Source organism: Rickettsia endosymbiont of Ceutorhynchus obstrictus, from assembly GCF_964026565.1.
In the GTDB taxonomy this organism is placed as follows: Bacteria; Pseudomonadota; Alphaproteobacteria; order Rickettsiales; family Rickettsiaceae; genus Rickettsia.
Window position 1 is genome coordinate 800,024 of record NZ_OZ032162.1, and the last position, 57,671, is coordinate 857,694.

A 57,671-nucleotide genomic window follows, 5' to 3' on the forward strand; every position below is an offset into this window, starting at 1 on the left:
TGTGCATATATAAAAAATAGTATTTTCTTATTCAATCAAAATAAAAAAGAATTATTTATCTTTGCGGTATTACTTGTTGTTGCATCGTTTTCGGTAGTTAAAAATACCTTAAGAATAAAACAATTATCGCCGGCACAAAAAGTTTTTAATGAGCAAAGTAGTATGGTTAAAGAATTATTAGAGCAGGGCGTAGAAGTGAATTTTGATTTTGGTAATAAACAGGATGGTTTGCAGTGTTATATATTAAATTATTCCTTAGCTCCTTATTTGAATAATAAATACTTAAAAGAATGTATGCAAGCCCCTAAAAATTCCGTAATTAATAAAGATTTGTCAGAAGAAAATAAAATTATCTATAGACCTTTTGTAAATGAGTTTGATATAAAAAAATGAAATGTTAAGAATTATCCATAGTTCGCGTTATTTAATCAATTATTGAATAATAAGCATGTTTATCATTTATTGTTGATCTATAATAACGATAAATTCTTTTTAATTTAGTAATGTAAGTATCTTCGGGAAGATAATCAGTCGGTCCGACATAAGATGAAGGTAATACTAATATAGGACCATATAAGAACATTTTTTTACTAATTATGTCTATTAAATTCCACCTCATAGGGGTATTTTTTTTATAAAACTCATCTAATGCTTGTGATAAAATAGGGCTATTTGCTACTGATCCTATAAGCCTATTTGAGGCTAAAATTTGTAAATTTTGATGATTAACCGGTTGTATTCCGGTATATAGCTTTAATTTATTGCCTAATTCAAATATAGGAACTATCGGTTTTGCTTTGAAATCTACGTAATGTCCCCCTTCTTTATTAATTATCTCTAAACCTGCTAAAAAACGTATATCTTCATTATTATAGTTAGTATTGTCAAAATAGGCTGCTAAATATGGGAAAGATTTTAAAATTTTATCTTTTGTCCGGATATCAATCTCAAATGTACGGTTTAACATAACCCATTCGGATATATTAAGGTCAAGCTCTTTTTTTTCTTCTTCATTAAATACGATAAATATTATTTTTTGAGGAATTTCTCCTATATTTTTAAATTCCATATTTTTAGGATGAAATTTTTCATAATTTTCTCGCATCATGTTTAATCGATGTTGCTCAATCAAAGGTAATTTTTGAAAAGCTTTTTCTCGCTCCGGGTCATACATATCCATACTATCATTAAAAGGTAAATATCCTATTTCATCTTTAGTAGTATAATTATGAAATACCAAAGATTCTTTTTGTACTTTAGGAAAAGCAAGTTTATGCGGTGGCATTTTTCCGGCAAATACTTTCCAAAAATTAGAATATTTATTCGGAGTAGGAGGGAATAATTCCCAAGATATTAAATCACCTTTAACAGTACTAAAGAAATAAGTAGTAGGAAGTGCAATAACCTTATCACTATAGCTTGCTGTTTTTTTAAAAGCTTCTGTTAAAGGAATCATTGAAGTTTTGACTATAAAATTATGAAATATCGGGAAGTATATCTCACCATTATCATATTTTTTGAATTCTGTTGGAAGATTTTTATGAATTTGTTCTAACGTTTCTTTCAATATTGGGTGATTAGGGGCTGCACCGATAAATCCATTATTAAGTACCCCTCTAAACTCTAATGCTGCATAAAAATCATATTTATGGTTCATTTCATCAAGAGAGCGATAACATTTAACGTCCATATCTCGATAGACCCCACCATATTGTAATAATATTTCATATCTTAATATATCGGTTTTTTGTACAAGGCTTCGTGAAATATCATATAGATTTTGGTATTTTGTCTTCAACTTAAGTGTATCTTCGTCTTTCCAAATTTTAAATTCCCAAGTAGGATGTAAAAGGCGACATTCTTCTAAATAATTTTTATATAGAGGAGGGATGTTTTTCGAGCCGATCCATATTTGATGTATAACTTTAGGAATTAAAGGAGTTTTATTATACGGCATTTTTGAAGGAGATTTTAGAGAATAATGTTTAGCCATTATTTTTAAAGTTTCAGAATTATAGAGAGCGTCATTTCTGTTAATAGTATTTTCTGCTAATAGTTCTGAACCACCGGACATAGATTCCATAAAGTCCACATCAGCTTTATCTTTTGCAAATCCAACATTACTTGAAAATAATAATATTATTAATATAAAAAAATGCATATTAAAGCCGATATAGATTTATTATTGTAAGATTCTCTTCAATAAACCTAATAAATGTAACTTTTTAAGTATGTATTTTACGCCTAATAAAGTTTTTTTGATTATAGGATTGTGAATTACTATACAAAGAGCAGGATTATAAGAAGGTATATCTATTAACATTTCATTATCTCTTGTTGCTAGACGACAAGCTGTTAAAGAATCAAGAGCTATATTTTTATAATCTTCCGTAGTGTAATTAATATTTTTATAAAGTAATTTGTTAATGGTTAATTGATCGTTACTTAATACCATATTAATAATAGTTTCCCATTGAGAGATTACTTTATCATTATCGAATCTTTTAGCTAATTCGATTGCTTTTTTGCTTATTTTTAGTCTTAACTCACTATCTTGCAGTAAAAGAATAGTTTTTTCAGCCATCCCTTTTATATCGTCTTGTTCTACTATAAAGCCGTTTTGACCTTCGAGAATAACATCTTCAAGCCCGTTTATTTTATTTGCGACTACAGGTAAGCCGTATGCTCCTGATTCTAAAAGTACCATAGGCATACCTTCTAATGTTGAAGTCATAATATATACGGCTGATTTTTTGTAATAAGAAGATACGTTATAAATCACTCCTGTAAAAATAATATCTTTTCCTATTTCTAAATTATTTTTTTCAATTAACTCTTCTAATGTTTCTGTTTCGTTATTTATTTTTAATGTTAAATTATATAAACCGATTACATACAGTACCGCATCATTATGTTTACGCTTTACTTCTATAAAAACTTTTAATACTCTATCTAAGCGTTTATTTCTTCCCATATCTCGTGTAAAATCACCGATACATAGTAAATTTTTATTATTAGGGAATTGAGGTTCTATATCATAAGTATTAAAAGTATTAAGATTCGGTATTATAGTTATATTATTTAAGCCGGCTAACCTACAACTTTTATATGTATAAGTGTTTAAAACCGTAGTTATATTAGCTTTTGCAATAATATTTAAAAGTTTATCAACAAATGGAGCAAAATAAAATAATGTACTATGAACCGTGAAAATATATTTAATATCAGGGTAATGCTTATAGATAAGATTTATATGCCTGTCCATATATAAAAAACTTATAACAAGCTCAATTTTTGTATTATCAATAAGCTCTAATAAATGGTCTTTTTCATTCTGTATACTTGATTTAGTGACTTTAACATTTTCGTTCAATTCATACTGATATGTTTCGGTCTCGCTATAAAAAGTGATTAGATTTATGTTATATCGGGGGTTAGAAGATAAGCTATTCATTATATTAGATGCTACTCTTTCCGCCCCACCTTTTTGTAGGCAATCTAATAAAAACAAAATGTTAATTGTCATAAAGCATTAATAAATTCAACTATTTTTATCGTCCTTTATTAAATAAGGATAATTCGCTTGATAATATCTTTAAGCAATAGGTCTGTCAATTAATTTTAGTTTATTATTATCAACTATGGATAAGTTTTAGCTTAAAAACTTATCCATAGTTGGGGTTATTAATAAATTCTCTAGATATATAATATTTTATATAAACCGCCTAATATTACTAGATTCAAGAAATAAATATGATTATAGTATGTAACATTATAAAAACTTAAATCAAATTTATAAATGAATATTTTAATTACCGGTGGAGCAGGTTTTATAGGCTCTCATCTTGCCGATTATCTTTTAAAAGCCGGGCATAATATTACAATATTTGATGACTTATCTTCAGGAAAAATAGAAAATATTTCAAAAGAATGTAAGTTAATAGTCGGGGATATTAATGATGCTAATATACTTGAAAAAACATTTGATAAAATAGATTTTTGTTATCATTTAGCAGCCATACCGTCCGTGCAAAAATCAATCGATAATTGGCTTGCCTGCCACAAAGTTAATCTAACCGGTACTATTAATGTTTTTTTAGAAGCCGCTAAGAGAAAAATACCGGTTATATACGCGTCTTCGGCGGCGGTGTACGGAAATTCAACGCAGATGCCTTTATCGGAAGAGAATATAGGAAAATTTATTTCGCCTTACGGGGTTGATAAATATACTTCTGAATTGCAAGCTAGTGTTTTTGCCCATTGCTACGGTTTAAAATCTATAGGATTTAGGTTTTTTAATGTTTACGGTCAAAGACAAGACCCAAATTCTCCTTATTCGGGAGTTATTTCGATTTTTATTAATAAGTTGCAAAATAATAAACCTCTAAATATTTACGGCGACGGAACTCAAGAAAGAGATTTTATATTTATCGATGATGTTGTTAAATGCTTAGCTTTGGCTAAAGATTATATTTCAGTTGAACCGCAAATATATAATTTAGGTATCGGCTACGGTACACCCCTTAACTATTTAATAAAAACTTTATTTCAAGCAGTCGGTCATGAAGTAAAGCTAAATTATTTAAGCGCGCGCGAGGGAGACATTTATAAATCTATTAGCAATCCCGAAAAGGTTGAAAAAAACCTTGGATTTAAGGCATCTATAAAATTGTCGGAAGGTATAGCTTCGCTTATTAAACCATTAATTAAAAACTCATGATCGATATAAAACATAATCTAGCTGCCGCCTATCGAATAATGGCATATTTAGCTATGGATGACCATACTTATACTCACTTATCCGCAAGACCCTTAAATGCTGATTTTTATTATATTTATCCTTTTGGTCTAAGATTTGAGGAAGTAACCCAAGATAATCTACTTAAAGTTAGCTTAGAAGGGGAAGTTTTAGAGGGAAGTGAATATCAATATAATAAAACCGGCTATTTTATTCACGGTAATATATATAAAGTGCGATCCGATATTTCTTCTATATTTCATTTTCACACGCCGGCAAGTGTTGCGGTTTCATCGATGCAATGCGGGTTATTACCGATTAGCCAGTGGGCATTACATTTTTATGAAAGAGTTTCGTATCATAATTACGGTTCTTTAGTGCTTGATAACAATCAAAGTGCAGCACTGGTTAATGACCTTGGGCAAAATTATGTAATGTTTTTACGTAATCACGGAGTAATTACCTGCGGGAAAACAATTCATGAAACGATGTTTTATAGCTATCATTTAGAACTAGCTTGCAAAACGCAATGCTTAGCTTATAGGGGAGGGCAAGAGTTAATTACTCCTTCTAAAGAAGTATGTCGGCAAACGTTACAAGATATATTATCATTTGAAAAAGATTTAGGCAAGCGTGACTGGGAAGCTTGGCTTAGATGTATAGACTCTATTGTAAAGACAGATTACGGTACATAATTAAAACAAATACCGTCATTGCGAGGAGGCATTTATGCCGACGCGGCAATCCAGTCCTTGTCATGCTGAAACAAGTTCAGCATGACTATAATTTTTCTGGATTCCCGCCTTTAGCCATAACTGTCCGAAGTTGAAAAAAGGCTGTGTCATGCCGTGACTTGATCACGGCATCCAGGAAAATAAAGCCATATTAGACTTATTTTAGAATCTTTTTATGATATTATAAGCTGGATTCCGTGGTCGTAGCCACGGAATGACAGAATTTTTACCTCTTTATTTAAACGTTCGTACACTAGAGCCTTTAGCTAGAATGACATCGCAAATTCGAGCCATGCAACAACGCCTCCAGTCGCTCGCAATGACCTAAATTCGTGTGCTTATTTCTAAGGAGTTAAAGCTAAATTGTGTTTTAAGTTGACTAGCTTAATGTGACAGTTAACGCTACATTTGCTACTAGCTAAGGTAGTTGAGGTTCGTTTTTTAGGTGTGCGTTTTACAATAAAATTTTCTTGAGGCTTTAATTTTATATTTTTCAAAAATTTATCTGTTTCATGAGCTAAATATTCTACCTTAACTTTTGCTATTCCTTGCTTTTTAAATTTTAAAATTTCAGCGGCTTTTTCCGAAACATCTACAATGCGATTCTTTTTAAAAGGACCTCGGTCATTGACCATAAGTATCACGGATTTATTATTAGCTTGATTAGTTACTTTAATAAGGCAAGGCAAGGGCAGGGTTTTGTGGGCTGCCGTTAATAGGTTTTTGTTATATTTATCTCCATTGGCAGTTTTTTTACCGTGAAATCCACCTTTAGTGCCGTACCAGGAAGCTATGCCTAGCTGGGTATATGATTTATTAGGGCTTTGAGGTTTATAAGTCTTACCCTTTATTTTATAGCTTTTTCCGACTTTATAGTGTCCTTGATAACTTAAATTGTGAGGATCATCTTTTGAGAGGTTTTTATATAGATGTTGTTTTGAAGTATTACAGCTTACAAGTCCAAAACATAGGATCAAAAAAATTAATAATTTTAATTTATTATAAGTTACTATCATCTATATCATTATTTTCGTTAGTATCGGAAAAATTATTCATTATTTTAACATAACAGACTACTTTCTCAACGCCTTTTATTTTTGATGAAATAGCAGATATTTTTGCTAATTCTTCTTCTGACCTAGCAATACCGAATAAATATACAATATTATTTACGGTAAGAACTGTATAATTTGCAAATTTTATATCTTTTCTAACTAAAGTTTTCGTTTTAATCTGCGTGGTTATAAGGCTGTCTCTGGTATATTGCACTAAATCAAAGTGATTGCTTTTTTTATTAACTTTAAGCTCATTAATAACTTCTTTAACTCCTTTTTGATTCCAAGCAATTTCTATTGCTTTCAAAGCATCTTCTTCTTTTTCTATATTTCCGGTAAATAATACTCGTGCTTGTGACACTTCTACCTTAATTTTTGCGCCTAACTCCTTAAAGTTATTTTTAATGAGTGCTGTTTTAATTGCCGCCGAGATTTTGGAGTCATTGATTGTTTCCGACATTGGCTGATCTTTTGAAGCGGCAATACCGGTAGTAGTTGCAGCGGTAAAGATTGCCGGTAAACAACCGCTTAGCGTAAGAGATAAAAACATGATTATTAAAATTTTTTGCATAATTATAATTTTTTATCAGGTAATTTGTTTCTTAACAAGTAAGGTATTTGTAATAAAATAACTATAAGAGTAATCGGGATTACCCCAAATACTTTGAATTTTACCCATGTTACTTCCGTAAAGTTACGCCAAACTATTTCATTAATTACGGCCATGACAAAGAAAAATCCGGCGGCTCTGTAGCTTAAAGTAATCCAGCTTTCTTCTTTAAGCTGAATTATACTTTCTAAAGCATATTTAATAAAGGGATTTTTTCTTATACCGCTCATAAGAAAAATAATACCGAAAATAATATATAAGATAGTCGGTTTTATTTTTATATACATCGAATTGCCGCTAATTAACGTGATACTACCGGAAACAAGTAAAACACTTGCAGAAATTAGCGATAATTTAGATACTTTCCCGTCGATAAAATAACAAAGAGTGATACAAATAATAGCGGTGATAAGCATATACAAAGTAGCATTTTGTATACCGCCGCCATAAAAAAATCCGACAAAAAATGCTATTACGGGACCGATTTCTGATAATAATTTGAACATATAATATTTTTAATGTGTTTAGAATAAATTTATTCTATGTGTAATAAGTAATGAAAATAAACCTTCGTGATGTCATTCCTGCAACGGTGCGGCGTTGTTGCATGGCTCGAAAATTAATAAAAAACTTGTCATTGCGAAGCCACGAAGTGGCTGCGGCAATCCAGGCTATCCCGAATGTAATGAGGGATTTAATGAGAATGCTAAACAAGTTTAGCATATCTGGATTGCAGCAATGGCATAAATGCCTCCTCGCAATGACGATTCCGGTAGCCATGCAATAACGCTAGTATAATGCCGGAATGACCTCTTCCGGCATTATTCCTTAAACTAGCGCGAAAACTTCGTATATTTTAATTTTATTTGTATTAAAATATTAATTAAACCTATAGTGAAAAAATAAGCCACAACTTGTAAACCGTTTGGTCTTGCAATGTAACCGGTAACAATATGTAATACCTTGCCTGTTATACTCTTATCAGAGATTAACCAAGAGCTATCCCAAAGCTGATCGGATAAAAACATAATTAGACCTGAGGAGGTTAAGATACCGGCGGCACTTGCCGCAAAACCTCCGGCGATCAGCATTAATAAGATAGTAGAAACTTTAAAAATATATCTTTGATTAGCAATTTTTATTAACCCGAAATATATTATTAAACCAACTAAAAATCCGGTTGTTGTACCTATGATAACTCCTTGTAAATAAACGCTGCTAGTAAGTGTTTCAATTGAAGAGATACTATATACTAAAATAATAATTTCTGCTCCCTCGCGTAAAATAGTGCTGGCAACAAGTAAAACCAGCATTATATAACTGCCGCTCCCGTCGCTAATTTTTGCGGATAAATCATTAAGATGTAGCTTTACTTTAATACCGTAACCTTGCATCCAAATTATCGTCCAGCTAATTAAGATAGTAGTTAATATCATGATACAGGAGTCAAACAGCTCGTCACCCATCCCTCCAAAGGATAAAGATATTTTACGAGTGAAAAATGCAAAAATTGAGGCACATACTACTCCAAGCATGATGCCGGCAATAATATATAAACGTGATTTCTCTATTTGCTTTGTTACGGCAAGTATTACTCCAAGTAATAAAGATATTTCTAAACATTCACGAAATACAATTAAAGCAATTTTAAACATTTTATACCTTACATCTAATTAACAATAAGACAGCCTTGAGCAGTTTCTTGATGGAAATCACCGAAAAAATCGTATCTTCCGGAGGCTAAAGGTGCAAGTATAATATTTATAGAGGAGTTAGGCATTACTATTCTTTCTCGATGGAGATCATTACTTTCAAATTCTTCTACTATATCATCCTGGTTATGAATAACTAACAGTAATTTCGTATTTTTAGGTACTTCAATCAGATTGGGAGTAAATTTATGATTTTTTATAATAATATTTACTTCTAATATCTCTTCTTTAGTATCTTTACTAGGATGCTTATTTATAGCGATAATTATAATTATTACTAGTAAAAAACCTATTGAACTTAATAATAAAATAATATTTCTCATGTAAGTACCTATAAAAAAAATTTAGCCGGCAATTTTTATTAAGGAGACAAAATACACTAATATAACCATAATGACAAGAATAGTTAACAAAATATAATTCTTTTGTTTTTGAATATTTTTTTTAAAAGGCATATTTTTTATTATTTTATGTTCTACTTAGGTTATTACAAGTACGGTGTCATACCGTGGCTTGACCACGGTATCCAGAAAAATCTTAGTAAAAAGACTGGATACCGTGGTCAAGCCCACTACTGTACGAACGTTTAAATAAAGAGGTAAAAATTCTGTCATTCCGTGGCTACGACCACGGAATCCAGCTTTATAATATCATAAAAAGATTCTAAAATAAGTCTAATATGGCTTTATTTTCCTGGATGCCGTGATCAAGTCACGGCATGACACAGCCTTTTTTCAACGTTCGTACAGTAGTGGGTCAAGCCACGGCATGACACCGAAACACTTTGCAAAAATTCGAGCCATACAACAACGCCTTGCTTACGCGGGAATGACATCGAGGCGTATGACATTTTTTTCTTTTTTACGGTTTAAAATTATTTAACTCAAGCATTAAATATTCCTCCAAGGGTAATGAGTCATTAGAAATGACTTTATTTAAATTCGATCCCGTAGCTTTAAAAGTTTTGCCTTTAGCAATTACTGTTCTAGTTCCTACCGGCACTTTGCCGTGAAGAGCATATGAAAAAATTAAGGGATAAGTAATATCGCCTATTTTCATATCAATTTTTTTCTGCAATAGCTTTGAATCATATAATATTTTACCGTCTGATAAACGAGTGATTTTTGCATCAAAGACTATTTTTTCTCCGCATAATAAAGGCAGCCGATAAGCTATTTCATCATCAAACACTTTTACTTCATTACTTTGTATAAAGTTTTGCGGTAATATAGATTTTAATACAACATTCAGCCTATACGGACTGTTTGGGTCAATATTTTTACTTTGGTATTCTTGATTATAATAGGCATATTTTACCGGAATAATTGCCTCTCTTGCTTGACCGACCATCATGCCGACAATTACGCTATCCATCCCCGGTAATATAGCTCTTGAACCTAAAGTAAAAGTCTTGGTGTCTTCGGTAAGTAAATTATTATCAATATCGGATAATTGATAATATACCGTTACGACATGACCGCAAGAAGCAGGACCGATATTACCGTTACCGATAGTATTAATTTTAAATAACGGCGTGATTAAATCTTTATGCACTTCTATTGTATAATTCTCAGTATCAAGCGGTTTATTTAACGGCTGCAGAAGATTTTCAAAAAATACTCTTCCTTCTTCGGTTTTAAGGGCATTTATTATTACTTTTGAAATGGTTTTTTCAATTAAATTACCGGTTAACGGATTATTCGGTTCAGCATGATCTGGCGGCCGGTTTTCAGAAGTAAGGTTATTGACGGTTGTTTGTTCTTTTTGATTATTATCTAAAGAAGATGATGTTTTCATCTTTACAATGTTGTAAAGTATTAACATTACAATTATTAGAGTTAAAAATTTTTGCATAGCATTAAAGATTTAAGAATTAATGTTTTATGTATATTAACAATCAATAATCAATTGATCAACAAACAAATAAAAATTATACTTAAAATTAATTTGATTAACGTAATTAATTGATCTACTAATTAAAGTAGCGTTGTTGCATGGCTCGATAAAATAGCAGTATGTCATTTCCGCGCAGGCGGGAATCTAGAAAAATTATAGTCATGCTGAACTTGTTTCAGCATCTCTTTATAGTAGATCCTGAAATAAATTCAGGATGACGCATAGAATGGATTCCCGTTTTCACGGGAATGACATCAAAAATTCGAGCCATGCAACAACGCTAATTAAAGTTTAATCAACACAATCAAAGTGGTAAAACGTGAAAAATTTTTTATTTTGTTTACTTTGTTTTTTGGCAGTTAACATATTTGCCGCTACGCCTCAATTTTATAGTAATAACCTTAATCATTGTAAGATTACTAGAAATATATTAAATGATTATGAACCGAAAGTTTTTGAATCCACCAATAACTTACTTCGTAAAACAGGTCAATTATCTAAATATAACGGCGAAAAAATTTTAATAAAGGGTAGGGTGCTGGATCAGAATTGTGTACCGGTGTCAGATGCAAAAGTATATTTATGGCAAGCCGGGCAAGACGGAAGATATCCGTATGAGCCTTTGCGGTTGCGGGTCGATAAAAAAAGATTCTACGCTAATAGTAATTCAAGCTTTACCGGCTCCGGTACTGCTACTACTAATAACAAAGGAGAATATTATTTTATTAGTATGTTATCTCCCCGTTTTAAGAATGCAAATATTAGAGTGGAACATTCTAGCCTTAAGACTTTGCAAACACGATTAGAATTATCTGATAAAAATATTTGTGAATGTGAGTGCGGTGAAATGAATCCGGATTTATTTACTGCAGAACAAGAAATAAAAGCATATTGCTTTGATTTGGTATTGCAAGGTACTACTTTAAAGAGGTATTGATAGAGAGTACGGATAAAAGGTATTTATAAAGCCGAATCGTCATTGCTAGGAGATGCGAAGCATCGACGTGGCAATCCAGTTAAATATACTTTTATGCTAAATTTATTTAGCATTTTAATTAAATCCCGAATGTAATTCGGGATAGCCTGGATTGCCGCACTCCTTTCAGTCGTTCGCAATGACGTTTGTGTAAGCTACTCAAGATATTTCTGTTTGTTGAGGAATTTCTAGCGGTTTTTTGATACCGCAACTACTTAATATTGTCGATATTAATAATAAAAAAAGTAAAAATGTTTTCATTAAAATCTCGTAAAACTATAAAAAATACTTTTATTTATATGATTTTGAAAAATTATAGTAAATACTTTTTTGTTATTATAGCGAGCTTATTGTTAACTACAACTAGCTTTGCCTCTTCCCAGTCCGGTAAACCTACTATAAAATTTTTAAACGGCTCAAATGTTCCGGATAACGTAATATTTTTTGATGAAGAAAAAAATCAATATTCTCTTGATCAGTTTGAAGGAAAAACTATATTATTAGTATTTTGGGCAACTTGGTGTGCGGCATGTATTAAAGAAATGCCCGACCTTGATATTTTACAAAAAGATTTTAGAAAATTACCTTTTGAGGTAATACCCGTATCGGAGGATTATCAAGGGATAAAAGTTATCCAAGAACATTTTAAAAGCTATCAAATAAGATATTTACCGATTTTTCACGATTATAAAAATCAATTATTTAAAGCATTTGCAATTGTAGGAATACCGACTAGTATATTAATAACTTCGGACGGAAAAAAAATAGCTAGTTTTACCGGTAATACAAATTGGCATGACGAAAAAATTAGAGAGATTATTTTATCCAATATTCCGGGAAATTATCCTGATCCAAAAAATAGTTATAATGAAGGGTCTCTTAATCAGCCTGCTAAGCCTTTAAAATCCGTGCAAAAAGGCACGGTCAAAAAATCTATAAATCAAGATGAGTCAGAAAAATCAACTTCGGATGAAGAATTTACTTCAGAAGATAAAAAAGAGCAAAATAATGAATGAAAGAAATAAAAGCGTCGTTGCTAAAGCAGAATTTGAGCCGATAATAAGTAAACGTCAAATGAGTAAATTAGAACAATTATTTTCTTTTTTTCCGTCAATTTTTACTAATTCCAAAGATGTTATCGCTGTTCTGCGGCTTGGTGGGGTGATAGGTAAAGTCAGTACTATGCAGTCAGGGCTTACTTTAGAATCGTTAAATGAATTAATAGAAAAAACTTTTAAAATAAAAAAACTTAAAGCGGTTTGTTTAGTGATTAATTCACCCGGCGGTGCGCCGGTACAGGCAGAGCTTATTTCCAAACGTATTCGTGAGCTTGCCGAAGAAAATGAAATAAAAATTTATAGTTTTATAGAAGACGTTGCTGCCTCTGGAGGATACTGGCTGGCTTGCATCGGTGATCAAATATATGCCTCACGTAGTTCTATTATAGGCAGTATCGGGGTTATAGCAAGCGGGTTTGGTTTTCATGAAGCTATTAGTAAACTTGGAATAGAGCGGCGAATTTATACTGAAGGGACAAATAAAGCAATTTTAGACCCTTTCCAGCCGATACAAAAAGATGATCTTAAAATAATTAAAAATTTACAAAAGCAAGTTTATGAGCATTTTGTCGATTATGTGAAAAAAAGACGTAAGGGTAAATTAACCCAAGAAGATGATATTTTATTTAACGGGGAATTTTGGGCAGGACAAATTGCTGTTGATTACGGTTTAATTGACGGTATCAATGATATGTATAGCGTTATGAAAGAAAAATTCGGTGAAAATATCAAATTTCAATATGTTAGTGCTAAACAGCCGTGGCTTAAAAGAAAATTGGGTATAGTAGGTAAAAATCTTTCCGAAAATTTTGCTGATTCTTTAGTAGGGGCAATAGAAAATAAACTTATGCAAGATAAGTTTAATATTAAGTAGGATTACCCTCAAAGAACTTGATGTTATTCCGGTGTTGTTGCATGGGTGTTGACTTAAGCGATAAAGGTTCATAAAGTCCGTCATTGCGAGGAGGCGTTGTTGCGTAGATAAGTTAAAGCGTGTTCGATGTCATTCCCGCGCAGGCGGGAATCCGGGAAAAATTATAGTCATGCTGAACTTGTTTCAGCATCTCTTTATAGTAGATCCTGAAATAAATTCAGGATGACGCATAGAATGGATTCCCGCCTGCGCGGGAATGACATACGGCACTTTTTTAGAGCCATGCAACAACGCTTGCAGTGGTGAGCCATGACGTTTGGAGTATCCACGCAGGCATTGCCTACTTGCAATGATGTTTAGCTATCGACACGGAACTACCACAATTAAAATTTAGGAAAACCCGATGCTTAACTTTGCTTCTTATATAGATTTACCGCTTATTTGGGGCGGTTTAATTGCTACGGCAATTTGTCTTTATGTTTTATTAGACGGATTTGATTTAGGAATAGGTATATTATTTCCTTTTGCGCCGACCGATGAATGTCGCCATAAAATGATGAATTCTATAGCGCCTTTTTGGGACGGTAACGAAACATGGTTAATACTCGGAGGAGGAGGGTTGTTTGCAGCTTTTCCTCTTGCTTATTCAATTCTAATGCCGGCTTTATATATTCCCATTATATTAATGTTACTGGGTTTAATATTCCGCGGCGTGGCTTTTGAATTTAGATTTAAAGCTCGCGAAAATCATCGTTATATTTGGGATTATTCTTTTCATTTCGGTTCACTGCTTGCCGCTTTTTGTCAGGGGATAATGCTTGGTAATTTTGTGCAGGGAATAGAAGTTAAAGGGCGAGTATTTGCCGGTAACGCTTTTGACTGGTTAACTCCTTTTTCTATAATGACGGGATTTGCCCTTATATGCGGCTATGCTCTTCTCGGCTCTAGCTGGTTAATAATGAAAACAGCTGATAATACTCAACAATGGGCTCGTAAATCCGCTCTTTATATTTCGTGCTATGTTGCGCTGTTTATGGGACTCGTTAGTTTATGGGTACCTTTTTTAAATGAGCAAATACATGATCGTTGGTTTAGCATGCCTAATATTTTATATCTTGCAATTATTCCTATTTTAACGGCTTTAATATTCTTTAGGTTAATTAAAACTATTCGGGGAGAAAATGACGTACAGCCTTTTATATGCGTAATCCTCTTATTTTTATGTGGTTATTTGGGTCTTGGTATAAGTATATGGCCGTTTATAGTGCCTTACCGAGTAACTTTAGCACAAGCGGCAGCTGCTCCTGAATCGCAATCTCTGTTATTAATCGGTATCGGAATATTTTTACCGGTGATACTTGGTTATACAATTTATTGTTATTATATATTCCGTGGAAAATCGACTCATCACCCAATATATTAAGAAAATACACCTTAAGCTTTTAAAAGTAATGTCTTGCCTAAAAGGGTGGCAATGGTTTATTATCTTGTGGCTTGGCGGTATAACGGCAACATTGCTTTTAACTTTTACAGTTAAAGCTGTTTTTTGGTTACTTCGGTATTTGTAAGAATAGAACACTTGTCATGCCGTGGCTTGACCCACTACTGTACGAACGTTGAAAAAAGGCTGTGTCATGCCGTGACTTGATCACGGCATCCAGGAAAATAAAGCCATATTAGACTTATTTTAGAATCTTTTTATGATATTATAAGCTGGACTGAAGTGGTCGTAGCCACGGAATGACAGAATTTTTACCTCTTTATTTAAACGTTCGTACAGTAGTGGGTTAAGCCACGGTATGACAAGTTTTAAGCGATTTTAACCATCCATGCAACAACGCCTCCAGTCGCTCGCAATGACGCGTTTAACGTTCCACGCGGGCATTGCCCCGCGGGAATGACATGCAGTATACTTGACAAAACGTACTGTTTATAGTACGCTATAAATCTAATATATAATATAATTGAGGGTGTAATGGAAATATATAATACAAGTGAAGCAAGAACCAAGCTTTATAAGCTTATAGATTACGTTTCTGATGCGCATAAGCCTATCTATATTAAAGGCAAAAGAAATAAAGCTGTGATGATTTCAGAAGCAGATTATCGAAATATGGAAGAAACTTTATATCTATTATCTATTCCGGGTTTGCATAAATCCATAATTGAAGGACGAGCAGAACCAATAGACAAATGCAACGATAAATTAATTTGGTAATTGTTTTTATAGATGTATATAATTCGTTATACTAAGCATGCAGAAAAAGACGCTAAAAGAATAAAACAAGCGGGTTTAAAGAGTAACGTAGAAAGATTATTAAACATAATTAGCTCTAATCCTTGGAAAACCTACCCTCCATATGAAAAGTTAGTCGGTAACTTAAATGGCTGCTATTCAAGGAGAATTAATATTCAACATAGACTTATTTACGAGGTTTATGAACAAGAAAAAATTGTTAAAGTCCTTAGAATGTGGACACATTATGAATAGATTATCATAATAAAATCACATGACAAAAATTTCTGCTTTTATCATTACAAAAAACGAAGCTATAAGAATAGCGAGAGCTATAAATAGCGTAAAAAATATTGCCGAGGAAGTAATTGTAGTTGATAGCGAAAGTACCGACGCGACAGTAGAGATTGCTAAGAATTTAGGGGCTAAAATAGTAATTAATCCGTGGTCCGGCTATGTTGTTCAAAAAACTTTCGGAGAGAAGTTATGCTCTCACGACTGGGTGCTTAATATTGATGCCGATGAAGAATTATCTAAAGAATTACAAGATGAAATAGAGTATATTTTTGCTTCCGAAAATCAAGATCGTTATTTAGCTTATCAAATAAAGCTCTTAATAATGCATCGTAATAATTCAAAACCCGGTCGATTTGCACCATATAATAAATGCATCAGGTTATATAATAAAAAATTTGCTAGTTTCGGCAATACTCATGATAGTACTACTCATGATTCGGTAGTATTTAATGAGGGTATTGAGAATAAAATATATCTTTTAAACGGCGTAGCTTATCATCATTCCGGCACTTCAATTGAGCAGTTGGTTGCTAAAGCAAATTTTTATTCGGGAGAGCAAGCAAAAGATTTATTTAATGCCGGTAAAGTGCTGTCGCGCACTCGAATTGTTACGGAAATGCTATTATGTTTTTTTAAAGCTTTTTTTATTAGGCGATATTTTATATTCGGCTTTGACGGTTTTATTGATTCAATGATTTTTGCCTTCGCACGTTTCTTAAGACTTGCAAAACTCCGAGAAAAATTACGACAGAATAATGAACACCGTGGATAGGTCAAAACGTCATCAACTATGTATAGCATTCTAATTAAATCCTTGATTACATTCGGGATAGCTTGGATTGCCGCGTCGCCTATGGCTTCAGCATTGTTGCATGGATGGTTAAAATCGCTTAAAACTTGTCATACCGTGGCTTGACCCACTACTGTACGAACGTTTAAATAAAGAGGTAAAAATTCTGTCATTCCGTGGCTACGACCACTTCAGTCCAGCTTATAATATCATAAAAAGATTCTAAAATAAGTCTAATATGGCTTTATTTTCCTGGATGCCGTGATCAAGTCACGGCATGACACAGCCTTTTTTCAACGTTCGTACAGTAGTGGGCTTGACCACGGTATCCAGAAAAAATCTTAGTAAAAGGCTGGATGCCGTGGTCAAGCCACGGCATAACATCGCGGTACTTTTAAAGAATACCAAAAATATAGCAATTTTCGATCCATGCAACAACGCCTGCTGCAGCTAGGAATGACATCGAGAATGCCGCTTTTTAATCTTTTCTTAATTCTGCTAATTCTTTTTGTAATTTTATTACTAAAATTTGCAGCTTCTCAAATTCTTCTCTAGTGACATAATTACCTCTTAATATTTTATCTTCAATTAAGTTATGACTTTTCTCTACTATATTATTAGTAACTTTTTGTGCTATGCTGCCGGCACCTATCATTACTTTTAGAATATTATTTGTTTTCATAATGTCTCTATTGATAAAGCGTGTAAGCCGTTTGCTAGCTCATCTGCAAGAAGATTGTTAATTATACGGTGTTTTGCTATTAAACTTTTACCGACAAATAAATTTGTAGAAATTTGTACTTTAAAATGACTTTCAATGCCACCGTATTTATGACCGGCATGTTTATGGCTTTCATCTATTATTTCACAGAAATGTGGTTTTAGCGCACTTAATTTTTCTTTTATCCGATCTATTCGAGTCATATTTCTCTATTATTCATTATATAAATCTCATATTATCATATTATATTACTAAAATAAACATGATAAAATTAATGACCGAACTAGAAATTTTCCAGTCAGAAATTGATAATTTAAAAAAAGGTACATGTTTATCTTGTAAATTAGCCAATTATTATGAAATTAAAGCAATAAGAAAAGATCATTATCCGATAATTGAGGAACTTAATCAAATTATTGATCGAGTAAGCATGAAGCTTGATATAGCACTTAGCTATAAAAAAATTAAAAAAGATAAGATATTATTTATCTTAAAAACGCAAGATTCGCATTTAATTAAAAATTTTGCTAGAAAACTATATTTACTTTCTCAGCTTTATACCGATTCAGAACAGCCCGCTATTTACATGAACTGCTATATTGCAAGCGTTCAATTTCCTCAAATAAACAGTAATGCCGAGGAAATTAAAGATATTTTAAATATGCTTCTTTCCTCCCAAAACGGTTCTTCCCAAAACGGTGAATATTATTACCGTGAATATAACCTTATTGATTATGATTTAGAAGATATCAAAAAATCGAATATTCAGCTTAATTTATTACGGCAAGCCTTAGCTAAAAAAACCATGATATTTGCCTATCAGCCGATTATTGACCGGCTTACTATGAAAATTCATTATTATGAATGTTTACTCCGAATACCTAATGAAAACAATAATTATATTTCCGTCGGTCCGATAATTCCTATTGCAGAAAATAAAGGATTAATTTTTGTAATTGATCAAATTGTGCTTGAGATGACAATTCAAGAATTAGTTAAAAATCCTGAGTTAATTCTTACGGTTAATATTTCAAATATGGGTACGACAGATGAGGCTTTATGGGAGCTTGCCGAAAATTTACTACAAACTTATGATGTACATGGTCGCTTAATTATTGAAATTACCGAAACTTCTTTTAATGAAAATTATGAAAAAATAACGTTATTTATTAATAAATTACGTAAATTCGGTTGTAAATTTGCTTTAGATGATTTCGGCTCCGGTTTTACTTCTTTTAAACAACTGCAAAATTTACCGATTGATATTATAAAAATTGACGGTAAATATGTACGTAATATTATAAGTGATGTACAAAGTCAGTATTTTGTTGAAAAATTAATTAAGATTTCAGACGATTTAGGAATAAAAACAGTAGCGGAATTTGTTGAAAACGGTGAAATAGCTCAATTTTTGATTAATTTAAAAGTTGGCGGCATGCAAGGAAATTTCTTTTCGGAAGCAACATTTGATAGGGTTAAGGATATTAAGAAGTGAATCGTCATTGCGATGCGGCACTGGTGTATAGCCTCGATGTCATTCCTGCGAAAGCAGGAATCCAGAAAAAAATAACCTTAATATTGGTACAAAAATTATATATTTGATAAAATAAACATATAAAAAAACAAGTTTTTTATATGTTTTACTGGATTCCTGCTTTCGCAGGAATGACATTAACCGCTTTTTAAGAGCCATGCAACAACACAGGTACAAGCCACGGTATGACAACGCCGCTTGACATCAACCGCAAAAACCTATATGCAAAAAGACTTATTCTTAAAATTTTATATTAAATAATTAAATGCTTTTACTTGAATTAAAAAGAACTAAACAAATTCTTGAAACTATCCATTTTATAGGTATCGGCGGCGTTGGCATGAGCGGCATCGCCGAGATACTGCATAATCTCGGTTACAAGGTACAAGGCTCTGATTTATCGGAGAACTATAATACCAAAAGATTAGAGTCAAACGGCATTAAAATATTCTTAGGTCATCACGCTCAAAATATTACTAATGTTTCGTATGTAGTGATATCCTCGGCAATTAATAAAAATAATCCGGAAGTGCAAGAAGCTCTGCAAAGAAAAATTCCGATCATTAGGCGTGCCGAAATGCTTGCCGAATTAATGAGGTTAAAATGCTCGGTAGCAGTTTCCGGCTCGCACGGAAAAACGACGACTACTTCCCTTACGGCGTGTTTATTTGAAGCAGCCGGCTTATGCCCTACGGTAATTAACGGCGGTATTATTAATAATAGATCGACAAATGCCTATCTTGGTTCCGGAGATTATCTAATTGCGGAAGCCGATGAATCGGATGCTACTTTTATTAATATACCCTCAACTATTGCGGTAATAACCAATATTGATCCCGAACATTTAGATTATTATCAAGATTTTGCTACGCTAATTAATGCTTTTAGAAGTTTTATTACTAATTTACCTTTTTACGGCTTTGCCGTCGTTTGTATTGACCATAAAATAGTAAGAGAATTAATTAGTACCGTTACTGAACGTAAAGTTGTTACTTACGGTATAGATTCAGATGATGCACATATCAAGGCTTTTAATATAAGTACTGATATTGCTTCTTCTACTTTTGATATCAGAATTAAATTACCGACTGTAAGCGGCGTTACGATTATTGAGCGAATTACTATTCCAACGCCAGGAAGACATAATATTTTAAATAGTTTAGCTGCCGTTGCAGTCGGAGTAGAGCTAGATTTCGGTATCAAAGTTATCAAAAACGGTTTTAGTAATTTCAAAGGAGTAAAACGAAGATTTACGAAAGTCGCCGAATATAATAATGCTTCTATCATCGATGATTACGCTCATCATCCCGAAGAAGTTAAAGCAACGCTTGCTACTGCTAAAAATATTGCCGATAAGCAAAACGGCAAAGTGATTGCTATTTTTCAGCCGCATAGATACTCAAGAGTACAGTATTTATTTAATGACTTTATGATCTGTTTTAACGATGCCGAGATGCTTTATATTACCGATATATACGAAGCCGGCGAAGCTCCGATAGACGGCATAACCGGCAAGGATTTAGTTGAACAAATAACAAAAAATAACCATCACACTCAAGCAAGCTTTATACCTTATCCGCAAAATATAGTTCAAATTATTAAAGATCATGCACGCCCGGGCGACATGATAATAATGATGGGGGCCGGTAATATTTCGGCGTGGGCTAACGATCTAAAATTGAAAGATACGGATTGATAATATGCTTGATATTATAGATTTCATATCCGATGTCATTCCCGCGAAGCGTTGTTGCGTGGATCGAAAATTAATAAAAAACCCGTCATTGCGAGCCGCTGCAAGCGGCGTGGCAATCCAGGCTATCCTGAATATAATGAGGGATTTAATTAGAATATTAAACAAGTTTAGTATAAAAATATATTTAACTGGATTGCCACGTCGGCATAAATGCCTCCTCGCAATGACGTTTAGGGTATCCACGCAACAATGTATTCGCGGAAATGACATCTCTCGGTGCTTTTTATGAAACTACCTAAAATTCGAGGTGAGTATAGAAGAGATTATAATTTAAAACATTTGACTTGGTTTAAAGTAGGCGGCAATGCCGAGATATTTTTTAAGCCCGCCGACATTGATGATTTAATAAGTTTTTTACAGCAAAATAACCAAGAATTATCGGTAACGATTTTGGGCGCGGGTTCCAATATAATTATTAGAGACGGCGGGATAGAAGGCTACGTAATAAAGCTTGGACAAAATTTTACTAATATCGAGCTTACTAAAGATAATCACCTTGCGGTCGGTAGCGGCTGCCTTAACTATAATCTTGCTAAATTTTGTCAGGCTAATTTAATTAGCGGTTTTGAGTTTTTAGTAGGTATCCCCGGTACTATCGGCGGCGGCGTAGCGATGAATGCCGGCTCTTATAACACCGAATTTAAAGATATCATAATAGAAATAGAGGCAGTTGATTTTTTCGGAAAATCTTTAACTTTTTCTAATGAGGAAATAGGTTTTAAATATCGTGGTAACAATTTACCGAAAGATATAGTTATAACTAAAGCTATTTTTAAAACTAAAGCAGGTAGCGAAGAAGATATAACAAAGCGAATGAATGAAATAAATAACGCAAGATCACAAACTCAGCCGATAAAAGAACGCACCGGTGGGAGTAGTTTTGCTAATCCTACGAGCAAACAAATTAATAATGTCACCCCGTGGCTTGCTAACTGGGTCCGGAAAAAAGAAGACCGGATACCGGGGTCAAGCCCCGGTATGACAACTCAACATTTTATGAAAGCTTGGCAACTTATTGACAAGTCAGGTCTTAGGGGGTATAGAATAGGCGATGCTTCTATTTCAGAACTTCATTGTAATTTTATGATAAATCACGGTAACGCAACTGCTAAGGAACTCGAAGATTTAGGGAATTTGGTACAACAAAAAGTATTTGAAGATAGCGGCGTAAAATTAGAGTGGGAAATTAAACGGATAGGGAAATATGCTTAGGTAATTATGATCTTGCTGGTATGGTTTGAGAAAAGTCTTCAGCGTCATACCGTGGCTTGTCCCACTACTGTACGAACGTTTAAATAAAGAGGTAAAAATTCTGTCATTCCGTGGCTACGACCACGGAATCCAGCTTATAATGCCATAAAAAGATTCTAAAATAAGTCTAATATGGCTTTATTTTCCTGGATGCCGTGATCAAGTCACGGCATGACACAGCCTTTTTTCAACGTTCGTACAGTAGTGGGCTTGTCCACGGTATCCAGAAAATTTAATAATATAATGAAACAGTATTATTTATATATATTAGCTAGTAAACGTAATGGTACATTATATATTGGAGTTACTTCAAATATTATAAAACGTATTTATGAACATAAGCATAAAGTAATTAAGGGTTTTTCTTCTAAGTATAACATAAATAAATTAGTTTATTTTGAGCAATATGACGATATTATAGCTGCAATTAATCGTGAAAAATTATTAAAAGAATATAAAAGACAGTGGAAACTAAATTTAATTGAATCTAAAAATCCAGAGTGGCATGATTTATATGAAGAAATTGTTTTATAATTTTTCTGAATCCCGTGGACAAGCTGGCTTTGTTGCTAGGCTTTGATATTTCTTCTGTCATTCCGTGATTTATTCACGGAATCCAGAAGATCTTAATAATAAAAGACTGGACTTAGTTAGCAAGCCACGGGGTGACATCGAACGCTTTACAAAAATTCGATCCATGCCGTCGGAGACAAGCCACGGTATGACATCGGAGTAGCTCTTAAGTAAAAAATAAGAAAATAATCATGCATAAATATCAAACATGTTGGGTAGAGAATTCTAAAATTGAAATATTAAGCAGTAGCGGTAAAAAACATATTGCTATAGTTGCCGGCGGTATGTCTGCCGAAAGAGAGGTATCGCTGGTGTCGGCAGAGGGTGTTAGCAAAGCACTTTTAGAAGCCGGTTATAAAGTTACTTTTATAGATATGGGGGCAGATGTTGCCGTAAAGCTTTTAGAGATAAAGCCCGATATCGTTTTTAACTGCTTACACGGCACATACGGCGAAGACGGTTGTTTGCCCGGATTACTTAATATTATGCGGATTCCATATACGCATAGCGGCATGCTTACCTCTGCTTTAGCATTTAATAAAATACATTCACGTGCTTGGTTTACGGCAAATAATATTGCTATGGCGGAGAGCATTATCGTAAATAAAGCCGATAATATTAAGACTGATCCAGTAGAGCGACCGTATGTAATCAAACCCCTTACACAAGGCTCAAGTATTGGCGTTGAAGTAATATTTGAGGATGATGATTTTGACTTTGCCGATTATGATTTTCCTTACGGTGATGAGATAATGATAGAAAAATATATAAAAGGGCGTGAGTTGCAAGTAGCGGTTTTAAACGGCAAAGCCTTGGGAGTTTTGGAAATTAAACTTTTAAAGCATCGTTTTTATGATTACGAAACAAAATATACGGAAGGGTTAGCGCAACATTTATGCCCCGCTCCGCTATATCCTGATTTATATAATAAATTACTTGCGGAATCTGAAAAAATCTATAAAACCATGAATTGCAGAGGAGTAGCAAGAGTTGAGTTTATTTTAGAAGAACATACAAATAAATTAATCGTTCTTGAGATAAATACCCATCCCGGTATGACGCCTTTATCGATCGTACCGGAAATAGCGACCTATCACGGCATAAATTTTACAACTTTAATTGAAGAAATTTTAAAGACGGCAAGCTTTGACTCATGAGAAAAAAACAAAACTCTAACAAAAAAAATAAGGTAAAAAAAACTAATATCTCACTTCGTAGAAAGATTGGATTAGTCTATACTAGAATAATATTTATTGTTAAAATTGCGCTAATTATTTTTATAGCTTTGTTTTTTTTTACAAAATATTTTGCTTCTACCAAACTTAAAATAGCTCAAAATATTTATGAATCGACGGCAAATATGGGGTTTAGGCTTGAAAATGTCGTAATAGAAGGGCAACAAAATGTTTTAGAATCTAATATATTAAAAGTTTTAAATGCCGATAAGAATACTCCTATTTTTGCCCTTAACTTAAATGAAATTAGAAATAATTTAAAAAATAATAAATGGATTAAAGACGTATATGTCGGTAGGCGGTTACCGAATACCGTCTATATCAAATTATTTGAACGCGAGCCTATTGCCATTTGGCAAATTAATAGACAGCTTTTTCTAATTGATGAAGAAGGTTATGAAATTACTAAAAATATCGAACCCTTCCCGCATTTATTACATGTGGTCGGCAATGGCGCCAATATTTACGCTAGTAAATTGGTGGAGGAGTTAAAAAAATATCCTGCTCTAATGACTAAATCCTTGTCTGCCGTACGCTGCGGAGATAGAAGATGGGACTTAAATCTTGAGGGGAATATTACAGTTAAAATGTCTGAATCAGGAACTGAAGAAGCCTTAAAATATATCGATGCTTTAAACAAAGCGAATAAGTTATTTAATCAAAATTATAAAATTCTTGATTTACGCGATAAGGATAAATATTACATTGAGAAGTATCCTCTATAAAATCTTTACAGATTAAAGATAAATTATTATACTATTTACTAATTAATCCTTCAGAGAAATTGTAAAATATGAATATTCATGAATATCAGGCAAAAGAAATTTTAAGAAAATACGGAGTGCCTACCTCTACCGGTGTAGTAATCACAAAAACGCAAGATATTAATGCGGCTATTGATAGCTTAAATACTGACGTATATGTTGTTAAAGCTCAAATACATGCGGGCGGAAGAGGAAAAGCAGGGGGAGTTAAAGTTGTAAAAAGTAAAGAAGAAGCTAAAAAAGTGGCGCATGATATGTTCGGCATTAATTTAGTAACTCACCAAACGGGACCGGAAGGACAAAAGGTTAACCGCCTCTATATCGAATCAGGAAAGAATATTTTTAAAGAATATTATTTTAGCGTCGTGTTTGATAGATCGAGTAGCCGCATCGCGTTTATAGCTTCTTCCGAAGGCGGTGTTGATATTGAAGAGGTGGCTGATAAAACCCCTGAAAAAATAATTAAGTTTTTTGTCGATCCGGCAACAGGTTTGCAAGCATTTCATACGCGAGGCATTGCTTATGAATTAGGGTTTAAAGATGATCAAGTGAAACAAATGAAGAAAATCATTGAAGCAATTTATAATGCTTTTATAGATAACGATGCGGCGCAAATTGAGATTAATCCTTTAATAGTCACGACAGACGGGGATTTGCTTGCTTTAGATGCAAAAATTACTTTTGACGATAATGCTTTATTTAAGCATCCAAATATTCTATTTATGCGTGATAACGATGAAGAAGACCCATTAGAGACTAGAGCTTCAAATGCCGGACTTAGCTACGTGAAGATGCACGGGAATATCGGTTGTATGGTAAACGGGGCAGGTCTTGCTATGGCTACTATGGATATTATTAAGCTTTACGGTGCAACGCCGGCAAATTTTCTTGATGTCGGGGGCGGGGCTGACCGTGAACGAGTTAAAGAGGCTTTTAAAATTATTTTATCGGATAAAGCCGTACAAGGTATTTTAGTAAATATTTTCGGCGGTATTATGCGTTGTGACATTATAGCCGAAGGCATTATTGCCGCTGCTAAAGAGATCGGTATAAAAGTTCCGCTAGTAGTTCGTCTTGCCGGCACTAATGTTGAAAAGGGAAAAGATATTTTATCTAATTCCGGTTTAGAGATAATCCCCGCACATGACTTAGCGGATGCGGCAAGTAAAATTGTTGAAGCGATAAGGTAGAGTTGGAAGTGTCACCCCGTGGCGTGACCGGCGTTGTTGCATGGCTAATAATTTACCGTATTATGGTTATTATAAGTACGGTGTCATACCGTGGCTTGACCACGGTATCCAGAAAAACCTTAATAAAAAGACTGGATGCCGTGGTCAAGCCACGGCATGACACCGAAACACTTTGCAAAAATTCGAGCCATGCAACAAGGTCGGCTTGACTACGGTATGACAAACTCTTCATTTACGAGCAGTATAAACACATAATAATTTTTTTAAAATGGCATATTAAAAATGGCAATATTAATCAATAAAAATACTAGAGTAATCTGTCAAGGATTTACCGGTTCACAAGGAACCTTTCACTCCGAGCAAGCAATAATCTACGGGACAAAAATGGTCGGAGGGGTAACTCCCGGCAAAGGCGGGCATACTCACCTTGACCTGCCCGTATATAATACCGTCCATGAAGCAAAGGCAAAAACAGGAGCTAATGCCAGCGTTATCTATGTACCGCCGCTTTATGCCGCCGATTCTATATTAGAGGCGATAGAGGCGGGCATTGAAATTGTCGTATGTATTACCGAAGGGATACCGGTGCTTGATATGGTGAAGGTTAAGCGGGTGCTTATCGGTTCTAAAACTAGATTAATCGGACCTAACTGTCCCGGTGTGATTACCCCTAGTGAGTGTAAAATCGGTATTATGCCGGGTCATATCCATAAAAAAGGTTCAGTCGGGGTTATTTCAAAGTCCGGTACTTTAACTTACGAGGCGGTCGCGCAAACTACCGAGGTGGGGTTAGGTCAGTCAACTTGTGTAGGGATCGGCGGCGATCCGGTTAACGGTACTAATTTCGTTGATTGTATTGAAATGTTTTTAAGAGACGAAGAAACAAAATCAATTATTATAATCGGTGAAATTGGCGGCGATGATGAAGAAAAAGCTGCTGAATTTATTAAACATTCAAAAATAAAAAAACCGATAGTAAGTTTCATCGCCGGCATTACCGCCCCGCCCGGTAAAAAAATGGGGCATGCAGGTGCTATTATTTCCGGCGGTAAAGGTTCTGCCGAGGATAAGCTGGAAGCTCTACAAAGTGCCGGCGTGACTATTACCAGATCGCCCGCCGATATCGGTAAAACTATGTTAGAATTATTAAATAAGTGATTTGATAAATATTGAAGATGTCTACTGAAGCTTGACTTCATGGTAGGCATTGCCCGCGTGGATCGGCGTTGTTGCATGGCTCAAATTTTCGATGTCATTCTAGCTAAAGGCGGGAATCCAGAAAAAACAAAAAAGTCATCCTGAATTTATTTCAGGATCTACTAAAAGGATGCTGAAACAAGTTCAGCATGACAAAGCTAGAAAGCCTGGATTCCCGCCTGCGGGCTTTGTTGCGTGGCTCGAATTTTCGATGTCATTCCTACACCCCATTATGTCATTCCCGCGTAGGCGGGGCTTTGTTGCATGGCTCGCAAGTAGAGTAGTCTCTTCGTTAAGGAAGAGGCGCTAAAAGTTAAGCGGCGTTAATAAAATTGATAACTTTGCACTTAATTTTAGCCTGAGTTGCCCTACTATCTTCACGTTTATTGGTTAAACGATCGCGGCAATGACTCTTGATTTGCCACATCGTAGTCTCCACCAACGAGCGAGCATGATAACTGCTTTTCTCCTTCCAAGACTTGCGAGCAAGGCTCTTGTCTCCGTTTATACTATTATAATTTATGTAATTAATTGCTTCATCTCTTTCCTGTAATTTTTCTCTATCTTCCTTCTTAATATTTCGATTCTTACTAGATATTCTAGCTGTTCTTTTTGGAGGTATCAGCTGCCTTGCTCCTGATTGCTTAATTGCCTTCCGACAGTCCACACTATCATATGCCATATCCCCACATACTGCCGTTATATCTTCTTCTATTGCTTCTAAAAGAGACGCTAGTTCTACACAATCATTAACCGTTGATTTTGTATATTTCCCTTCTAATATCTCACCGGTTTCTACATTAATTGCTACATGCAGCTTCCGCCATTTCTCATAGCCTGGCTTCTTCTCTTTATGTTTCAACCTTCTCCATTCGCTCGACCAATATAATGATAATCCTGTTGAATCTATTGCTACCGTTATACTTTCTTTTCTACTATTTATTAGCTGCTTCTTGTCTCGTATTTTTACCTTTAGACTCCCAGCTCTTCTTGATAGTGTCGTATAGTCGGGTATTGCTAATTTTACTTCCAGCTTCTCTAACACTGACTCTACAAATCCTTCCGTTTGCCTATAAGCTAGCTTATAAAATTCTTTCATTAACAAGCATAACTCTATTACATGCTTGCTATATATTACTTTACCTCCAGGCTTCCGATATCCTCTATAATGCCATCCTTCGATTGCCTCTTCGGAAATAAAAAATTCTATTCTTGCTATTTTCTTTAATTTCTGGTTATATAACGACCAGTTGCGCTGTTGTCTGTACTTTTTCATCATACTTTCTTAATAGCGCAACTACTCTACTCTTTCAACCTCTTTTATACTCTTTCAATCTCTCTTCTCTTTTTCTTCCTTTTTTACAAACTCCTAATCATCTTTACAACAGCCATGCAACAACGCCATTGCTTTATGTAGATGAACAATTTGACGATGTAACTTTATTTGGTAATGTTCGTAACTGTGCTTTTAAAATTATGCCCAAAGAAAATATTCAAGCTCTTGGGCAAAATATGCTTAATAAGCCATATCGTAAAAAAGAGTTTAAATGGCAAGAAATTGATAAAGCTCAAAAAAGCTACAGAAAAAGTTTACGATCACTCTTTATGAAGCTCAGTTTTTCCAGTGAATTAACAAATAACCCATGGCTTAAATCCGCTAACTGGCTACACTAAGTATTTACCAATAATCAAAAACTTTCCGATAGACCTTTTAATGAATGCCCAAACGACACTATTCCAAAATATTTACAACGTTACCTTTTAGCGAGTAATACTGAAGAGAATAAAATTATTAATAGTAATCGTTATGAATATTGGGTTTATTGCCAAATTAATAAACAGATTAGTACAGGAGGGCTTTATATCGAAAATAGCCTCAATCACCGTTGTTTTAATCATGAATTGGTAGTGATAAATCAAAAAGAAGAAATCTTAAACAAATTAAATATCCCGTGGTTACAACAACCAATTAATCAACAATTAGATAATTTAACAAAGGAACTACACGGACTTTGGTTACTTTTTAATAAAAATCTAAAACAGGATAAGTTTACGCACTTAAAATACAATATAAAAAAGAAGAAACTTTGCTGGAATAAAATTAAAGCTAGTAAAGATGAAAAATTACAAAATAAATTTTTTAGACAATTGCCGGTTTGCGATATCAGTGACGTATTGAACTTTGTAAATGATGATTGTAACTTTTTATCAGCCTTTATTCCCTTACAACCACGTTATGCTAAACAAGAGTCAAATAATAAAGATAGATTAATAGCTACGATTCTTGCTCAAGCTTTTAACCACGGCAATTATAAAATGTCTCAAATTAGCGATATTTCTTACCGTTCACTTGAAACAACATACCAACAATATTTACGGTTATCAACATTGAAAGAAGCAACTGACATAATGAGCAACACGATTTCAAAGCTTAAGATTTTTCCATATTACTCTTTAGATTTGGAATTAATTTATAGTAGTGTTGACGGTCAAAAATTTGAATTGGATACCCCTAATATAAAAGCACGTTATTCACGTAAGTATTTAAGAGATGGTCAAGGTGTTAGTGCCTACACTATACTTGCAAATCATATGCCTTTGCAATGTGAACTTATCGGTACACATGAACATGAAAGTTATTTTGCCTTTGATATTTGGTACAATAATACCTCAGAAATTATTCCGGAGGTAATTACCGGTGATATGCATGTTATAAATAAAGCAAACTTTGCTATCATGAAGTGGTTCGGAGTAGCATTAAACCCAAGATTCACCAACCTTAATGATCAACTAAAAAATCTTTATTGCGGCGATGATATTAAAGAATATACCAATTGCTTGATTAAACCCATTGCTCAGATCAACCTTCAAGTGATTTATCGAACAAAAAAATAGTATTGATCAACTGGTTGCTACCTTAGCACTTAAAGAGATGAATCAAGCTAACTTAATTAAAAAATTATGTCATTTACCGCCGGAAAACAGCTTGCGTAAAGCCGTATTTGAATACGACAAATTAGTGAGAAGTATTTATACCCTTAAATATATGATGGATATCCAATTACAGAAAATTGTCCGTAAATCGCAGAATAGAATTGAATCATATCACCAATTACGAACTGCTATTTCAAAGGTTGGCGGTAAGAAACAATTATACGGTAAAACAGATATTGATATAGAAATTAGCAATCAATGCGGTAGACTTGTTGCTCTAGCAATTATTTACTACAACTCCATTATTCTCTCCGGAGTTCTTGAGAAATACGAAAACCTTGCCAATAATAAAAGATTTCTAACAATGATTAAAAAAATATCACCCGTTGCTTGGCATCATCATATTCACTTTCTTGGTCAATATACGTTTCAAAATAAAAATCATTCCATAAATATAAAGCAAATATTGGAAAATATCGATCTTAATTATTAATACCCTTACAACTCTTCTTTATGAATTTCGGTAAATGCATATTTGACTCCAACAGCCCAAAGATGCAAAAAAATAAACTTGTTAAACAGCAGAATTTTCTGTACCTGAATAATAATCTTATTCTTATTATTGTCAATATTTACTAATACCTGAAAATTAAACTCTCAATAACTTATCCAAACATTTTTTTTACAATTTTTCCGGAAAAAAAAGAGATTCTACGTCAGAACACCTATTCGCTTTTTATCAAAATTATTGGGTAATTATCCAGCTCCAAGAGTAATTGTTACTGATAAGCTCAGGAGTTACATTAAACCGATTAAACTTATGTGTCCTAAAACTGAGCATCGTACCCATAAGAGACTAAATAACCGTGTTGAGAATGCTCATCAGCCAACTCGACGAAAGGAAAAAATATTAATTAAATTCAAGCATCCTAATTCAGCACAATGTATATTATCACTGATGGGCAAAGTCAGAAATATATTTGCCATAAATGTTGGAAGATATACTAAAACAGCACCTGAGCAAAGAATCGCATTTGCATCCGCTAAATCCATTTGGGACGAAGCTACTCAAAGACTTCTTGCTGCCTAAAATCTAAAAATATAGCTCTTTTTGACACTAATTTACTTAACTTGACGATGCCGCTGTAACTATTTTATAGCGGCTTGGCTATATATCTAATAATATCTTAGAGATTATGATAATAATACAAAGATACATAATTAAGACAAGAGTTTTATGCGTCTCTTAAAGTATACTTACTGAGACAAAACTTAAATCACCCTAATTTTTAACAAAATTACCAACTAAACTCATGATTTTTTTGTCTTGATTTTTTTGTCCATTATAGATTAAGCTATATAAGCAGTTAAATCATGCAGGTAATGTATGTACGCATTATGGTATTTCACGTTTTACTTTGCGTAAATGGTATAAGCGTTATGAACTACTTAATGCAGAAGGGCGGTTCTGTCGCATCTATTGGCAAGTATGATGATATGTGGTATATGGAGCTAAAAAAATAGCAGTATGGTATTCCAAATATCGCCAAGACACTTGAGACATTTTAAAGGATTTTGCTCATCACCTGAAATAATAATGTTATTTGTGTATATGAAGTGTAGATTTTCATTAAGTTATAGAGAATTAGAGGATAGGGCAAGTATCAGAGGAGCTAAAATAGATCACGCAACTCTTCAAAGATGGTTAATTAAGTTCTCTCCTTTGATAGATCAAGAGGTTAGGAAACGTAAGAAGCCAGTAGGAAATAGCTGGAGAATGGATGAAACATATATGATAAAAGTGGTAGTAATACTTCTGCTCTCACTGACTTTAATAAAAAACTACCTGAGAGACAAAGGATAAAAATACTCCAAAATAAATATCTAAACAATCTGATAGAGCAAGATCATAGATTTATTAAAAAACGAACTAAGCCAATGCTGGGTTTTAAGAGTTTTCGTAGTACTAAGATTACTATTGCTGGTATAGAAAATATTCGTATGATTCAAAAAGGACAAATAGTAGGAGCTAATGAGCTTGTATCTACTTTCGAGAATTTTAAAATGCTAATGGCATCATAACGTCTGAAATCTTAGGTTTTAGTGAAAATCCTAGACAGGTGTCACAGATGCGACAGAACCTTATAGAGCGTATAAATATGATTAAGTATCTATATAATATAATCTTTTTTTGTTTAATTCTTATGCCAAGAAGCGTTGCAGCAGGTATTAGTACTATGATATCGTATGCGACAATAAGTGACGATTTTTCGCAAGGATGGCAAAACGGTTTTAACGATGGGGATACTGTAGAAGTAGATACTGCAGGCGTATCACCATTAATTCTTGCGGCAGCAACAGTTAATGTACAAGCAATACGATTAAACCAATCTTTACCTTTTTTGGGTAATGACTCTATGAACGGCACTAAGTCTAATGTGATAAATATTGGTTCTATATATGGCGTGGGGAACAGTGTGCAAATAATCTATGCTGGTGGTTCAATGTCTGATGCAGGACAGGTGTGGACTCTAAATGGTAATGCTGGTGAGGACGATAACCCTATACAAAATAATTATAGTGGTATCCAATTAATCCACTTTATAGGTAAAAGTACATTTAATCTTGAAGCTCCTATTACATTAGATTCAGAATTCCAGATAGCATCTGAAGAATTGAATGTTACGATGAATATAAATGATGACATCACTATAGTGCATCCAAGTATCACTAGTATTGGTTCTAATGGCATATTCAACATTGCTGCAGGCAAAGCATTGACTTTATCGGGTTCTGATATGAATTTAACATCACCATTTAATTTCAGTGATTCAGGCATATTAACCTTAAGTGGGGATAATACCATATTTAATCCTAGCCTGGTATCTAATGTTAATAATGCAGTATTAAATATAAATAACGATGTTCAAACTAATATGCCAAGTGTTTTAACTATAAATACCATAAATATAGCAAACGGTAAAAGTTTTACTATTGATGCAGTAAATGGTGATATAGATTTATTAGATAATAATGCTTCTATTAATTTTGGTGACAGTGGTGCAGTACTAGTTTTAACAAATAGTGGCACGTCGGATAGGATATTTACAGCATATAATACTTTAGCAGGAAATGTGCTATTTAGTAGTGATGGTAGTTTAGTAGCAGATAACGGAATAGCAGGTAAAGTAACAACAGCTACGACTAATACCGGGACGCTTACGGTTGTGGCGGGAAATGTAACCGGAGCGATAGGTACGAATGGCGGTAATATATTAAAGCAGGTACTGTTTAACGGTGTAAGTAATATAACAAGCGTTGATGCAACGACACTAACGATTAATAATGCAGGAGCGGACATAACGGCAACGGGAGTAATCACGGCAGCAGTGAATTATGCGGCAGTCGGCACTTTAACTGCAGATAATGGGATAACGGGTAATGTAGATTTTGCGGGTAATGATGGAGTTCTGCAATTAGCAGATGCTCAGACGATAACAGGCAATGTGGATAGCACTAATGCTTCAGCAGGAACATTAGAGTTTTTAGGTACGGGAACGGTAACAGGCACAATAGGAGCTACAAATGCCCTAACGGCTTTAAAGTTTAGCGGGGCAGGGGCTATTACTATTCCGGCAGCTAATGTCACGACTTATGAGGTAGCAAATGCAGATGCTGTAGTTACAGCATCCAGCTTACTAACAGGCAATGTACTATTTAGTAGTGACGGTAGTTTAGTAGCAAGTAAAGGGATAACAGGTAATGTAGATTTTGCGGGTAATGATGGAGTTCTGCAATTAGCAGATGCTCAGACGATAACAGGCAATGTGGATAGCAGTACTGCGGTAGCAGGAACATTAGAGTTTTTAGGTACGGGAACGGTAACAGGCACAATAGGAGCTACAAATGCCCTAACGGCTTTAAAGTTTAGCGGGGCAGGGGCTATTACTATTCCGGCAGCTAATGTCACGACTTATGAGGTAGCAAATGCAGATGCTGTAGTTACAGCATCCAGCTTACTAACAGGCAATGTACTATTTAGTAGTGACGGTAGTTTAGTAGCAAGTAAAGGGATAACAGGTAATGTAGATTTTGCGGGTAATGATGGAGTTCTGCAATTAGCAGATGCTCAGACGATAACAGGCAATGTGGATAGCAGTACTGCGGTAGCAGGAACATTAGAGTTTTTAGTTGCGGGAACAGTAACAGGAACAATAGGAGCTACAAAAGCCCTAACGGCTTTAAAGTTTAGTGGAGCAGGGGCTATTACTATTCCGGCAGCTAATGTCGCGACTTATGAGGTAGCAAATGCAGGTGCTGTAGTTACAGCATCCAGCTTACTAACAGGCAATGTACTATTTAGTAGTGACGGTAGTTTAGTAGCAAGTAAAGGGATAACAGGTAATGTAGATTTTGCGGGTAATGATGGAGTTCTGCAATTAGCAGATGCTCAGACGATAACAGGCAATGTGGATAGCAGTACTGCGGTAGCAGGAACATTAGAGTTTTTAGGTGCGGGAACAGTAACAGGAACAATAGGAGCTACAAAAGCCCTAACGGCTTTAAAGTTTAGTGGAGCAGGGGCTATTACTATTCCGGCAGCTAATGTCGCGACTTATGAGGTAGCAAATGCAGGTGCTGTAGTTACAGCATCCAGCTTACTAACAGGCAATGTACTATTTAGTAGTGACGGTAGTTTAGTAGCAAGTAAAGGGATAACAGGTAATGTAGATTTTGCGGGTAATGATGGAGTTCTGCAATTAGCAGATGCTCAGACGATAACAGGCAATGTGGATAGTAGTACTGCGGTAGCAGGAACATTAGAGTTTTTAGGTGCGGGAACAGTAACAGGAACAATAGGAGCTACAAAAGCCCTAACGGCTTTAAAGTTTAGTGGAGCAGGGGCTATTACTATTCCGGCAGCTAATGTCGCGACCTATGAGGTAGCAAATGCAGGTGCTGTAGTTACAGCATCCAGCTTACTAACAGGCAATGTACTATTTAGTAGTGACGGTAGTTTAGTAGCAAGTAAAGGGATAACAGGTAATGTAGATTTTGCGGGTAATGATGGAGTTCTGCAATTAGCCGATGCTCAGACGATAACAGGCAATGTGGATAGCAGTACTGCGGTAGCAGGAACATTAGAGTTTTTAGGTGCGGGAACAGTAACAGGAACAATAGGAGCTACAAAAGCCCTAACGGCTTTAAAGTTTAGTGGAGCAGGGGCTATTACTATTCCGGCAGCTAATGTCGCGACTTATGAGGTAGCAAATGCAGGTGCTGTAGTTACAGCATCCAGCTTACTAACAGGCAATGTACTATTTAGTAGTGACGGTAGTTTAGTAGCAAGTAAAGGGATAACAGGTAATGTAGATTTTGCGGGTAATGATGGAGTTCTGCAATTAGCCGATGCTCAGACGATAACAGGCAATGTGGATAGCAGTACTGCGGTAGCAGGAACATTAGAGTTTTTAGGTGCGGGAACAGTAACAGGAACAATAGGAGCTACAAAAGCCCTAACGGCTTTAAAGTTTAGTGGAGCAGGGGCTATTACTATTCCGGCAGCTAATGTCACGACTTATGAGGTAGCAAATGCAGGTGCTGTAGTTACGGCATCCAGCTTACTAACAGGCAATGTACTATTTAGTAGTGACGGTAGTTTAGTAGCAAGTAAAGGGATAACAGGTAATGTAGATTTTGCGGGTAATGATGGAGTTCTGCAATTAGCAGATGCTCAGACGATCACAGGGAATGTGGATAGCAGTACTGCGGTAGCAGGAACATTAGAGTTTTTAGGTGCGGGAACAGTAACAGGAACAATAGGAGCTACAAAAGCCCTAACGGCTTTAAAGTTTAGTGGAGCAGGGGCTATTACTATTCCGGCAGCTAATGTCGCGACTTATGAGGTAGCAAATGCAGGTGCTGTAGTTACAGCATCCGGTTTACTAACAGGCAATGTACTATTTAGTAGTGACGGTAGTTTAGTAGCAAGTAAAGGGATAACAGGTAATGTAGATTTTGTGGGTAATGATGGAGTTCTGCAATTAGCAGATGCTCAGACGATAACAGGCAATGTGGATAGCAGTACTGCGGTAGCAGGAACATTAGAGTTTTTAGGTGCGGGAACAGTAACAGGAACAATAGGAGCTACAAAAGCCCTAACGGCTTTAAAGTTTAGTGGAGCAGGGGCTATTACTATTCCGGCAGCGAGTGCTACAACGTATGAGGTAGCAAATGCAGGTGCTGTAGTTACAGCATCCGGTTTACTAACAGGTGATGTATTATTTAGTAGTGACGGTAGTTTAGTAGCAGATAAGGGAGTAGATGGCAGCATTACAACAGCTACAGATAATACAGGCACTATTAAGATAGGTAGTGGTGATGTAGGAGTAATAGGGGCATCAGATAAGAAGTTAAAGCAAGTAAACTTAAATCAGGCTACAGCGGCAAGTATAGGCAAGTTGTATGCAGCTAATGTAAGCATTGGAGGGCTAGGTCCCATTACTGCAACAGATTTAATAACAGCTGCAGTTAGCTTTAGTAGCGATGGTACTTTAATAGCAAGTAACGGAATAACGGGAGATATAGATTTTGCGGGTAATGCCGCAAGTTTGATTTTTAACGGTAATAGTGGTGATAATTGGTACACATTAGGAGGGACAATAAGTAATGCAAGCAGTGCTTTATTAGAGGTTGACGCTAAATTACGTGTTACGGACAAAGGGATAGGAGAGATTAAGACTATTAATATAGGAGAGAACGGTATTCTTTCTATAGAGAGTAATGAAGCCAACTTATCATTGATTAGCACAGCAAATGGAAGTATTAACTTCACGGATAACAATGCCCAACTTATATTATCTGCTCCACAAGATCAGACGATAAATTTTGTAAGTAGCATAGCAGGAAGCAATAATGGCGGTGGCGAGATTTTATTAGACGGTAATGGTTATAATCTAACAATTACCTTAAGTAATAATGCATCACTTGGTACAGATGCTCATAAGTTAGGTGCTATAGATATTAGTGGGAATGTTATTTTTGAGGCAAGTGTAGATGCTAATGTATTAAACCTAAATATAAATGATGGTGCATACTTAACAGATTATAGTGCAGCATCTGCATCAATAGATAGTATCAATATAGGAAATAGTGAGGGAGCTGGGCAATATATTTTAGATGCTAGAGACGAAGATTTCAGTATGAATGCAGATAATATCATATACAGGAATGAAGATTCAGTACTAGCACTTGTAAATACATCAGAAGATGAGGACCGCACTATAACGCTTGATACGTCTATAGTGCCAAGCCAGGATAAATACGGAGTACTCACTCTATACTCTAAAGGAGATAAGAAGCTAACAATAGATAATAACGGCGATGAGACTGTTACTATTGGAACAGCAGAGCATAGATTAAAGCAGCTTACTCTATCAAGTGATGGAGATGCGGAGTTTGATATAAGACCTGAGATACAAGTAGAGAGTATAGGATTAGACCTTAGTAAGATTGATTTGGGAGTGGTGGACGCAAATATTATCTTTCATAACAGTACACAATATAATGCTAATGGTGATATAAACGGTAGTATTGATTTTCAGGGTAATGATGGCATTATTAATGTAGCAGACAATGTTAACATCAGTGGTAGTATAAGTAGCACTGATGCTGCTAGCGGCACACTCAACTTTTTAGGAAGTAGCACTATAGGCGAGGTGGTATCAAATATATCTACAATGAAGGCAGGAGCAGGATATGTGACATTTCTTGCTTCCGGTGATTATTCTATAGAGGAGTTACAAGGGAGTGGAAGCGGCATCATTACATTTCCATCTAGTGTAAACTTTACAGGCGGTATTAATATAACAGGAGGCGATCCACTAAATCTAAGTTTTGCCGGTAGTACTAATATTGACGGTAATATAGGATCTACCTCTAGTCCTGTAGGGGATATATCAAGTAGTAATAATATAAAGTTTAACGGTGATATTAATAGTAGCGGAGATATTAGTACATCAGGGGAAACGTTGTTTGCAGGTAATGTTACATGTAATAATATTATAGCTAATAAGACTAGTAGTAATACATTATCATTTATCACATTGACATCAGCGTTTACTGCAAGTAGTAGTAGCAATACTATTAACTTTGATCAGGATAATGCTGTTACTCAGTTTCAGGGTGCAGTAAATACTACAGGAAATATAGAGGTAAACGGTAGTACATATTTTGCAGATACCGTAAATAGCCAAGGAAATGTCGTTATAAACGGCAATACTAAATTTAATAAAACATTATCAAGCAGTAATAATATAGCTATATCTAGTGGTTCAAATGTTATCTTTAACGGTGATGTAAGTGCAAGTAGTATTAATATAGATAATGCAAACATCGAGGTAGTAGATAATATATCTATGCAAGGTAATATAAGTGCTAATAATAGCACTATTATACTTGATACTAACACGCTGACATTATCCGGCACAAGTAGCTTTTCTAACCAGCTAATGATAAGTAGTAGTTATGATGAGTCTAGTTTATCGGGAGGTAATATAATACTTGAGTCAGGTAGCACCTTAGATTTATCGAATGTAAGTGAATTAACAATAAAACTCGCATTTATTAATAGTGATATAAGTAAGATAAATGATGATACTAAATATAATATTATCCTTGCGGAGGATGGCAGTAACATAATCTTGTTAAGTGATCCTGAGAATCAGATTGTACTTGATAGTAGTGGAGAGCAGAATAAGTTTGTAAGATGGACGTTAGATGCAAGATCCCTTACTTTATATGCATCTGATGATTCGAATAATGTAATAGATAATGATTATGTTTTTGACTCTGAGCAAGATAATATATTTATGCAAGAACTAAAGAATGCATTACCGGGTAGTCTAGCACAGGAGTTTAAGAATAATATAGGTTTGCTCAGTAAGGAGCAAGTAGAGGAGATGTTATCTAAAATACTGGATCATCCAAAAGAGAGAAATAGTGAGATCATATGCGTAGCATTACAACAAACACTTACGGATACCCATAAAGTTGCAATGAATGCAATACATAATAGGTTATTAAATACTAGTCCTACAGTTGTTGCAGCAGGTGATGATGATATAAACAAGTACGGAGTATGGGCAAGATCATCAATAAATCATAGTAAGGATAAAGTAAGCGGTAGCAAATCGGAATATTTCAGTAGCTATAAGACAAGAGGACATAGTAATACTATAGGATTCGATGGTTTAATATCCGATAATCTCTTATTAGGGATTGCATATACTAATGCATATACGAACATAAGACCGCAGGATCAAAATATAGGTAATGTAGATAAAGTAAGAACCAATATGTTCTCACTTTATAGTGCATATAATATACCGAATTATGATTGGTATGTAGATGGTACTATATCTTATGCTGAGAGTTCTATCAGAAGCGGGAAGATACGTCATTTAGCTGTAGCGAGAAACATACTTGGCAGCGAGGTAGCATCTAGTAAGTATAAGTCGTATTTATATAGTGGGAGTGTATCACTTGGATATAATTATAATCTAAACAATAACATTTACGTTACGCCAAGCTTAGGTGCGATAGGTTCATTAATTAGAGATAAGGGTTACGCAGAAAGCGGCACTAGTTTCCAGAATTTAACCGTACACAAGAAGAATTATAATAAGCTAAGCGGCGTTGCCGGACTTAGAACATATCAGGATATCTATTTAGCGAGTGTAGATAATGTAATAATAACACCGGAAGTTTATGGATTTATTAATTATGCCGTAAAGAACAAAACCCCGGCAATAGATGCAAGACTGCCTGGGATAGATGAGCCACTACCTACAATTAACTATAGAAGTAATAGGGTAGATTATAATTTAGGTTTAGGTATTACGGTTAAACATAAAATGATGGAATACGGTATTAATTATGATGCGAATCTAGCTAAAAAATATCAAGGACATTCAGGTAGCCTTAAAGTAAGAGTTAACTTATAAATTAAAAACAAAGATACAAGCGTGTAAGAGTCTTGTCGAAATATTCGCACTAACGGAGGCTTTATGTATCTAGCAGCTATTATAGATTGGCATAGCAAAGCCATATTAAGCTATAAACTGTCCAATAGCATGGACGGGACATTGGTAACTGATGTATTGAAGGAAGCATTAAGAAGTATCAAGCTCCACAGATATTTAATAGTGATCAAGGTAGTCAATATACCAGTAATGATCATATACGGATTCTCAAAGATCATAATATTCAGATATCAATGAACTCGATAGTATACAATATCATACACAAAAATTTAACGTTGTTATATCTGGAATTTAAATTTAAGTAAATATTCCAATATTATAAAACATTAACAAAAAGGAGGCTTATTTATGCAAACTTATCCACCCTCTTACCGGCAAACTTAACTGTCACCCCACGGCAATCATATCTGTCATTTCATAGTTCTATGAACGTTCTCAAGGGAGATTTTAATGGTCTTGCCAAAATGTACACAATCAATTCAACAGAGCCTTTTTATAATTTAAAAAACAAGTTAATCAACTTGATATTGTAGTGCTACCTCTTTACCACAAAAAGCCATAGATATTTTGATAATTTTTTGAATATGACTATGTTCTTTTATTTTTGTATCATATTGTAGGTTATTAATTTGAGCAAGCCCTGATTTTGCGACTAGTTCTAGGTCTTCCTCTTTTTTTGCTATTTTATATTCTATAATAATTGCATTATTATTTTGACCAATCTTAGGAATTAATACTATATCTGCTCTACCTTTACCTGTTTCTTTTTCACTATCTATTATGTGACTAACTGCTAGCATATTCATTAAGCCTAACATAAATCCACTATAAAATAACTCTGCTTTTGCCTCACCAGTTTGATAAAAGCTGGTACTATTCTGTAACAATCTTTGTAGCTCTTCTTTAAATTCTTCTATTTGACCATCCGCCAGTAAAGCAATAAAAGAATAATATTTAGAACTATCAATTTTTAACTTATTAGTTACCCACTGTAATACCCTTGTTTTATATATATGCCTTACTTCCTTATTAGGAACAGATAATTCATATATATTTTCTTCTAATTCCTTAGCAGCTGGATTTAAATACCCACTAAATAATAATAAACTAAATAAACCTATAGGTTTATTTATATCAGCAAAACTTATTTGTTTAGTAATAGGTGATACTATATTACCGCCGGCAGCTAGCTGTTGTAGGTCTTTCTGCATTTCATCAGATAATAATACTTTATCTATAAGTGCAGTTCCGCCACTATCTAACCAATAATAATCCAATACCCCTTCACTAGAAAGGCATAACATTATTGACCAAGGATTATAGATTGTTTCCCCACCAAAATTATAACCGTTATACCAATCCTTAATCTGCTCAACAGTAGTTTTTGTTGGTACTTTTATTAATAATTCATCAACTTCCTCTTGTGTAAAACCGTAAAATTTAGAAAATTGCTTATCAAGTAATGTATATTCACGAACATTATTTAAATCTGAAAATAAATTAGCTTTAGCAATGCGTAGTATTCCTGTTATTACTCCTTTCTCTAGATAGGGATTACTCTTTAGGCTACTACCCAGCATTCCTCGGAATAATTCTAACACTTTTTCAAATTCTTCTGATTCACTACCTAATTTTATATATGCACTATTTATTGGTGTATCATATTCATCAATCAGAATGTATACTTTTTGGTTAAAATGCTTAAAAAGCAACTCACTTAAAAAACGTAAACTAATTTTTAAATCGGCTGCATCAACCTTGCCTACAAAATATCTCTCTAATCGGCTTTTTTGTCCTTCATCTAATAAATTCGTATTATTTGTAAGGTAATAATCTTTCAAGTAACGATGATTATTAAATAGAGTCATTATTTGATATATTACCCCTTCTTCAAATTCCCTATAGCTACTACCTTTAACATCTTTTAAATTCAGTAAAACTACTGGAAATTGTCCTTGATAGTCAGTTATAATATCCTCATACTCTGCTATTTTAAGCTTTTGAAGTATTTTTTTTCTACCGCTTGCAAACGCTAAATCAATTTCTCCGCCAATAAAAAGCTTATGATTTACCTTATTTCCTTCAGATAACACAGTACCTTTTTCATCTATTTCAATTTCAAAGAATTTCTGAAGCATATTCATATTTAAGCTTTTACCCCAGCGTCTTGGTCTAGTAATCAAAACTACCTTACTACTATCTTCCAATAACTCCTTAATCATTAAGCTCTTATCTACAAATACATCACTATTAATTACTAAATCATAGAATTCATCTGTTCCTACAATCATCCTTGGTAATTTATTACCTTGCATAAATCTAATCTTTTTACTATTGAAGTTATATAAGCGGGGTATAACATTATTATACAACTTTAACTTAATTTAAGCAAATTACTGTTTAAAAACATGTTTTATTTCTGAGTATAATGGTACCCAAAAACTATATAGAATCTCCTTTTTTATTTTTAGAAAATTCTACTCTTTTTGTCGATTGTTTCTGGGGAGGATTACCGATACTAATCTACCCTAATAACCCCACATCTTCTGTATTATTATTAATATAACTTATATTACTCGGTAATTGAGCTTTAAAAATATATGCACTATATGCAAGGCTTTGGGCATATTCATCATCTATATTATTCTTAATAACAACACCGTTATTGTTATATTTCACTCCATTCTTCTTACGCACCAACAAATCTAGTAACAATAGATTACCTTGCATATCTAATAAATCATAATTTACTACATCTCCTATAGATGCCTCATTACCTATAAATCTATTTGATATCTTGGCTGAACTATATAACGTTACACCTTCGTATTTTTTGTATTGTCCTTCCTCATTTCGATATTGTTCCTCCGGTATTTTAACCTTCTGCTGTAATTTTCTTAAAGTGCTTTTTGCTTTTACCTTATTATCTTCCGGTTGATTATTACTTTGTTCTGACTTATTTGTTATATCTATTATCTGTTCATCTGCCCTACTTTCATCCTTGTTAAACCAATGCTTTATTTGCTCAACAGGATTTAAATAATACAATATTGTCCCGATACCGCCGCCAACCCATTTAACTGCGTTATAGACCGTTGGCATGGGTTTACTGCTTGCTGCTCCGCTTGCAGAATATAAATTTTGGCTATCATTTTCCCTACTAAAATCAGCCTTATCTACATCACGGCGCCCCCTATTATGAGCCTCCCCATGATGATGACGATGTTTATGATAATTCTCCTCCTGCACTGAATCAACTACATCTGTATTTATATTAGCTATCTCACTATCTAATTTATTATTTAATTTTATTCTATCTATAAGCTTATTTAAGATATGACCATAATCCTTATCTAATACATGAATCCTTATTGGTTCTATACCTGAATCAAATTCCAATACTGATATTATATATTTATTATCCTTATACCAATTCTTTATTACTAACTGATTATTATATCTATTATCCGTTAATATTAGATCATCTTTATGAAATATTACTTCTAAACTTTCAGGAGTGGTATTCTGAAGTATCACTCTTCCTATTTTTTCTTGATTTGGCTCAATAGATACTAACTGACTATTAATATTTCGTTGATTATGTGTTATCTCCTGAGACTTCTCCGCAAAATTTACCGTATATTCTTGTATTATACTATCATACTCATTTTGATAGCTAATAGTTGATAATTCAACATTATTTAGATCAACACGATTATAATCTCCATTATTATATGAATATAATTTTATACCTGACCATTGTTGTTTTTGTAAGTAATAATCCTTTAAAATTATACTTAAACTATTTAAACCATGCACCTCCTTCTCTACTAATAACAAATTATTGTCTTGCCTGTAAAACATTATATTACTTATCTCAATATCTATTACTACTTGTTCATAACTATTAGCTGATAGCATATAAATATTTTTAACTAAACTTGCATGATAAAACGGTACTAGCACTACATCCTGCCCTAACATAAAAAATGGTATAAAGCTATTGCCGTCTTTATCCATTAAAGCTATATGTTGATATGTATGATCTAAAAAATAATTATCTATTATTATCTCTTTTGGTGTATTTTGATGTGCATTATCTTCTGTACTATTAAATAATAAATGCAAATCATCGGTATTTTTTATCAATAACATATTAAATATATTATTTACGCATAATATATTTAATATATCTAACTTCAAATCTTGTGCTTTATTATTAATGTTTAATCTATAAAAAGAATCATTATTAACAATATATATATCATTACCCTCACTACCTTCCATGAATACAACATCTTTGTCACTAATAATTACGTCGCTTCCTGATGAACCAAATTTAAGAAAATTATTATATTGATTATTTTTTACTGTACCGAATACAGCATAATTTTTGTCACTATAGGAAATATTCCTATAGTGGTTTACTACTTTTTGTGTGGTGTAAAATCTACACTCTGCGTATAATGCAAAATGCCCCATAATTTGGCCGTTAGTATATGTTGTGTATTGATAGACAATATTGCTACCGTATTTATCTATTAAAACATAATTTGTATCGTTATCTTTATTTAGATAATTTTCTAACCGCAGTAAATACGTACCATTTCCATTTAATGGAATAAAAAATGATAAAATATTATCAACTACAGAATAATTAATTTGATTACAATCCTTTAATAAGGATATTTCAGGAAAATTTATTGTTCCTCTTCCAACTATATCTATATCTGAAATAGGATATATTGCTGAATAATTCTGTGATATAATATAAAAAGTATAATTACCGTTACTACCTCGCACTACGGTATTAGGTGAGACTATTACTTTATTACAATTCCGTATCTGATCTTGATCGGAGTAGTCTCCTCCACCGCCGCTATCTATAATAATATTATTATGACCTACTATATTATCTTGGATTATATTGCCATCTTCTTGATGAGATAAGTACTTGCATACTATCTTATCTCCTTTATATTTTCTACCGATATAGCGAATCTCTACATCTTGTGTCCTACTATCTACTTGCGACATAATTTTATTATCGATAGTAATACTCATATTCATTGTTAATGGATATATATGAGTATATTCCATACTAATATGTTGATTCTGCAAGTGGCTCACATCAATTATGTTAGTACTATTACCACCTAAATAAATCTTACCATGATACTTATCAGCTAATATAACAAATCTATTGTCAAGGGCTGTACTTCCCCATATTACCGGATCCCCCTCAAAAATTTGAAAGATATTATTTAGTGCATTACTTCCAATTATTGTACCTGAATTAACATTTTTTAAGTCATATATAATATATTTATCTTTAACCTGTGAGTATTGCCTTTGATTACGTACCATAACTACCGCATTATCACACTCATAAATAGCATCTGACCTTGATGATGTGATACCCTTCTCATAAATCGCATCAGTAATTTGAGGCAAACAGATCATTGTAGCATTTACGACAGGATCAGGTAGGACACGAGAAAGATTTTTTGTATATTTGATATCTTGCTTCTGCATATCAATTCTTGAAGAAGCCGGATGTAAGTGTGGGATTGTACATTCTGTCACATTTTGTGTTATAACTCCATCACGACCGTCTTTACATGGTCCTTCTTGAGGTCTTCGTCCTATACAAAACACCGGATAATAGTCCGGATAATAGTGTGTAACAGTTTTACATAGCGGTGCATAACTTAATTCTATCTTCCCCAACCCTATGGCATAGGCAACTATTTCCTCAGGAAATTTTTCTAACGTGTTCCAAGCATTCTTTACTGTATAATTAACAGCATCATGTCTTGCCTTTAAATGCTCTACATCCTCTGCCATACTTTTTAATAACACCGTACGCCAAAAAATACTCCAATTCTCTCCGTCTGTCGTATCATATTTCTCTTCATATTCTATAATATTACTAACACCGCTATATACCCCTTGACCTATCATTAAAATAAACCCAACTGCTATACCGGCAGGCCCGCTACCCATAGCAGCCAGGGCTATACCGGAAACAAAAGAAATACTGGATAAACTAATTGATGCTATACTATCTCTAATTTCTTTATTACTGCACGTATTATTACTAGATGCCCGTTTATTACATTCTACAAGCATATTTGATGACATTGCTATATCGATGATATCAAATACTCCTCCTAATGCTCCGGCGACGCCCTTTGCTACTTTAGCACCGTATTTTGCTCCGGCTAATTGCACTATAAACTTTGTATCATAATTCAATATACGCGGTATTACCTTACCTCCGATATGGGCAACATTATTTACTACCTTCGGCGTAATTTTTATCATCACCTTTTCAATTGGCTGTGACAAAAATGCATAGCCCAAACCTCCAACACTAAGTGCACAACTCTCAGTTTCCCCATCCTTACACGTTATTAAACTACCGTATATACCATGCATTAGCTGCATCTTCCCCGCAGCATTTATTAACTTTAATTTTAATGTAGGGCTATAACCTCTACTTATAATATCGTATCCTAAATCATTAATCCGTTCATTCTGTATATAAGCCTTGTACCCTCCTTCCATAATAACTCGAGCTAATAAATATTTATTATTACCTACTATTTTATGATCACCTTGATGCTTAATCTCTTTTAGCAGACTTACTAACTGAGCACTCTTTTCCCGATCATCCATATGCTGCTTACTATGCTTTAAAAACTTTTCGGCATCAATTACTATCTCATCAATATTTCTCGTCTTACTGTTACTAATCTCATCTACATCACTCCAACCTATCTTACAGTCACTTATAGACCTTTTGCCTTTACTAGTGCTTGGCAAACATGCTGCTATTATTGGATTTTGCAAATCTGATGTACCGACTACATAATTATCATCTAAAGTTTGTAATTTTATTGCTGATCGATAATTATTTAATCGCTCTTGAGAATTCGGGCTGATCTTATTACCGGATAAATCTATATTTACTTTTCTTTCCTTACTATCAACAATAGCATTAATTAATCCAGTAGTATGTTCTATTGACCAATTATTATTAGCTAATCTTAAATTCTCAATTGGATATTCGCTTTTAATGATATCAATTAACTTCTTAATAAATTCCTTGCCTAAGGATGGATTACCGGATAAATCAAGATCAATAAATTCTATTCTTTTAACAATTCTTTTATTCATGATTTTTTTGTCTAAGAAAGAACTAATTATAATTTTTCCGCCTTGATCCGTTACTTCATTATTTGCCAGATTTAATTCTGTTAATATTGTATTTTCTCTTAAAAATTCTCTTATCTGACCTTGAGTCTTATGATCTGTAAGCTGAATCTGATTATAAGATAAATCTATGCTCTCTAGACGTGTATTTTCTTGTAGACTATCTAATATCTTTGTTAATAAACTATCATCTATTGCAATATTAGATAATGCTAGATGGGTTAGACCGTCATTATGTTTTAACATCTTGTATAAATCCGAGACACTGTCTTGATCTTGTAGATCAATACTTATAGGATTATTAGACAAAATTAAAGTATCAAGAATATCATTCTGAGCAGTACCATCATCCAAAGGACGTAAACTAAAGAATATAGAGGATGCTCCTTCAAATGTTATTTTATTATTAGATAGGTCTAAATATCGAAGTTTTTTATTATCTATTAATGCGTCTGATAATTCTGTAACTTCACTAATCTCATTATTTGCAAGTACTAACCCGGTAAGTACTTGATTATGGTCATTTGAATTTAAATGTTTAAATAATATATCCGCCTCTGATATTCTATTATTCGATATATCTAAAAAAAGATTCAAATCACTCTTACTCAAGGCACGAGCTATTAACTCTACCTCTGTATTACCTAAATTAGTATTAGATAATTTAAGCTCTTGCAAAGAATTACTATTTTCTATAAAATGTGTTAAAGAGTTTAGCGCTTCGCCTTGTATATTATTACCTGAAAGGTTTAACTTCTCAATAGCATTCGCTTTAGTTAAAGCATCTATTAATACTGTAATCTCTGCATTAGATAAATTATTATCAGATAAATCTAATTCTATAATCGCCGCCTTTTTACTCAATATTTCTGATAGCTCTTCTGTTATCTTAGTAATGCCAATATTAGATAATTTTAATATCTTAGTAGAATAATTATTTTCTAATCCTTGTGCTATCGACTTTAACCCTTCATCCCCTAGCTTATTATTAGACAAATTTATTTCTTCCATCCCATTAAGCTTACTTAATGCGTCCTCTAAGATTGGAGCTACTTCTATACCTAATTTATTATTCGATAAATCTAATTTTTGCAGAGAAGAAAACATTATCTTACGCTCAGGCCTAAATAGATTTTCTAAATATTTATTTTGCTCCGCTGAACCGATAGGCAAATGACCTACAGCTTGAATATCTGTTGATAACTGAGGATCTTCAAGCAATTGTGAAACTCTAGCATTGGCGTCGGCATTACTTAAATCCTTGGGCAAATCTTGTATGATCCACAATTTATCTGCCGGAGACAAAGACTCATAATTAATAAGATTTTCTTTTTTAATTAACACCTTGATTAATTCATTAAGCAACTGCTTATCTAAACCGGTATTAGATATATCTAAGCTATTGATGAAGGCATTTTTTTCTAATAACCGAAATAATTTAGACGCTTGATCCTTATTTATATGATTACCGGCTAAACTTAATGCTATTTTTGATAACGACGATACTTTAACTTTTCCTAAAAACTCTATTACATCTAGAAAATTCTTATCACTTAAACCTTGATTATTAGAGCCGTGTGACAAATCAAAAAATATATCGTTATCAATAGTTTTTATGCTTTGCCAAGATTCTAAATCACTAATTTCTAATACTTTTTTAACCTTTTTGTTCACGCTTTTTTCAGCACCGCTACCTTGTGCATTATGTGATGAAGATGAAGTATGATCTATTTTATTTGATGATATCTTAACCTGTAAAAAATTGCCTTGTTTATTACTAGGATTATATACTATAGCAACGCTCTGTACCTCTTTGTACTCTGTCGCAGATTTTAAATATTTACTATATCCCAATAATTGTTTTTCAGCATCAGTGAGCAACTTACTATTACTACCGTACTTTAATTCCATAAGCACCGGTTTATCTTCTTTAAAACTGCTATCTACAATAAATAATGCTAAATCTGCTCTGCCGGAACCAAAAATTACTTCTGAAAATACTTTAATCTGTTTATTATTATAACTACCTAACCTTTGATTTATAAACATACCTTGTATTATTGCTTGTAGATCAGATTCTTTACTTATAAGTTCTTTTATTGGAGATAAACATTGTAATAATGTTGTTTGAAAATCCTTTGCTAAAAATTTTTGTTTCTTCTTAGGCGGCAAATATTCATTATCGCTATCTATACTCGAGTCCGGATTATCAATTAAATCTATTAAATCCTGTACTTTAACAGCCTCAATGCGTTTAAACTGACCTGGATATTTCTGATTATCGCTAAACTCATTAATATTTTTACTCTCTATTTTAATAGCTTCACTCGTTATATAACTCTTACCTATCACCCCGGAAAAAATTTCAGCATTAGGATTTACGGCAATATTAATTATTGTTAAATCCTGAATAGTTAACTTCTCAACAGGCGGAATCTTACTATCATCAAATACCTTATCTTCTTTTTTACTTTTGAGCCGAGTTTGATGGGTATTACTACCCTCTATTATATTTAATATTATTCCTTTACTATCTTGTTGCAGTACAATACTTGTAACCCTGTCACTTATCAGATTTAATTTCCCGTCCTTATTATATAGAAATACGTGTATTTCATCATTGTTATTATTTTTTGATGTAAATGTTTGTCCTAATAACACCCTACTTAAATAATGATTATCTTTGCTTTTAATTGATGAGTAATATAAATGCTCTATACTTTCTTGTATATTCTTAACAATTTCTTGATGAGTCTTTTTCTCATTAAATACATCCTCTGCTAATTGAGATATTAAGTTTGTCGGTGTTGCCTTGATATTAAGACTTCGTACTATTAACTCATTATCTATTTGCGTACTACTCCTCCCTGCCTGTTGAGCATTTGTACTAAAATCTATCCCGACTATTATAGCTTCCTTAGCATCTGTTCTAATATTCGGTAAGTTATATATATATCCGTTCTGATTGATTTGCTCTATTGCCTTATTTGCTCCTACATGGTTTGCTTTAAACTCAACTATTATCGGCAATGGATTTTTATTATCTTTACGTGATAACAACACCAAATCCATATAGCCTTTGCCTGCTATCCTTTCTACATAACAATCAAGACCATATTTATACTTATAGTTTAATCTAAAAAAACCATAACTATATCCATGATAAGACGCTTCTGATGTACCTAGTATTTCTGTAGGGTAACTCTTATATATAGTCTTTAGTAATGCAAAAATATTTTGAGTATTGGTTTGAACGTCCGATAATACATTTTTACTTAACTGAGCAAGTAACGGATCAAAATCTTGTAATATTCGTTTTTCATCACCAATATTAATTTCTTGTACTATATCTTTTCTTACTTTATGGAAAGTGGGGTGAATGTCGCTGCTTAATGGGGGTAATGTGATAAATGATTGATGGCTTAGCTCAGGTAATATTTTTATCTTAAACCCTTTGTCATTAACAATATGAAGTATCTGTCCTTCTATCTCAGGTGCTATTATATTGCCTGTACTATCTGATAATTGCCTCTTAACCTCTGATAATTCTTCATTGATAAAGCCTACATTTTGTTCAGTATTAGTATTAATTACAATAAATTTTAACTTATAATAATCTTGATTACGTATTTTGAATATTAACTTGAGAGCATTCTTATCGAATTTAAAAAATACATCTTCTATATTTAATTTCGACATTAACGAGGTGTTAGGTAAAGTAAGGGAAGTACCAAGAAAGAAATACTAGAAAAACTCCGGTGCTATGCTCGAATGTATAGCCGGTATATCTTCTAATAACAAAGCAAAATGCTCTGCAAAACCTTGAGGTCGGGCTCTATTTATTACTTCTACGTAATTATCAGGATTGTTAACTTGTCGTTCACTAATCGGTTCATTTATTAATAACTCTATTAGTTCCGGCTTATGATTATACGGCATATGCACCTCATAATATTAGTTAAAAATCTCGATATTTTACATATTCGTACTACTACTCTCTCCAATATAACTTACCTCCATCGTATCATGGTTTTGCTCCAAAGTATATAATAAATTCATAAATATTTTATGATTCTCTATTTTTTCTTCTTCACGATAATAAGTTACATATGACTCTAATTTATTTTTTACTTCATCAAGATTCTCTAAAGGTCTGATCCAGAAATCTATAAATTTTTTAAATTTCTCTAACTTTTCCTCTTTTGTTGGTTTAGGATGATGTGGATCTACCTCGCTCGCATATTTTATTAAAAAATTACAAGATTTTATCCCATCATCTGACAACATAAATTCCTTAATAAATTCTTGCCTTTTATCTTCTTCATCAAAAGCCCATGTGACAAATCTCTCTGCTATATCTAAACAATCATTCGCTATATTATAGTCACATTTTCTGAATATTGTTCTATCCACCGCTACTTGTTTTAATTGCTGTATTTCCTCTGGTGATAATAAACACCAATCTAAAAAATCCTCGATTATTTCAAAACGGTTGTATCCTATAAAAGAATCACAAAGTATTTCCGCTAATTTCTCATTAACTAACTTTTCTTTTTTAAACACTGCTATTTCTTCTTCTGAATCTAAAAACCAGTTCAAGAAATTTAAAGATTGTGTTCTAGCTGTCTCTATATCTTCTTTAAATGTAGCCCATAATTTATAAATCTTGTCATACGAAAATTTATCACTCTTAAAACTATTTTTACAATTTCTTACCTCTTCTTCTGTAGCAAATTGCCAATTCAAAAATTTATCTGCTAATTCATACTTATCTTCTGTTATGAAATAATGACAAATACTTATGTGATCTATCTTGTCCTTAATACTTTGCCTTTCTTCTGCTGAACTAGATTGCCAATCTAATAATTTATCTGCTAATTCATACTTATCTTCTTTTATGAAATAGTGACAAATGCTTATGTGATCTATCTTGTCCTTAATACTTTGCCTTTCTTCTACTGAACTAGATTGCCAATCTAATAATTTATCCGCTAAATGATATCGCCCGCCTCTGATAAAATAACCCCATATATCTATTTTTTGCTTAAAACTCTTCTGTTCTTCTTCAGAAACTAATATTTCCCGTATAAACTGATCTAATATTTCATATTTATCTTCCTTAATTAAATCCGTATATTTCTTATATCCTTTATCTATATAGATAAATAGTTCCTGTCTTCTTTGCAGCGTATCTTGATCATTGACTATTAATTTGATACTTGATATATCCCAAATATTCAACAACTCACCTATTATATTTGAACTATAATAATTTTGATCTATCTCTTGTTTAAAATGGGCAGGGCTTTTATTCCATGCTTCATGTAATATTCTTTGATATTTGCTATTTTCTACTACATAACCTAATTTATAATCCTTGCTTATCTTACAAACAATTTCATATAATATCTTCTGATAACCACTATTTTCTAGATAACTCCACATTCTCTCTAATGTAGGAATAAAAAATTCTTGCCAGGGCCAACTAAATAAAAACATCTTTAAAATGTTATGCCTATACTCCGTACTACTCTCAAAAATCTCACCACCTGCAATTCCGGTTGTAATTTCTTCCTCAAATAACTTTTCCTTGCGATCTTCTTTTATCTGATTCATTAAAAATGTACATATCTCTATATACTGCTCTCTTTCATAACCTCCAATATCCCAATAACTACCATATTTCTTTATGGCTATATGCGCCTTACTAGACTTCTTTCCTGCTCTTCTTCATTTAACTTACCCCAAAAATGCTTAGCAGCTACTTCATATCCTTGTGATACCGATAACCTAAACATATTCTCTTCTACAGAATGATTGCGATCATACAGCTTATCATGGTCACGACTAGCCCTCCTTAAATATCTTATTAAATAATGTAAATCTCCATCAAGGTAACACTGCCAATAAGCAATAAGATGAAATTCATATTCCCCATATATTGTCTCCGTATAAAATTTACCTTCTTGTATTTTTTTTGGTACTTGTTGCCATAAATTATTTACATGTTCTTCCAGAACATAATTACAAGCTAATCTAAATAACCTATCCACCCCTCTATTACCGGTCAATAAATTACTATTTTCTAGCCAAAATGACTTAAATATTTTAACTTGATCTATACTCCCATATGGAGTCCAATATATTTGTTGAGCATAATCAACATTATATAGATTTTCTCTAATATATTCGTACCAATTATATATTTTTGCTCCTACCTCTCTTACTACATAAATCAATTCACTATCTAATATTTTAGGCAATACTCTTGGCTTTAATTGATTTAACACTTCTTTTGTTAAATTAGTCCATTTCTCTTCATTTGCTTCTTTAACTTCTCTGAAGCTACTTATATATTCATGTAAAAAAAACTCTCTAACCTTATTTTTGATATGTGGTTGTTCCCACAGTGATACTGCCTTTGCACTCATCGCCATACGCTGCAGGCTTAATTCAAATTTATATTGCATGTGGATATCCTATTTTTTATTAGGCATAAAGATTTTACTAAGGTAAATCTCTAAATCAAGTTTTTTTTTACTGTTTGCAGCTTCATACAGCATATTTCATAAAGCTTGATACAAGCGAATTTGAAAGAAACTCGCCTGTGCTCACGTACTTTTATATAACTTACCAAATATTAGAACAAATGCTATAGATTTAAATGAGGATGAATTATGAAACATAGAAATTATGAACTTATAGAATTATCTTATTTATGTCAGTGGGACATGCCGGATGAGATAAAAAAATTTTTAGAGCAAGGTAGATCAGAATTTTTAGACATAACGTATAATGAAGGATAACTATTTAAAATTGCTGCGGCAAGAGGTTTTACAGAAGTTCTATCTACTTTAATAAGTTATTATAAAAAGTTTAGCGGAATGGATGAAAAACCTATCGACTTAAATAATGTAAATAAGTTTTATAAAATAAAATCAGCTAAAAAAAAGCTTAGTGAGATTTTGATAGATATTTTAGATATGGGTATTGTACTCACTAATGAAATTAATGCAATAATTGTTCCTTATATACCAAAACATGAAAATACTGATAGTGATCAGGACATTAACAGTGATATTGATATTTTAAGCAATTCCGAAGATTTAAATAATATAGTCTTGGAAACAACAGAAACAAACGAGTCTAATGAAATAAGCTCAAGTTTTGAAGATTTGAAATTAGTGGGATAAAACGAAAGTTTTAATATAAGCTATTATATATACTATAGTATCAGATTTAGACTAAGGTAGTTAAGCAATAATTCCTTAACGTAGGGTATTCTCCGTTTCACGGTGTGCCCCCTAAATCGGCGTTTGTAATATTTTTTTGAAAAAACTAGGTACTTTTCAGTAAAACTTTACTTTACTCCTCTAGGTTTTGCATGGGTTTTTTATAGCTCTGCGATTTTAAAAATTCTATAAAGTGATGACTATTTCAACATTTATATCGAAATATTATTGACTATTCCGATATTTAGCTGTAAAATAGTTATAAATTTATTTGGCTATTAAAAATGGAAAGGTTATACCAAAAAGAAGTAGAAGAATATTTAACAAATTACGGTAAATTAGTATTTATTAGCGGACCAAGGCAAGTAGGAAAGACTACTATATCAAAACAAGCAATCAAACATAATATCAATTCGGCTTACTTAAATTGGGATTATTTAGAAGATCGACAACAAATTTTAAATAATCATAATGAAACTTTTGAAACATTGCTTATAGTTAAAGCTAACAAGAAACCAAGAATTATATTAGATGAAATCCATAAATTCAAAGATTGGAAAAATCTTGTAAAAGGATTTTACGATAAATTTGGTGACACTATAGAATTTATTATAACCGGTAGTGCTAGATTAAATATATACAAAAAAGGTGGAGATAGTTTAATGGGACGTTATATTAATTTAACGATACACCCGTTATCTGTAGCTGAAATTTCTAAAAATTTTCGTAATGATATTGAATATATAGGCAAACCAAAAAATATTACAAAAGATGAATTTGAGGCATTGATAAATTTCGGAGGGTTTGCAGAAGTCTATTTAAGAGGTACTGCAAGATTTCATAGAATATGGAGTAAACAGCGATTTGAGCAATTATTTAGAGAAGATGTTAGAAATACAGAGGATATTAACAATATTTATGCATTAGAATTGCTTGCTACCATTATAAATGAACAAGTAGGGGTACTAACAAATTATACAAATCTAGCTAATAAAGTCAGGGTTTCAGACCAAACTATAAGGAGATGGGTCTCTTTATTAGAAAAACATTATTATTGTTTCTCTATAAGACCTTGGGCTAAAAATGTTATAAGAAGCTTAATAAAAGAACCTAAATATTATCTTTGGGATTGGTCACAAATAAAAGATCCCGGGGCAAAATTTGAAAATTTAGTAGCATCTCATCTTTTAAAAGCGGTGTATTTTTGGAACGAATCAGGGCTTGGAGATTTTAATTTATGTTATTTACGTGATAAACAAAAGAGAGAAGTGGATTTTGTAATAATAAAAGATAATAAACCTTGGATTTTAGTAGAGGCAAAGGTAAGTGATCTGTCAATTTCTTCGAGTTTAAAATATTTTCATGAATTACTTAAACCGGAGTTTAGTTTTCAAGTGGTTCAAAACAAACAGATTATTGATAAGTCTTGTTTTGATAAACCTGGCTTATGGATAGTGCCAGCTATTACTTTTTTATCTCAATTTATTTAACAAGAAAACTAATATAGTATGCTTGAGTTATTGACTCTAGCAAGGCATTATAAACACGACATTACTACTTTGGGCTTACAGCGAGTTGGTCCAGTGTTACGGAACATGTAACGAAGTGCCACTTTAGAGATTACTGAAATAAAAGAGCTGTTTTACAAAGTACCGAATAAACTAATGTGAGAGAACAGCATAAAAAAACCTGCAACAAATATTTTAAAAACATTGTGCAGCATATTTCACTAAGCTATTTACCAATTCAATCAGTTCGTTTATTTAATTAAGGAAAGAAAATGCAAGAATTAATAGATTATTTAAAAAAAATAGGAATTAAAAATTATATTAATAATTTAAGAAAAAGCGGTACTTCTCTTAACCTTGAATCCCTAGGAGTGAAGGTTGATGGAGTAAAACTAATTGGTAAGCTTCTTAAAACCAATCCTATACTTACTGAACTTAACCTTTGGGGCAATATGATAGGAGCTGAAGGAGTAGAGCTAATTGCAGATGCTCTGAAAACTAACACTACACTAACTTCTCTTAATCTTGTTGCTAATCATATAGGGGATGAGGGCATAAAGGTAATTACCGATGCTCTGAAACTAAATACCACGCTTATTACTCTTAACCTTGGAAATAATTATATAGGAATTGATGGAGTAAAGCTAATTGCTGAGCTTTTAAAAACCAACAAAAAGTTGACAAATCTTGACGTTGAGAACAATAATATAGGAGACAAGGGATTAAGGTTAATTGTTGAAGCTCTTAAAAACAATACCACTCTAGCCTTCCTTAATATTTCTAGTAACAACATCACTGATAAAGGGTTAAAGTCACTTGTAAACTTTCTAAAAATTAATACAACCTTGACTAATCTTGACCTTACTAGTAACAACATAAGTGTTGAGGGAATAAAGCTAATTATCGATGCTCTGAAACTAAATACCACACTGATACATCTTAAGCTTAGATGTAACAGTTTAGGTAATGAAGGAGTAAAACCAATTGCTGAGTTTCTAAAAACCAATACAACGCTGACCCATCTTGATCTTGCAGTTAACAACATAAAAGATCAGGGAGTAAAGTTGATTACTAAGGCTTTAAAAACTAATGAAACACTCACTTCTCTTGATCTTAGCATGAATAATATAGGGGACAAAGGAATAAAACTACTTACCGATGTCTTAAAAACTAATATGGTATTGACCGACCTTAATATTGACGATAATTATACAGAAGAGGAAGAAAAAAAGATAATTGAAAAATATCAGCTGCTATGCAAATAATGCTAAATCTTACAGGTAAAGCTTTTTTACAGAGTTACTTTCCATAAGATAAATTATAGAACAATTAGTAACTACCCTCCCTCTTCTGGATTTTATACCAGTTGAGAAAGAAAAGTAATAGCCGGCACTATTATGGGATCAGGATATTTAAAACAATCGTCTTGTATATACTCCATGCTGTATACTACCTGAAACGCATGAGTTGCTCCAGTTTGTTCCTGAAAATATCTTAAATTGTTTGATATACGATTGTTATCCGATAATTTTGCCTCTA

The 57,671-nt window shown here is 33.3% G+C and carries 56 protein-coding genes and 4 pseudogenes (2 of these 60 running past the window's edge); 38 read left to right on the forward strand and 22 right to left on the reverse strand.

What is annotated here, in order from left to right; all coding sequences use genetic code 11:
* A protein-coding gene (locus AAGD64_RS04585) for a hypothetical protein (RefSeq protein WP_341794157.1) crosses the window boundary here: on the forward strand, nt 1-393 show its end. 993 nt of this gene lie to the left of the window's left edge; 393 of the gene's 1,386 nt are visible here — the last part of the coding sequence; its start codon lies off the left edge, out of view; the stop codon is at nt 391-393.
* A 31-nt stretch (nt 394-424) separates the two neighbouring features.
* Here AAGD64_RS04585 and AAGD64_RS04590 read toward each other — a convergent pair whose 3' ends face one another.
* A complete protein-coding gene (locus AAGD64_RS04590) occupies nt 425-2,161 on the reverse strand; it encodes a glycosyltransferase (RefSeq protein ID WP_341794039.1) in 1,737 nt (578 codons plus the stop codon).
* A gap of 21 nt (nt 2,162-2,182) precedes the next feature.
* Complete coding sequence (locus tag AAGD64_RS04595; RefSeq protein WP_341794040.1) at nt 2,183-3,526, reverse strand: glycosyltransferase; 1,344 nt, start codon at nt 3,524-3,526, stop codon at nt 2,183-2,185.
* A 273-nt stretch (nt 3,527-3,799) separates the two neighbouring features.
* Between AAGD64_RS04595 and AAGD64_RS04600 the strand changes: the two genes are divergently transcribed.
* On the forward strand, nt 3,800-4,720 hold the full coding sequence (locus AAGD64_RS04600; RefSeq protein WP_341794041.1) for an NAD-dependent epimerase/dehydratase family protein: 921 nt from the start codon (nt 3,800-3,802) through the stop codon (nt 4,718-4,720).
* The gene (locus tag AAGD64_RS04605) at nt 4,720-5,433 is read left to right on the forward strand and encodes a class II aldolase/adducin family protein (protein ID WP_341794158.1); all 714 of its coding nucleotides are present in this window, start codon (nt 4,720-4,722) and stop codon (nt 5,431-5,433) included. The genes AAGD64_RS04600 and AAGD64_RS04605 overlap by 1 nt, the downstream gene beginning before the upstream one ends.
* 383 nt (nt 5,434-5,816) lie before the next feature.
* Here AAGD64_RS04605 and AAGD64_RS04610 read toward each other — a convergent pair.
* The 3 genes and pseudogenes from AAGD64_RS04610 to AAGD64_RS04620 all read right to left on the reverse strand — a co-directional run.
* Nucleotides 5,817-6,461: pseudogene (locus tag AAGD64_RS04610) on the reverse strand (septal ring lytic transglycosylase RlpA family protein); the annotation flags it as partial.
* 10 nt (nt 6,462-6,471) lie between these two features.
* Entirely contained in the window at nt 6,472-7,098 is a 627-nt protein-coding gene (locus AAGD64_RS04615; RefSeq protein ID WP_410525859.1) for a BON domain-containing protein, read from the reverse strand.
* A gap of 2 nt (nt 7,099-7,100) precedes the next feature.
* A complete protein-coding gene (locus tag AAGD64_RS04620; protein WP_341794043.1) occupies nt 7,101-7,643 on the reverse strand; it encodes a septation protein A in 543 nt (180 codons plus the stop codon).
* A 50-nt stretch (nt 7,644-7,693) separates the two neighbouring features.
* Between AAGD64_RS04620 and AAGD64_RS04625 the strand changes: the two genes are divergently transcribed.
* Entirely contained in the window at nt 7,694-7,924 is a 231-nt protein-coding gene (locus AAGD64_RS04625; protein ID WP_341794044.1) for a hypothetical protein, read from the forward strand.
* A 46-nt stretch (nt 7,925-7,970) separates the two neighbouring features.
* On the opposite strand, the gene AAGD64_RS04630 is transcribed toward AAGD64_RS04625, so the two are convergent.
* The 3 genes from AAGD64_RS04630 to AAGD64_RS04640 form a co-directional block, all read right to left on the reverse strand.
* Complete coding sequence (locus AAGD64_RS04630) at nt 7,971-8,792, reverse strand: FTR1 family protein (RefSeq protein WP_253307731.1); 822 nt, start codon at nt 8,790-8,792, stop codon at nt 7,971-7,973.
* A 14-nt stretch (nt 8,793-8,806) separates the two neighbouring features.
* Nucleotides 8,807-9,172, reverse strand: coding sequence for a cupredoxin domain-containing protein (locus AAGD64_RS04635; RefSeq protein ID WP_341794045.1), 366 nt, complete (start codon nt 9,170-9,172; stop codon nt 8,807-8,809).
* A 156-nt stretch (nt 9,173-9,328) separates the two neighbouring features.
* A complete protein-coding gene (locus AAGD64_RS04640) occupies nt 9,329-9,463 on the reverse strand; it encodes a palindromic element RPE4 domain-containing protein (protein WP_341794046.1) in 135 nt (44 codons plus the stop codon).
* Between the two features lie 88 nt (nt 9,464-9,551).
* Between AAGD64_RS04640 and AAGD64_RS04645 the strand changes: the two genes are divergently transcribed.
* Nucleotides 9,552-9,731, forward strand: a complete 180-nt coding sequence (locus AAGD64_RS04645; RefSeq protein WP_341794047.1) for a hypothetical protein — start codon at nt 9,552-9,554, stop codon at nt 9,729-9,731.
* On the opposite strand, the gene AAGD64_RS04650 is transcribed toward AAGD64_RS04645, so the two are convergent.
* Nucleotides 9,711-10,703, reverse strand: a complete 993-nt coding sequence (locus AAGD64_RS04650) for an FKBP-type peptidyl-prolyl cis-trans isomerase (protein WP_341794048.1) — start codon at nt 10,701-10,703, stop codon at nt 9,711-9,713. The two genes, AAGD64_RS04645 and AAGD64_RS04650, sit on opposite strands and share 21 nt — an antisense overlap.
* 36 nt (nt 10,704-10,739) lie before the next feature.
* Complete coding sequence (locus tag AAGD64_RS04655; RefSeq protein ID WP_341794049.1) at nt 10,740-10,871, reverse strand: hypothetical protein; 132 nt, start codon at nt 10,869-10,871, stop codon at nt 10,740-10,742.
* 193 nt (nt 10,872-11,064) lie between these two features.
* Between AAGD64_RS04655 and AAGD64_RS04660 the strand changes: the two genes are divergently transcribed.
* Complete coding sequence (locus AAGD64_RS04660; RefSeq protein ID WP_341794050.1) at nt 11,065-11,682, forward strand: dioxygenase; 618 nt, start codon at nt 11,065-11,067, stop codon at nt 11,680-11,682.
* A gap of 23 nt (nt 11,683-11,705) precedes the next feature.
* Here the strand turns inward: AAGD64_RS04660 and AAGD64_RS04665 are convergent, their stop codons facing one another.
* Nucleotides 11,706-11,861 carry a hypothetical protein gene (locus tag AAGD64_RS04665; protein ID WP_341794051.1) on the reverse strand — a complete coding sequence of 52 codons (156 nt, stop codon included), beginning with the start codon at nt 11,859-11,861 and terminating at the stop codon, nt 11,706-11,708.
* Nucleotides 11,862-11,880: 19 nt separating this feature from the next.
* Nucleotides 11,881-11,982 carry an LPS translocon maturation chaperone LptM gene (lptM, locus tag AAGD64_RS10585; RefSeq protein ID WP_410525858.1) on the reverse strand — a complete coding sequence of 34 codons (102 nt, stop codon included), beginning with the start codon at nt 11,980-11,982 and terminating at the stop codon, nt 11,881-11,883.
* Between the two features lie 38 nt (nt 11,983-12,020).
* On the opposite strand from lptM, the gene AAGD64_RS04670 reads away from it, so the two are divergent.
* Nucleotides 12,021-12,737, forward strand: coding sequence for a redoxin family protein (locus AAGD64_RS04670; RefSeq protein ID WP_410526087.1), 717 nt, complete (start codon nt 12,021-12,023; stop codon nt 12,735-12,737).
* Nucleotides 12,730-13,653, forward strand: a complete 924-nt coding sequence (locus AAGD64_RS04675) for a S49 family peptidase (protein ID WP_253307727.1) — start codon at nt 12,730-12,732, stop codon at nt 13,651-13,653. Before AAGD64_RS04670 ends, AAGD64_RS04675 begins: the two co-directional genes overlap by 8 nt.
* A 194-nt stretch (nt 13,654-13,847) precedes the next feature.
* Here the strand turns inward: AAGD64_RS04675 and AAGD64_RS04680 are convergent, their stop codons facing one another.
* Entirely contained in the window at nt 13,848-13,982 is a 135-nt protein-coding gene (locus AAGD64_RS04680) for a hypothetical protein (RefSeq protein WP_341794053.1), read from the reverse strand.
* Nucleotides 13,983-14,056: 74 nt separating this feature from the next.
* Here AAGD64_RS04680 and cydB point away from each other — a divergent pair, with 74 nt between their 5' ends.
* The 5 genes from cydB (at nt 14,057) to AAGD64_RS04705 (ending at nt 17,430) form a co-directional block, all read left to right on the forward strand.
* On the forward strand, nt 14,057-15,076 hold the full coding sequence (gene cydB, locus AAGD64_RS04685) for a cytochrome d ubiquinol oxidase subunit II (RefSeq protein WP_341794054.1): 1,020 nt from the start codon (nt 14,057-14,059) through the stop codon (nt 15,074-15,076).
* Between the two features lie 552 nt (nt 15,077-15,628).
* Complete coding sequence (locus AAGD64_RS04690; protein ID WP_341794055.1) at nt 15,629-15,871, forward strand: type II toxin-antitoxin system Phd/YefM family antitoxin; 243 nt, start codon at nt 15,629-15,631, stop codon at nt 15,869-15,871.
* 12 nt (nt 15,872-15,883) lie between these two features.
* The gene (locus AAGD64_RS04695) at nt 15,884-16,144 is read left to right on the forward strand and encodes a Txe/YoeB family addiction module toxin (protein WP_341794056.1); all 261 of its coding nucleotides are present in this window, start codon (nt 15,884-15,886) and stop codon (nt 16,142-16,144) included.
* Between the two features lie 19 nt (nt 16,145-16,163).
* Nucleotides 16,164-16,958 (forward strand): glycosyltransferase family 2 protein, encoded by a 795-nt coding sequence (locus AAGD64_RS04700; RefSeq protein ID WP_341794057.1) that lies wholly within the window; start codon nt 16,164-16,166, stop codon nt 16,956-16,958.
* Between the two features lie 295 nt (nt 16,959-17,253).
* Nucleotides 17,254-17,430: a hypothetical protein gene (locus tag AAGD64_RS04705; protein ID WP_341794058.1), complete on the forward strand. Its 177-nt coding sequence runs from the start codon at nt 17,254-17,256 to the stop codon at nt 17,428-17,430.
* Between the two features lie 24 nt (nt 17,431-17,454).
* On the opposite strand, the gene AAGD64_RS04710 is transcribed toward AAGD64_RS04705, so the two are convergent.
* Both AAGD64_RS04710 and AAGD64_RS04715 read right to left on the reverse strand, forming a co-directional pair.
* Nucleotides 17,455-17,658 (reverse strand): hypothetical protein, encoded by a 204-nt coding sequence (locus AAGD64_RS04710; protein WP_341794059.1) that lies wholly within the window; start codon nt 17,656-17,658, stop codon nt 17,455-17,457.
* Nucleotides 17,655-17,900 carry a BolA family protein gene (locus tag AAGD64_RS04715; protein ID WP_253307720.1) on the reverse strand — a complete coding sequence of 82 codons (246 nt, stop codon included), beginning with the start codon at nt 17,898-17,900 and terminating at the stop codon, nt 17,655-17,657. The genes AAGD64_RS04710 and AAGD64_RS04715 overlap by 4 nt, the downstream gene beginning before the upstream one ends.
* A 71-nt stretch (nt 17,901-17,971) precedes the next feature.
* Between AAGD64_RS04715 and AAGD64_RS04720 the strand changes: the two genes are divergently transcribed.
* From AAGD64_RS04720 to AAGD64_RS04780, 13 genes and pseudogenes are all read left to right on the forward strand, one after another.
* Complete coding sequence (locus AAGD64_RS04720; RefSeq protein WP_410526083.1) at nt 17,972-19,192, forward strand: EAL domain-containing protein; 1,221 nt, start codon at nt 17,972-17,974, stop codon at nt 19,190-19,192.
* Between the two features lie 304 nt (nt 19,193-19,496).
* The gene (gene murC / locus AAGD64_RS04725) at nt 19,497-20,927 is read left to right on the forward strand and encodes a UDP-N-acetylmuramate--L-alanine ligase (RefSeq protein WP_341794060.1); all 1,431 of its coding nucleotides are present in this window, start codon (nt 19,497-19,499) and stop codon (nt 20,925-20,927) included.
* A 4-nt stretch (nt 20,928-20,931) separates the two neighbouring features.
* Nucleotides 20,932-21,216, forward strand: coding sequence for a hypothetical protein (locus tag AAGD64_RS04730; protein ID WP_341794061.1), 285 nt, complete (start codon nt 20,932-20,934; stop codon nt 21,214-21,216).
* A gap of 2 nt (nt 21,217-21,218) precedes the next feature.
* A pseudogene (gene murB / locus AAGD64_RS04735) lies at nt 21,219-22,199 on the forward strand (UDP-N-acetylmuramate dehydrogenase); the annotation flags it as partial.
* A 25-nt stretch (nt 22,200-22,224) separates the two neighbouring features.
* Complete coding sequence (locus AAGD64_RS04740; RefSeq protein ID WP_341794063.1) at nt 22,225-22,347, forward strand: hypothetical protein; 123 nt, start codon at nt 22,225-22,227, stop codon at nt 22,345-22,347.
* Nucleotides 22,348-22,481: 134 nt separating this feature from the next.
* Nucleotides 22,482-22,772 (forward strand): GIY-YIG nuclease family protein, encoded by a 291-nt coding sequence (locus tag AAGD64_RS04745; RefSeq protein ID WP_341794160.1) that lies wholly within the window; start codon nt 22,482-22,484, stop codon nt 22,770-22,772.
* A 64-nt stretch (nt 22,773-22,836) separates the two neighbouring features.
* The gene (locus AAGD64_RS04750; protein ID WP_341794064.1) at nt 22,837-22,974 is read left to right on the forward strand and encodes a hypothetical protein; all 138 of its coding nucleotides are present in this window, start codon (nt 22,837-22,839) and stop codon (nt 22,972-22,974) included.
* Nucleotides 22,975-23,002: 28 nt separating this feature from the next.
* Nucleotides 23,003-23,968: a D-alanine--D-alanine ligase gene (locus AAGD64_RS04755; RefSeq protein WP_341794065.1), complete on the forward strand. Its 966-nt coding sequence runs from the start codon at nt 23,003-23,005 to the stop codon at nt 23,966-23,968.
* Nucleotides 23,965-24,771, forward strand: coding sequence for a cell division protein FtsQ/DivIB (locus tag AAGD64_RS04760; protein WP_253307716.1), 807 nt, complete (start codon nt 23,965-23,967; stop codon nt 24,769-24,771). Before AAGD64_RS04755 ends, AAGD64_RS04760 begins: the two co-directional genes overlap by 4 nt.
* A gap of 68 nt (nt 24,772-24,839) precedes the next feature.
* Nucleotides 24,840-26,000, forward strand: coding sequence for an ADP-forming succinate--CoA ligase subunit beta (sucC, locus tag AAGD64_RS04765; protein WP_253307715.1), 1,161 nt, complete (start codon nt 24,840-24,842; stop codon nt 25,998-26,000).
* A gap of 2 nt (nt 26,001-26,002) precedes the next feature.
* Nucleotides 26,003-26,209, forward strand: a complete 207-nt coding sequence (locus AAGD64_RS04770) for a palindromic element RPE4 domain-containing protein (RefSeq protein ID WP_410526084.1) — start codon at nt 26,003-26,005, stop codon at nt 26,207-26,209.
* A gap of 73 nt (nt 26,210-26,282) precedes the next feature.
* On the forward strand, nt 26,283-27,158 hold the full coding sequence (gene sucD / locus AAGD64_RS04775) for a succinate--CoA ligase subunit alpha (protein WP_341794066.1): 876 nt from the start codon (nt 26,283-26,285) through the stop codon (nt 27,156-27,158).
* 188 nt (nt 27,159-27,346) lie between these two features.
* Nucleotides 27,347-27,481 carry a hypothetical protein gene (locus AAGD64_RS04780; RefSeq protein WP_341794067.1) on the forward strand — a complete coding sequence of 45 codons (135 nt, stop codon included), beginning with the start codon at nt 27,347-27,349 and terminating at the stop codon, nt 27,479-27,481.
* Nucleotides 27,482-27,510: 29 nt separating this feature from the next.
* On the opposite strand, the gene AAGD64_RS04785 is transcribed toward AAGD64_RS04780, so the two are convergent.
* Nucleotides 27,511-28,476, reverse strand: a complete 966-nt coding sequence (locus AAGD64_RS04785; RefSeq protein ID WP_341794068.1) for an IS5 family transposase — start codon at nt 28,474-28,476, stop codon at nt 27,511-27,513.
* Nucleotides 28,477-28,601: 125 nt separating this feature from the next.
* On the opposite strand from AAGD64_RS04785, the gene AAGD64_RS04790 reads away from it, so the two are divergent.
* From AAGD64_RS04790 to AAGD64_RS04825, 8 genes and pseudogenes are all read left to right on the forward strand, one after another.
* A complete protein-coding gene (locus AAGD64_RS04790; protein ID WP_341794069.1) occupies nt 28,602-28,871 on the forward strand; it encodes a hypothetical protein in 270 nt (89 codons plus the stop codon).
* Between the two features lie 234 nt (nt 28,872-29,105).
* A complete protein-coding gene (locus tag AAGD64_RS04795; protein WP_341794070.1) occupies nt 29,106-30,092 on the forward strand; it encodes a Tn3 family transposase in 987 nt (328 codons plus the stop codon).
* Nucleotides 30,093-30,129: 37 nt separating this feature from the next.
* On the forward strand, nt 30,130-30,624 hold the full coding sequence (locus tag AAGD64_RS04800) for a Tn3 family transposase (protein WP_341794071.1): 495 nt from the start codon (nt 30,130-30,132) through the stop codon (nt 30,622-30,624).
* A gap of 234 nt (nt 30,625-30,858) precedes the next feature.
* On the forward strand, nt 30,859-31,221 hold the full coding sequence (locus tag AAGD64_RS04805; RefSeq protein ID WP_410526088.1) for a DDE-type integrase/transposase/recombinase: 363 nt from the start codon (nt 30,859-30,861) through the stop codon (nt 31,219-31,221).
* Nucleotides 31,222-31,480: 259 nt separating this feature from the next.
* Complete coding sequence (locus AAGD64_RS04810) at nt 31,481-31,624, forward strand: helix-turn-helix domain-containing protein (protein WP_341794162.1); 144 nt, start codon at nt 31,481-31,483, stop codon at nt 31,622-31,624.
* A gap of 35 nt (nt 31,625-31,659) precedes the next feature.
* Nucleotides 31,660-32,213: pseudogene (locus AAGD64_RS04815) on the forward strand (IS6 family transposase).
* 47 nt (nt 32,214-32,260) lie between these two features.
* Nucleotides 32,261-40,135 (forward strand): hypothetical protein, encoded by a 7,875-nt coding sequence (locus AAGD64_RS04820; RefSeq protein WP_341794073.1) that lies wholly within the window; start codon nt 32,261-32,263, stop codon nt 40,133-40,135.
* A 42-nt stretch (nt 40,136-40,177) separates the two neighbouring features.
* Nucleotides 40,178-40,413 (forward strand): annotated as a pseudogene (locus tag AAGD64_RS04825) (transposase); the annotation flags it as partial.
* 273 nt (nt 40,414-40,686) lie between these two features.
* Here the strand turns inward: AAGD64_RS04825 and AAGD64_RS04830 are convergent.
* From AAGD64_RS04830 to AAGD64_RS04850, 5 genes are all read right to left on the reverse strand, one after another.
* On the reverse strand, nt 40,687-42,489 hold the full coding sequence (locus tag AAGD64_RS04830; RefSeq protein WP_341794075.1) for an AAA family ATPase: 1,803 nt from the start codon (nt 42,487-42,489) through the stop codon (nt 40,687-40,689).
* Nucleotides 42,490-42,697: 208 nt separating this feature from the next.
* The gene (locus AAGD64_RS04835) at nt 42,698-51,091 is read right to left on the reverse strand and encodes a PD-(D/E)XK nuclease domain-containing protein (RefSeq protein WP_341794076.1); all 8,394 of its coding nucleotides are present in this window, start codon (nt 51,089-51,091) and stop codon (nt 42,698-42,700) included.
* Nucleotides 51,092-51,136: 45 nt separating this feature from the next.
* The gene (locus tag AAGD64_RS04840; RefSeq protein WP_341794077.1) at nt 51,137-51,331 is read right to left on the reverse strand and encodes a hypothetical protein; all 195 of its coding nucleotides are present in this window, start codon (nt 51,329-51,331) and stop codon (nt 51,137-51,139) included.
* Nucleotides 51,332-51,367: 36 nt separating this feature from the next.
* Nucleotides 51,368-53,008, reverse strand: coding sequence for a hypothetical protein (locus AAGD64_RS04845; RefSeq protein WP_341794078.1), 1,641 nt, complete (start codon nt 53,006-53,008; stop codon nt 51,368-51,370).
* Between the two features lie 77 nt (nt 53,009-53,085).
* Nucleotides 53,086-53,862 carry a hypothetical protein gene (locus AAGD64_RS04850; RefSeq protein WP_341794079.1) on the reverse strand — a complete coding sequence of 259 codons (777 nt, stop codon included), beginning with the start codon at nt 53,860-53,862 and terminating at the stop codon, nt 53,086-53,088.
* Between the two features lie 207 nt (nt 53,863-54,069).
* On the opposite strand from AAGD64_RS04850, the gene AAGD64_RS04855 reads away from it, so the two are divergent.
* From AAGD64_RS04855 to AAGD64_RS04870, 4 genes are all read left to right on the forward strand, one after another.
* Nucleotides 54,070-54,198, forward strand: a complete 129-nt coding sequence (locus AAGD64_RS04855) for a hypothetical protein (RefSeq protein WP_341794080.1) — start codon at nt 54,070-54,072, stop codon at nt 54,196-54,198.
* 78 nt (nt 54,199-54,276) lie between these two features.
* Nucleotides 54,277-54,585: a hypothetical protein gene (locus AAGD64_RS04860; RefSeq protein WP_341794081.1), complete on the forward strand. Its 309-nt coding sequence runs from the start codon at nt 54,277-54,279 to the stop codon at nt 54,583-54,585.
* Between the two features lie 323 nt (nt 54,586-54,908).
* A complete protein-coding gene (locus AAGD64_RS04865; RefSeq protein ID WP_253307704.1) occupies nt 54,909-56,114 on the forward strand; it encodes an ATP-binding protein in 1,206 nt (401 codons plus the stop codon).
* Nucleotides 56,115-56,404: 290 nt separating this feature from the next.
* Nucleotides 56,405-57,397, forward strand: coding sequence for a hypothetical protein (locus tag AAGD64_RS04870; protein ID WP_341794082.1), 993 nt, complete (start codon nt 56,405-56,407; stop codon nt 57,395-57,397).
* Nucleotides 57,398-57,489: 92 nt separating this feature from the next.
* On the opposite strand, the gene AAGD64_RS04875 is transcribed toward AAGD64_RS04870, so the two are convergent.
* On the reverse strand, nt 57,490-57,671 hold the final stretch of the coding sequence (locus tag AAGD64_RS04875) for an ATP-binding protein (RefSeq protein WP_341794083.1). 1,027 nt of this gene lie beyond the right edge of the window; the window shows 182 of its 1,209 coding nt (coding positions 1,028-1,209); the start codon falls outside the window, past its right edge — the gene reads right to left on this strand; it ends in the stop codon at nt 57,490-57,492.

Coding starts and splice junctions, on each gene's coding strand:
- AAGD64_RS04860 (WP_341794081.1), top strand. CDS start 54,277: ATGGATGAAAAACCTATCGACTTAAATAATGTAAATAAGTTTTATAAA.
- AAGD64_RS04870 (WP_341794082.1), top strand. CDS start 56,405: ATGCAAGAATTAATAGATTATTTAAAAAAAATAGGAATTAAAAATTAT.
- AAGD64_RS04820 (WP_341794073.1), top strand. CDS start 32,261: ATGCGACAGAACCTTATAGAGCGTATAAATATGATTAAGTATCTATAT.
- AAGD64_RS04620 (WP_341794043.1), bottom strand. CDS start 7,643: ATGTTCAAATTATTATCAGAAATCGGTCCCGTAATAGCATTTTTTGTC.
- AAGD64_RS04625 (WP_341794044.1), top strand. CDS start 7,694: ATGAAAATAAACCTTCGTGATGTCATTCCTGCAACGGTGCGGCGTTGT.
- AAGD64_RS04785 (WP_341794068.1), bottom strand. CDS start 28,476: ATGATGAAAAAGTACAGACAACAGCGCAACTGGTCGTTATATAACCAG.
- AAGD64_RS04595 (WP_341794040.1), bottom strand. CDS start 3,526: ATGACAATTAACATTTTGTTTTTATTAGATTGCCTACAAAAAGGTGGG.
- sucD (WP_341794066.1), top strand. CDS start 26,283: ATGGCAATATTAATCAATAAAAATACTAGAGTAATCTGTCAAGGATTT.
- AAGD64_RS04835 (WP_341794076.1), bottom strand. CDS start 51,091: ATGTCGAAATTAAATATAGAAGATGTATTTTTTAAATTCGATAAGAAT.
- lptM (WP_410525858.1), bottom strand. CDS start 11,982: ATGAAAACATTTTTACTTTTTTTATTATTAATATCGACAATATTAAGT.
- AAGD64_RS04755 (WP_341794065.1), top strand. CDS start 23,003: ATGCATAAATATCAAACATGTTGGGTAGAGAATTCTAAAATTGAAATA.
- AAGD64_RS04600 (WP_341794041.1), top strand. CDS start 3,800: ATGAATATTTTAATTACCGGTGGAGCAGGTTTTATAGGCTCTCATCTT.
- AAGD64_RS04635 (WP_341794045.1), bottom strand. CDS start 9,172: ATGAGAAATATTATTTTATTATTAAGTTCAATAGGTTTTTTACTAGTA.
- murC (WP_341794060.1), top strand. CDS start 19,497: ATGCTTTTACTTGAATTAAAAAGAACTAAACAAATTCTTGAAACTATC.
- AAGD64_RS04730 (WP_341794061.1), top strand. CDS start 20,932: ATGCTTGATATTATAGATTTCATATCCGATGTCATTCCCGCGAAGCGT.
- AAGD64_RS04675 (WP_253307727.1), top strand. CDS start 12,730: ATGAATGAAAGAAATAAAAGCGTCGTTGCTAAAGCAGAATTTGAGCCG.
- AAGD64_RS04630 (WP_253307731.1), bottom strand. CDS start 8,792: ATGTTTAAAATTGCTTTAATTGTATTTCGTGAATGTTTAGAAATATCT.
- AAGD64_RS04705 (WP_341794058.1), top strand. CDS start 17,254: ATGACACAGCCTTTTTTCAACGTTCGTACAGTAGTGGGCTTGACCACG.
- AAGD64_RS04700 (WP_341794057.1), top strand. CDS start 16,164: ATGACAAAAATTTCTGCTTTTATCATTACAAAAAACGAAGCTATAAGA.
- AAGD64_RS04865 (WP_253307704.1), top strand. CDS start 54,909: ATGGAAAGGTTATACCAAAAAGAAGTAGAAGAATATTTAACAAATTAC.
- AAGD64_RS04695 (WP_341794056.1), top strand. CDS start 15,884: ATGTATATAATTCGTTATACTAAGCATGCAGAAAAAGACGCTAAAAGA.
- sucC (WP_253307715.1), top strand. CDS start 24,840: ATGAATATTCATGAATATCAGGCAAAAGAAATTTTAAGAAAATACGGA.
- AAGD64_RS04850 (WP_341794079.1), bottom strand. CDS start 53,862: ATGCAATATAAATTTGAATTAAGCCTGCAGCGTATGGCGATGAGTGCA.
- AAGD64_RS04650 (WP_341794048.1), bottom strand. CDS start 10,703: ATGCAAAAATTTTTAACTCTAATAATTGTAATGTTAATACTTTACAAC.
- AAGD64_RS04715 (WP_253307720.1), bottom strand. CDS start 17,900: ATGACTCGAATAGATCGGATAAAAGAAAAATTAAGTGCGCTAAAACCA.
- AAGD64_RS04760 (WP_253307716.1), top strand. CDS start 23,965: ATGAGAAAAAAACAAAACTCTAACAAAAAAAATAAGGTAAAAAAAACT.
- AAGD64_RS04845 (WP_341794078.1), bottom strand. CDS start 53,008: ATGAATCAGATAAAAGAAGATCGCAAGGAAAAGTTATTTGAGGAAGAA.
- AAGD64_RS04710 (WP_341794059.1), bottom strand. CDS start 17,658: ATGAAAACAAATAATATTCTAAAAGTAATGATAGGTGCCGGCAGCATA.
- AAGD64_RS04720 (WP_410526083.1), top strand. CDS start 17,972: ATGACCGAACTAGAAATTTTCCAGTCAGAAATTGATAATTTAAAAAAA.
- AAGD64_RS04780 (WP_341794067.1), top strand. CDS start 27,347: ATGACAAAGCTAGAAAGCCTGGATTCCCGCCTGCGGGCTTTGTTGCGT.
- AAGD64_RS04830 (WP_341794075.1), bottom strand. CDS start 42,489: ATGCAAGGTAATAAATTACCAAGGATGATTGTAGGAACAGATGAATTC.
- AAGD64_RS04615 (WP_410525859.1), bottom strand. CDS start 7,098: ATGCAAAAAATTTTAATAATCATGTTTTTATCTCTTACGCTAAGCGGT.
- AAGD64_RS04640 (WP_341794046.1), bottom strand. CDS start 9,463: ATGACAGAATTTTTACCTCTTTATTTAAACGTTCGTACAGTAGTGGGC.
- AAGD64_RS04840 (WP_341794077.1), bottom strand. CDS start 51,331: ATGCCGTATAATCATAAGCCGGAACTAATAGAGTTATTAATAAATGAA.
- AAGD64_RS04800 (WP_341794071.1), top strand. CDS start 30,130: ATGAATCAAGCTAACTTAATTAAAAAATTATGTCATTTACCGCCGGAA.
- AAGD64_RS04655 (WP_341794049.1), bottom strand. CDS start 10,871: ATGACATACTGCTATTTTATCGAGCCATGCAACAACGCTACTTTAATT.
- cydB (WP_341794054.1), top strand. CDS start 14,057: ATGCTTAACTTTGCTTCTTATATAGATTTACCGCTTATTTGGGGCGGT.
- AAGD64_RS04690 (WP_341794055.1), top strand. CDS start 15,629: ATGGAAATATATAATACAAGTGAAGCAAGAACCAAGCTTTATAAGCTT.
- AAGD64_RS04670 (WP_410526087.1), top strand. CDS start 12,021: ATGATTTTGAAAAATTATAGTAAATACTTTTTTGTTATTATAGCGAGC.
- AAGD64_RS04745 (WP_341794160.1), top strand. CDS start 22,482: ATGAAACAGTATTATTTATATATATTAGCTAGTAAACGTAATGGTACA.
- AAGD64_RS04855 (WP_341794080.1), top strand. CDS start 54,070: ATGAAACATAGAAATTATGAACTTATAGAATTATCTTATTTATGTCAG.
- AAGD64_RS04590 (WP_341794039.1), bottom strand. CDS start 2,161: ATGCATTTTTTTATATTAATAATATTATTATTTTCAAGTAATGTTGGA.